Source organism: Halorubrum sp. PV6, assembly GCF_003990725.2.
GTDB lineage: Archaea > Halobacteriota > Halobacteria > Halobacteriales > Haloferacaceae > Halorubrum.
In genome coordinates this window covers 1-57671 of the sequence record NZ_CP030065.1, presented here as the reverse complement: position 1 = coordinate 57671, position 57671 = coordinate 1, and the positions used below count along the sequence as shown (strand labels likewise).

General features: G+C 57.3%; 51 protein-coding genes and 7 pseudogenes (1 of these 58 running past the window's edge). 31 read left to right on the top strand and 27 right to left on the bottom strand.

The features are described from left to right. Positions 1 to 51, top strand: partial view of a halocyanin domain-containing protein gene (locus tag DOS48_RS28015; RefSeq protein WP_168654328.1) — the final stretch only. It extends 477 nt beyond the left edge of the window; the window shows 51 of its 528 coding nt (coding positions 478-528); its start codon lies beyond the left edge, outside the window; it ends in the stop codon at positions 49 to 51. Positions 52 to 236: 185 nt separating this feature from the next. After that, on the top strand, positions 237 to 1112 hold the full coding sequence (locus DOS48_RS28010) for an amidohydrolase family protein (protein WP_168654327.1): 876 nt from the start codon (positions 237 to 239) through the stop codon (positions 1110 to 1112). On the opposite strand, the gene DOS48_RS28005 is transcribed toward DOS48_RS28010, so the two are convergent. Together DOS48_RS28005 and DOS48_RS28000 are read right to left on the bottom strand one after the other, a co-directional pair. Next, on the bottom strand, positions 1113 to 1874 hold the full coding sequence (locus DOS48_RS28005) for an enoyl-CoA hydratase/isomerase family protein (protein WP_168654326.1): 762 nt from the start codon (positions 1872 to 1874) through the stop codon (positions 1113 to 1115). It lies immediately after the preceding gene. Positions 1875 to 1924: 50 nt separating this feature from the next. Next, positions 1925 to 2629, bottom strand: coding sequence for a helix-turn-helix domain-containing protein (locus DOS48_RS28000; protein WP_168654325.1), 705 nt, complete (start codon positions 2627 to 2629; stop codon positions 1925 to 1927). A gap of 87 nt (positions 2630 to 2716) precedes the next feature. On the opposite strand from DOS48_RS28000, the gene DOS48_RS27995 reads away from it, so the two are divergent. Genes DOS48_RS27995 through paaD form a run of 4 tightly spaced genes read left to right on the top strand, consistent with a single transcriptional unit; the run spans position 2717 to position 5449 of the window. After that, positions 2717 to 3658 carry a Phenylacetic acid catabolic protein gene (locus tag DOS48_RS27995; protein WP_168654324.1) on the top strand — a complete coding sequence of 314 codons (942 nt, stop codon included), beginning with the start codon at positions 2717 to 2719 and terminating at the stop codon, positions 3656 to 3658. 3 nt (positions 3659 to 3661) lie between these two features. Next, on the top strand, positions 3662 to 4186 hold the full coding sequence (locus DOS48_RS29675; protein WP_168654323.1) for a PacF protein: 525 nt from the start codon (positions 3662 to 3664) through the stop codon (positions 4184 to 4186). Next, positions 4186 to 5022, top strand: a complete 837-nt coding sequence (paaC, locus tag DOS48_RS27985) for a 1,2-phenylacetyl-CoA epoxidase subunit PaaC (protein WP_168654322.1) — start codon at positions 4186 to 4188, stop codon at positions 5020 to 5022. Before DOS48_RS29675 ends, paaC begins: the two co-directional genes overlap by 1 nt. After that, a complete protein-coding gene (gene paaD / locus DOS48_RS27980; protein WP_168654321.1) occupies positions 5015 to 5449 on the top strand; it encodes a 1,2-phenylacetyl-CoA epoxidase subunit PaaD in 435 nt (144 codons plus the stop codon). Before paaC ends, paaD begins: the two co-directional genes overlap by 8 nt. Positions 5450 to 6341: 892 nt before the next feature. Here paaD and DOS48_RS27975 read toward each other — a convergent pair. Next, a complete protein-coding gene (locus tag DOS48_RS27975; protein ID WP_168654320.1) occupies positions 6342 to 7796 on the bottom strand; it encodes an aldehyde dehydrogenase in 1455 nt (484 codons plus the stop codon). Between the two features lie 151 nt (positions 7797 to 7947). Continuing rightward, a complete protein-coding gene (locus DOS48_RS27970; RefSeq protein ID WP_168654319.1) occupies positions 7948 to 8409 on the bottom strand; it encodes a MaoC/PaaZ C-terminal domain-containing protein in 462 nt (153 codons plus the stop codon). A 91-nt stretch (positions 8410 to 8500) separates the two neighbouring features. Between DOS48_RS27970 and paaI the strand changes: the two genes are divergently transcribed. Next, positions 8501 to 8899 carry a hydroxyphenylacetyl-CoA thioesterase PaaI gene (gene paaI, locus DOS48_RS27965; protein ID WP_168654318.1) on the top strand — a complete coding sequence of 133 codons (399 nt, stop codon included), beginning with the start codon at positions 8501 to 8503 and terminating at the stop codon, positions 8897 to 8899. 75 nt (positions 8900 to 8974) lie between these two features. On the opposite strand, the gene paaK is transcribed toward paaI, so the two are convergent. Continuing rightward, a complete protein-coding gene (paaK, locus tag DOS48_RS27960) occupies positions 8975 to 10264 on the bottom strand; it encodes a phenylacetate--CoA ligase PaaK (protein WP_168654317.1) in 1290 nt (429 codons plus the stop codon). Positions 10265 to 10444: 180 nt separating this feature from the next. On the opposite strand from paaK, the gene DOS48_RS27955 reads away from it, so the two are divergent. Next, a complete protein-coding gene (locus DOS48_RS27955) occupies positions 10445 to 11617 on the top strand; it encodes a thiolase domain-containing protein (protein WP_168654316.1) in 1173 nt (390 codons plus the stop codon). Next, positions 11614 to 13050, top strand: a complete 1437-nt coding sequence (locus DOS48_RS27950; protein WP_168654315.1) for a zinc ribbon domain-containing protein — start codon at positions 11614 to 11616, stop codon at positions 13048 to 13050. Before DOS48_RS27955 ends, DOS48_RS27950 begins: the two co-directional genes overlap by 4 nt. Before the next feature lies 1 nt (position 13051). On the opposite strand, the gene DOS48_RS27945 is transcribed toward DOS48_RS27950, so the two are convergent. After that, positions 13052 to 14194: a thiolase family protein gene (locus DOS48_RS27945; RefSeq protein WP_168654314.1), complete on the bottom strand. Its 1143-nt coding sequence runs from the start codon at positions 14192 to 14194 to the stop codon at positions 13052 to 13054. 97 nt (positions 14195 to 14291) lie between these two features. On the opposite strand from DOS48_RS27945, the gene DOS48_RS27940 reads away from it, so the two are divergent. Continuing rightward, positions 14292 to 15176, top strand: coding sequence for a 3-hydroxyacyl-CoA dehydrogenase family protein (locus tag DOS48_RS27940; RefSeq protein ID WP_168654313.1), 885 nt, complete (start codon positions 14292 to 14294; stop codon positions 15174 to 15176). Beyond that, positions 15176 to 15985, top strand: coding sequence for an enoyl-CoA hydratase/isomerase family protein (locus DOS48_RS27935; protein WP_168654312.1), 810 nt, complete (start codon positions 15176 to 15178; stop codon positions 15983 to 15985). Before DOS48_RS27940 ends, DOS48_RS27935 begins: the two co-directional genes overlap by 1 nt. A gap of 811 nt (positions 15986 to 16796) precedes the next feature. On the opposite strand, the gene DOS48_RS27930 is transcribed toward DOS48_RS27935, so the two are convergent. Beyond that, on the bottom strand, positions 16797 to 17561 hold the full coding sequence (locus DOS48_RS27930) for an IclR family transcriptional regulator (protein WP_168654606.1): 765 nt from the start codon (positions 17559 to 17561) through the stop codon (positions 16797 to 16799). A 162-nt stretch (positions 17562 to 17723) separates the two neighbouring features. Here DOS48_RS27930 and DOS48_RS27925 point away from each other — a divergent pair, with 162 nt between their 5' ends. From DOS48_RS27925 to DOS48_RS27915, 3 genes are all read left to right on the top strand, one after another. Then, a complete protein-coding gene (locus DOS48_RS27925; RefSeq protein WP_168654311.1) occupies positions 17724 to 18050 on the top strand; it encodes an EthD family reductase in 327 nt (108 codons plus the stop codon). Beyond that, positions 18043 to 19746, top strand: a complete 1704-nt coding sequence (locus DOS48_RS27920) for a thiamine pyrophosphate-binding protein (protein ID WP_168654310.1) — start codon at positions 18043 to 18045, stop codon at positions 19744 to 19746. The genes DOS48_RS27925 and DOS48_RS27920 overlap by 8 nt, the downstream gene beginning before the upstream one ends. A gap of 500 nt (positions 19747 to 20246) precedes the next feature. Then, positions 20247 to 21209, top strand: a complete 963-nt coding sequence (locus DOS48_RS27915; protein WP_168654309.1) for an NAD(P)-dependent oxidoreductase — start codon at positions 20247 to 20249, stop codon at positions 21207 to 21209. Positions 21210 to 21233: 24 nt separating this feature from the next. Here the strand turns inward: DOS48_RS27915 and DOS48_RS27910 are convergent, their stop codons facing one another. Further along, a complete protein-coding gene (locus DOS48_RS27910) occupies positions 21234 to 21707 on the bottom strand; it encodes a VOC family protein (RefSeq protein ID WP_168654308.1) in 474 nt (157 codons plus the stop codon). Between the two features lie 195 nt (positions 21708 to 21902). Between DOS48_RS27910 and DOS48_RS27905 the strand changes: the two genes are divergently transcribed. The 4 genes from DOS48_RS27905 (at position 21903) to DOS48_RS27890 (ending at position 27737) form a co-directional block, all read left to right on the top strand. Then, the gene (locus DOS48_RS27905) at positions 21903 to 23171 is read left to right on the top strand and encodes a M24 family metallopeptidase (RefSeq protein WP_168654604.1); all 1269 of its coding nucleotides are present in this window, start codon (positions 21903 to 21905) and stop codon (positions 23169 to 23171) included. A 536-nt stretch (positions 23172 to 23707) separates the two neighbouring features. Further along, complete coding sequence (locus DOS48_RS27900) at positions 23708 to 24091, top strand: PaaI family thioesterase (protein WP_168654307.1); 384 nt, start codon at positions 23708 to 23710, stop codon at positions 24089 to 24091. A gap of 494 nt (positions 24092 to 24585) precedes the next feature. Next, positions 24586 to 24768: a hypothetical protein gene (locus DOS48_RS27895; protein WP_168654306.1), complete on the top strand. Its 183-nt coding sequence runs from the start codon at positions 24586 to 24588 to the stop codon at positions 24766 to 24768. A 119-nt stretch (positions 24769 to 24887) separates the two neighbouring features. After that, a complete protein-coding gene (locus DOS48_RS27890) occupies positions 24888 to 27737 on the top strand; it encodes a penicillin acylase family protein (RefSeq protein WP_168654305.1) in 2850 nt (949 codons plus the stop codon). Between the two features lies 1 nt (position 27738). Here DOS48_RS27890 and DOS48_RS27885 read toward each other — a convergent pair whose 3' ends face one another. The 3 genes from DOS48_RS27885 to DOS48_RS27875 are packed head-to-tail and all read right to left on the bottom strand — an operon-like array spanning position 27739 to position 29283. Continuing rightward, positions 27739 to 27915: a hypothetical protein gene (locus DOS48_RS27885; RefSeq protein WP_168654304.1), complete on the bottom strand. Its 177-nt coding sequence runs from the start codon at positions 27913 to 27915 to the stop codon at positions 27739 to 27741. Positions 27916 to 27972: 57 nt separating this feature from the next. Then, positions 27973 to 28563 carry an HD domain-containing protein gene (locus DOS48_RS27880; RefSeq protein ID WP_168654303.1) on the bottom strand — a complete coding sequence of 197 codons (591 nt, stop codon included), beginning with the start codon at positions 28561 to 28563 and terminating at the stop codon, positions 27973 to 27975. A 3-nt stretch (positions 28564 to 28566) separates the two neighbouring features. Next, a complete protein-coding gene (locus DOS48_RS27875) occupies positions 28567 to 29283 on the bottom strand; it encodes an EthD family reductase (RefSeq protein ID WP_168654302.1) in 717 nt (238 codons plus the stop codon). Positions 29284 to 29695: 412 nt separating this feature from the next. Here DOS48_RS27875 and DOS48_RS27870 point away from each other — a divergent pair, with 412 nt between their 5' ends. The 5 genes from DOS48_RS27870 (at position 29696) to DOS48_RS27850 (ending at position 34883) form a co-directional block, all read left to right on the top strand. Then, the gene (locus tag DOS48_RS27870) at positions 29696 to 30874 is read left to right on the top strand and encodes an ABC transporter substrate-binding protein (protein WP_394353610.1); all 1179 of its coding nucleotides are present in this window, start codon (positions 29696 to 29698) and stop codon (positions 30872 to 30874) included. Positions 30875 to 30880: 6 nt separating this feature from the next. Beyond that, complete coding sequence (locus DOS48_RS27865; RefSeq protein ID WP_168654301.1) at positions 30881 to 32908, top strand: ABC transporter permease; 2028 nt, start codon at positions 30881 to 30883, stop codon at positions 32906 to 32908. After that, the gene (locus tag DOS48_RS27860; protein WP_168654300.1) at positions 32901 to 33665 is read left to right on the top strand and encodes an ABC transporter ATP-binding protein; all 765 of its coding nucleotides are present in this window, start codon (positions 32901 to 32903) and stop codon (positions 33663 to 33665) included. Before DOS48_RS27865 ends, DOS48_RS27860 begins: the two co-directional genes overlap by 8 nt. Next, complete coding sequence (locus DOS48_RS27855; RefSeq protein ID WP_168654299.1) at positions 33662 to 34384, top strand: ABC transporter ATP-binding protein; 723 nt, start codon at positions 33662 to 33664, stop codon at positions 34382 to 34384. The genes DOS48_RS27860 and DOS48_RS27855 overlap by 4 nt, the downstream gene beginning before the upstream one ends. Positions 34385 to 34481: 97 nt before the next feature. Then, positions 34482 to 34883, top strand: coding sequence for a universal stress protein (locus DOS48_RS27850; protein ID WP_168654298.1), 402 nt, complete (start codon positions 34482 to 34484; stop codon positions 34881 to 34883). Positions 34884 to 35013: 130 nt separating this feature from the next. Here the strand turns inward: DOS48_RS27850 and DOS48_RS27845 are convergent, their stop codons facing one another. Then, on the bottom strand, positions 35014 to 35763 hold the full coding sequence (locus DOS48_RS27845; RefSeq protein ID WP_244629425.1) for an IclR family transcriptional regulator: 750 nt from the start codon (positions 35761 to 35763) through the stop codon (positions 35014 to 35016). Between the two features lie 393 nt (positions 35764 to 36156). Between DOS48_RS27845 and DOS48_RS27840 the strand changes: the two genes are divergently transcribed. Further along, entirely contained in the window at positions 36157 to 37269 is a 1113-nt protein-coding gene (locus DOS48_RS27840) for an NADH:flavin oxidoreductase (protein ID WP_168654297.1), read from the top strand. Positions 37270 to 37399: 130 nt separating this feature from the next. Here the strand turns inward: DOS48_RS27840 and DOS48_RS27835 are convergent. Continuing rightward, positions 37400 to 38035, bottom strand: a pseudogene (locus DOS48_RS27835) (IS6 family transposase). Between the two features lie 98 nt (positions 38036 to 38133). Here DOS48_RS27835 and DOS48_RS29440 point away from each other — a divergent pair. Then, a complete protein-coding gene (locus tag DOS48_RS29440; protein WP_244629424.1) occupies positions 38134 to 38529 on the top strand; it encodes a hypothetical protein in 396 nt (131 codons plus the stop codon). Between the two features lie 210 nt (positions 38530 to 38739). Here DOS48_RS29440 and DOS48_RS27825 read toward each other — a convergent pair. From DOS48_RS27825 to DOS48_RS27785, 9 genes and pseudogenes are all read right to left on the bottom strand, one after another. Next, a pseudogene (locus DOS48_RS27825) lies at positions 38740 to 39545 on the bottom strand (zinc ribbon domain-containing protein); the annotation flags it as partial. Positions 39546 to 39692: 147 nt separating this feature from the next. Beyond that, positions 39693 to 40058 (bottom strand): hypothetical protein, encoded by a 366-nt coding sequence (locus DOS48_RS27820; RefSeq protein ID WP_168654296.1) that lies wholly within the window; start codon positions 40056 to 40058, stop codon positions 39693 to 39695. Positions 40059 to 40321: 263 nt separating this feature from the next. After that, positions 40322 to 40504, bottom strand: a complete 183-nt coding sequence (locus tag DOS48_RS27815; protein ID WP_168654281.1) for a hypothetical protein — start codon at positions 40502 to 40504, stop codon at positions 40322 to 40324. A gap of 155 nt (positions 40505 to 40659) precedes the next feature. Continuing rightward, complete coding sequence (locus DOS48_RS27810) at positions 40660 to 41523, bottom strand: GAF domain-containing protein (RefSeq protein WP_168654295.1); 864 nt, start codon at positions 41521 to 41523, stop codon at positions 40660 to 40662. Positions 41524 to 42772: 1249 nt separating this feature from the next. Continuing rightward, on the bottom strand, positions 42773 to 43711 hold the full coding sequence (locus DOS48_RS27805) for a calcium/sodium antiporter (RefSeq protein ID WP_168654294.1): 939 nt from the start codon (positions 43709 to 43711) through the stop codon (positions 42773 to 42775). Beyond that, positions 43701 to 46352: a cation-translocating P-type ATPase gene (locus DOS48_RS27800; RefSeq protein ID WP_394353609.1), complete on the bottom strand. Its 2652-nt coding sequence runs from the start codon at positions 46350 to 46352 to the stop codon at positions 43701 to 43703. The genes DOS48_RS27805 and DOS48_RS27800 overlap by 11 nt, the downstream gene beginning before the upstream one ends. Continuing rightward, complete coding sequence (locus DOS48_RS27795) at positions 46349 to 46930, bottom strand: VIT1/CCC1 transporter family protein (protein WP_168654292.1); 582 nt, start codon at positions 46928 to 46930, stop codon at positions 46349 to 46351. The genes DOS48_RS27800 and DOS48_RS27795 overlap by 4 nt, the downstream gene beginning before the upstream one ends. An 8-nt stretch (positions 46931 to 46938) precedes the next feature. Then, positions 46939 to 47226, bottom strand: coding sequence for a DUF211 domain-containing protein (locus DOS48_RS27790; protein WP_168654291.1), 288 nt, complete (start codon positions 47224 to 47226; stop codon positions 46939 to 46941). Positions 47227 to 47419: 193 nt separating this feature from the next. Next, positions 47420 to 47656: a hypothetical protein gene (locus DOS48_RS27785; RefSeq protein ID WP_168654598.1), complete on the bottom strand. Its 237-nt coding sequence runs from the start codon at positions 47654 to 47656 to the stop codon at positions 47420 to 47422. Positions 47657 to 47819: 163 nt separating this feature from the next. Between DOS48_RS27785 and DOS48_RS27780 the strand changes: the two are divergent. The 3 genes and pseudogenes from DOS48_RS27780 to DOS48_RS27770 all read left to right on the top strand — a co-directional run. After that, positions 47820 to 48002, top strand: a pseudogene (locus tag DOS48_RS27780) (hypothetical protein); the annotation flags it as partial. A 292-nt stretch (positions 48003 to 48294) separates the two neighbouring features. Next, a pseudogene (locus tag DOS48_RS29435) lies at positions 48295 to 48516 on the top strand (hypothetical protein). Between the two features lie 230 nt (positions 48517 to 48746). Beyond that, entirely contained in the window at positions 48747 to 49577 is an 831-nt protein-coding gene (locus tag DOS48_RS27770) for a type IV toxin-antitoxin system AbiEi family antitoxin (protein ID WP_168654290.1), read from the top strand. 82 nt (positions 49578 to 49659) lie between these two features. On the opposite strand, the pseudogene DOS48_RS27765 reads toward DOS48_RS27770, so the two are convergent. The 3 genes and pseudogenes from DOS48_RS27765 to DOS48_RS27755 form a co-directional block, all read right to left on the bottom strand. Beyond that, positions 49660 to 49875 (bottom strand): annotated as a pseudogene (locus DOS48_RS27765) (zinc ribbon domain-containing protein); the annotation flags it as partial. 35 nt (positions 49876 to 49910) lie between these two features. After that, entirely contained in the window at positions 49911 to 52574 is a 2664-nt protein-coding gene (locus DOS48_RS27760; RefSeq protein WP_168654289.1) for a PAS domain S-box protein, read from the bottom strand. A 44-nt stretch (positions 52575 to 52618) separates the two neighbouring features. Further along, a pseudogene (locus DOS48_RS27755) lies at positions 52619 to 52972 on the bottom strand (zinc ribbon domain-containing protein); the annotation flags it as partial. Between DOS48_RS27755 and DOS48_RS29430 the strand changes: the two are divergent. After that, a pseudogene (locus DOS48_RS29430) lies at positions 52966 to 53079 on the top strand (transcriptional regulator); the annotation flags it as partial. The pseudogenes DOS48_RS27755 and DOS48_RS29430 overlap by 7 nt on opposite strands. Positions 53080 to 53139: 60 nt before the next feature. Here DOS48_RS29430 and DOS48_RS27745 read toward each other — a convergent pair. Continuing rightward, the gene (locus DOS48_RS27745; RefSeq protein WP_168654288.1) at positions 53140 to 53628 is read right to left on the bottom strand and encodes an ArsR family transcriptional regulator; all 489 of its coding nucleotides are present in this window, start codon (positions 53626 to 53628) and stop codon (positions 53140 to 53142) included. A gap of 115 nt (positions 53629 to 53743) precedes the next feature. Between DOS48_RS27745 and DOS48_RS27740 the strand changes: the two genes are divergently transcribed. Beyond that, positions 53744 to 54574: a hypothetical protein gene (locus DOS48_RS27740; RefSeq protein ID WP_168654287.1), complete on the top strand. Its 831-nt coding sequence runs from the start codon at positions 53744 to 53746 to the stop codon at positions 54572 to 54574. 343 nt (positions 54575 to 54917) lie between these two features. Further along, entirely contained in the window at positions 54918 to 55241 is a 324-nt protein-coding gene (locus DOS48_RS27735) for a hypothetical protein (protein WP_168654286.1), read from the top strand. A 960-nt stretch (positions 55242 to 56201) separates the two neighbouring features. On the opposite strand, the gene DOS48_RS27730 is transcribed toward DOS48_RS27735, so the two are convergent. Continuing rightward, positions 56202 to 57671: an orc1/cdc6 family replication initiation protein gene (locus DOS48_RS27730; protein WP_210755423.1), complete on the bottom strand. Its 1470-nt coding sequence runs from the start codon at positions 57669 to 57671 to the stop codon at positions 56202 to 56204.

Below are 57671 nucleotides of genomic sequence, written 5' to 3'. Positions count from 1 at the left end.
TGCGTCCCCCATGAGGGGATCGACATGAAAGGCGCTGTCGTCGTTGAGTGATCCTCGCGATTCCGGCTCTGGGCGTCGATCCACTCTCAAACACGGCGGAAGGCGGGACTGTGACACCGCCGGTTTTCAACGCCACCCGCTAAACTAGGGACCTGCACACCGTAGGCGTCCAATTCTTCTGGAGATCGCATCACCAGACGGGTAGACTTTTGTGGTGCTGCCCGCATCTTTACGGTATGAGCGGAGCGCTACCGGGTGCGGACGAGAACCGGTTGTTCGATACGCACGCCCACCAGCCCACCAGCGAGTTTCTCCACGACGCCGGCGGCGAAATGATGCAAGATGCGGCCGATCGCTTCGGAACGGACCTGGAAACGTGGGATTACGAGGAGATGATCGACGAGTACCACGAGGCGGGCGTCGGTCGCGCCGTCTTGCTGGGTTGGGACGCCGAAACGAACACCGGAAATCCGCCTGTGCCGAACGACTACGTCGCCGAAGTCCGCGACGAACACCCCGATTTCTTCGTCGGGTTCGGGAGCGTCGACCCCCTGAAAGACGACTGCGTTCGGGAGGCCATCCGGTGCGTGGAGGACCTCGATCTGTCGGGGTTCAAATTCCAGCAGATAGCACAGGGATTCGATCCGTCCGACGACCGCCACGACCACCTCTGGAGCACGATCGAGGATCTCGGTGTCCCCGTCGTGTTCCACGGGGGGAACTCCACGTTGGGCGCCTGCAGCGCCGGCGGGCGCGGTCTCAAAGTCAAGTACGGAAATCCCATGCTTATCGACGATGTCGCGGCGGAGCATCCGGACCTTCAGATTCTCATTGCCCATCCCGCCTATCCCTGGGAAAAAGAACAACTGGCAATCTGTCAGCAGAAGGGTAACGTCTACATGGATCTCTCAGGGTGGATTCCGAAATACATCGACGAACAAGTCCTCCAATATGCCGGGTCACTGCTCAAAGATAAAGTGATGTTCGGTACCGACTACCCGATGATTTCCCCCGAGACGTGGCTTGAGTCGTTCGAACAGGACACCGACTTCAGTGAAGAGATTCAGCGCAAAATCCTCTTTGAGAACGCCGAGGAGTTTTTTGACCTTTGATCAGCTGAAATCTGGTTTTTGTCCATTTAGGAATGCTTCGACCCCTTTGTCGTGGGCCGGCGTGTCGTAGGCCATCGCTTGAAGTCGCCCCTCCTGCGCCAGCCCGTCGCGCCACGACTGCCCGAGGTTGTCGTGAATGGCCTCCTTCGCCATTCCGATGCTCGCTGTCGGGCGATCCCGGAGTGTGTCAACGAGATCGTCGACGCGTTCGTCGAGTTTCTCGTCCGGTACTGCTTCGTTTATCAGGTCCATTGCTGCGGCCTCGGTCGCGTCGATGAGACTCCCGGTGAAGGCGAGTTCCTTCGTCTTTCTGAGGCCAATGATCCGCGGGAGCATCGCCGTTGCGCCCATGTCCGGAATAAGACCAACGTTGATAAACGTCGCACCGAAGCGAGCAGAGTCGGCGGCGTAAGCGAAATCTGAAACCGCCGTCAGAGACATTCCGGCACCAACTGCGTCTCCGTTGACTTTGCTGATAACCGGCACCGGCGCAGTGAGGGCGTTCTCAGCGACCGCTCCAAGCGTCTCGCGCACACGATTGTACGCCTCCAACGTCGTCTCGTCCCGTGCTGCCATAGCCTCAATGTCGCCGCCAGCACTGAATGCTTCGCCTCGACCTGTGATAACGACCGCATCGTGGGTCTCAGGGTCTAGGCCAGTGAGCGCGTCAGCGATCTCAATCGCAACGTCCGCCGTCATCGCGTTTCGAACGTTTGGGCGGTCGAAAGTAATCCGTCGAACAGGACCGTCGTCGATTTGCATGGGTGTATTTCCAGGTGAGTGTACTTTGTTCTGGCTCTCCGTGCCGTCGTTCAGTTGTCATCCGTGATTCCATCGTCGGTACCGCTTGAGCGTATCCGGTCCGGCCGGTCCGCAATATCAGGAAACAGTTGCATGAGCAGACTATGCTGAGCACGATGGAGTCGCTCGATGAACGCGGACTTGCTGATGCCCATCTCGGCGGCTACCTCGCTGGCGGTCGCCTCGCGCGGAATTGTAAAGTACCCCATAGCAACCGCGTACCGCAGGCTTTCTTCCTGTGCCGGCGTGAGGTCCCACTGCTTCGCTATGGATCTCTCTTCTTCGCCTCGGAGGGCATACACCCGTTCGAGTTTCACACCGACGGTCTCACTGGTAGTTTCCATCACCGCCCGCATGATCTCGTGACCGACGACAGCCCCGGTCACGATGGCGCTTCCGTCTTGATAGATGATAGATTCGACCATGAACCCGCCGCTGATGAGTTCATGGACGACACACGGATGTAAAGAGAGACAGCGATAATTGTAGCGGTCGCCGTTGTCCGATTTGTAAAGATACCGAATCCGGTCGTCTTCATCGAGCCAAGCCGTTAGATCGTCGCTAGGGGCGGAACTGAACCGAAGAAGCACGTTACCGTCGCTGCGAATCAGCGGCGGGGCTGCGTCGACAGCCGTGCCTGTCGTCCGAGTCGCATCGGCTAGTGGGCAGTCATCGCCCTCAATCCGGAACTCGGTCATCAGACACTCATCGATCATACTCCACAATGTCGGGGAAAAGTTAAAAAACCCGTCTATGGACTGGACAATGACTAATAGGTAACAAGCAATATCTTATGATGAATCATGAACATTGACGAAGTCAAAGAACGTGCGGGTCCACGGGCGTTCAATCCACGAGACGACATGCCCGAGGAGTACCGGAAAGCTGCGACGCGGATGCTCGAATTCCATGCAAACAGCGAAATCATGGGTGCGTACTTGGAGCGCCCGTTCATCCGTAAAGCGCCGAGCCTAGAGCGGAAGATGGCCTTCAGCGCAAAAACGCAGGACGAAATTGGTCACGGGCAGATGCTCTACCGGGCTGCCGAAGCGCTCGGCATCAAAACTCGCGACGAAATGCTCGACGACCTCGCTGAGGGTCGCGGGAAGTTCCTCAACTGCTTCCACTACCCGATGGAGAGCTACGTCGAGACGCCAATGATCGCCTTCTTTGTCGACGGCGCCGCAATGCGTCGCCAGGCAACGCTCAAAAAGTCTAGCTGGGAGCCGTACGCCCACGCAATGGACAAGATCTGCTTCGAAGAGGGGATGCACGTCAAGCACGGCGAGTCCATTCTTCGTGAGTTGATGAATGGTTCCATCAGAGAACAAGAGATGACACAAGAAGCCTTCGAGAAGTGGTGGCCACGCATCTTGCAATTTTTCGGTCCGACCGATGATAAGAGCACCCACCATGGCTTCGCGTCGGAAGTTGGTCTGAAGACGGCCTCGAACGACGAGCTCCGGAACTCGTTCCTCAACACCTACATGCCCAAGGCGGAGCGGTATGGGCTCGAAATCCCTGACGAGCCGAGAATCCGTGACAACGGTGATGGAACCTACGAAGTCGTTGAGGACGACCTCGACTGGGACGAGTTCTTCACCGTCTCGAAAAACGAGTACAACGGTAGCAAACAGCAGATCAACGGCCGCGCACAGTCGCAGAAAGCCGTGCAGTGGGTCCGTGACATGATGGATAGCCAGACGACCACCGGCAGTGGCCCGATCCCACAGGCGGCCGACTAGACCATGATCTGGGAGGTCTTTAGGCAGTCAAACGAAGGTGGTGAGTTCAAATACTGTCGCGACGTGCACGCACCCGACCGAGAGATGGCAAAGCAATTTGCCGTCATCCAGCACGGCCGGCGCAAACCGACGAACGCGCTGTGGGTTGCACCGCAAGAGAAAATACTGAGTATCTCCCCCGGTGAAGACCTGGGCAAGTCGACCGCCGATAGTGAGACTGCCGTGTGGGTCGTCTTTACGCCGAACTTCCAAGGATATCAAACCGAGGCAGGTTCGGTTGAGGCGACTGACGAGGCCGGTGCGAAGGCATTAGCGCTCGAGGAGTTCTCCGACCCTGACGACAAGGAACTCTGGGTCGTCGAGGAACAATTCCTCAGCGAAGTAAACGCGACCCAAGTTGCGTTCGGCGGGACGACCGACAAAGCGTACCGATTCGCACAGACCTACAACGTCGACCCTGCCGCCGAAGAGGTAGCAGCCTCCGAAGGTGAGCAGGTTGAGGCCGAGCGCCGGCGAGGTGAACTATAATGTCGGCAACCGAACCCGACCTCGGCAGCGCCGATGACCTTACCGAGCGTGAGCGAAACGCTGTTGAGGCACAGCTGTTCCGACTGGCTGACGACGAGTACGTCCAAGCCGAACGTTACACGTTTTGGCAGGTTCGCGCGCCAACGCTTGAGTCCGACCTTGCCTTTGCAAACAACGCACAGGACGAACTCGGACACGCCCGACTGTGGTACGATGCCATTCAACAGTTCGGTTACTCCGAAGAATCGCTGCTCTGGGAGAGCGAGCCGTCGGACTTCCAACACAGTACCTTCGTCGAGCTTCCCTTCGAAGAGGGCGACTGGGCAGACGCGGTCCTCCGAGCGTACCTCTACGACGTGGCCGAGGACATCCGGCTGTCAGCGTTAGAAAATTCAAGTTACAAAGTCATCCGTGAGCGCACCAGCCGGATTCAGGGCGAAGAAGGCTACCACGTCGAACATGCCGAGAGCTGGCTGCAACGAATGGCTCAAGACAGTGACGCCAGTCGCCGCGTGGAAAAAGCGCTCGATCATCTCTACCCGTACGCGCTGACCTTGTTCGAGCCGGTTGGTGATGTGGAAGATGATATCGTGGAACTCGGTGTCCGGACCATGACCCTCGACGAGATGCGCGAGGAGTGGACCGACCGAATCACCGACTTCCTCACCAACCTCGGTTTCGACGTCCCGACGGACGAGGAACCGGCCACGCCCATTGGCCGGGACAACAATCACACCGAGTACTGGGACGAACTGTACGAGGAGATGGTCTCCTCGTACCGGAACCTCGGTCGACACGAAGCGACCAAGCTCATGGACCCTGAAGACGATGAGTAGCGATTACGACCGGCCACGGGCCGACGCCAACGCAAAAGCATGCTCGTACACGGAGTACGATACGAAAGAGCGTGCGACGGGCGACGTGCCTGCCACCGGTGACGGAGCCGAGGGGCTCGAACGCGAGATCTGGTCCGCACTCTACCAAGTCGAAGATCCTGAGATGCCTATCAGTGTCGTCGACCTCGGACTGATCTACGGACTGGAGCTTGACGACGGTGAAGCGACAATCGACATGACGCTGACTTACAGCGGGTGTCCCGCTCGTGAGCTCATACTTGAGGACGTTGAACAGGCTGCTGAGAGCGTCAACGGCGTTGACAAGGCCGACGTGCGTCTGGTCTGGTCGCCCGACTGGTCCATGGACCTCGTCACCGAACAGGGCAAAGATGCGCTCCGCGACTTCGGCATAAGTTTCGACCAATGAGCGAACCCGATCCAAGTGTTACGACTAGTGGCGAACTGACGGGTGCTAGGTGCCCGTACTGCGAGTCAACCGACACCAAGCGAGAACACCCCTGTGGTCCATCGCGGTGTCAGTCCATCCACTACTGCAACGAGTGTCTTCAGCAATTCAAAAAGTTCGAGTGATTCGCCCCGGCGACGGCTCAGTTCTACGCTCTTCACGCCTGTAGTACTCATCGCAATTCCGTTATTCTCTACAGAAGTGTTCAACTAAGCTGATTCCACGCGAAGGCGATCTATCTAAGTTGCTGATCAGGAAGCTTACCTAGTATTATTAGTATAGTTTAAAAAATGATAGTTCTTTTTTATTTCATAAAAAGTATATGTAATGCCGTTCCGATTTGCCAGGCGATCAGCCCTGAAATTCGGTTGGTGTTTGCGACAAACTTGTTGAACAGGGACTTATCTAACGAATAGTTGGGTGTGTAATTAATATTCCTCTTATGATGCCAGTCAGTGAAACCCGATTTGATCCGGCGTTCAACATAATTGGTTCATCGGGTATGGAACGCAGATAGCTGGTTGTAGATCGACGTTCACCGTACAGCCAACACTGCATACAACCGCGTTGAATAGCTATACCATTGACAACAAAAGTATCCGGCTTCCGGTCAGATAGCAGCTATCGATTTGGCTTATAAATCCATCTGTGAATATCACGGGGAATTTCTAGCATCGAATATCTCAATAGACAATATAATATTGAAACCCGACATTAAACAAAATGATTCTAACTATTAAACAGTCGCTGAGTACGTGAGTTAATCGGCGGTGGATGGACCTACTGGGAGAGTGAGATTACAAAATAATACTACGAAGCGGGCGAACAAGTAACGCACCGGCGGCGGACGGGGTCAGCCGAGGTTGACGTGGACGTTCTTGACTTCGGTGTACGTCTCGATGGCTTCTTCACCCTGAGCACGGCCGTGGCCGCTCATCTTCGTGCCGCCGAATGGCGTCTGTGGCCACGTGTTCGGTGTTTCGTTGATCATGACCATTCCGTAGTCGAGCCTGTCGGCCACTCTGTGGGCACGCGATAGGTCGTTGGTCCAGACACACGAGGTCAACCCGAAAGGCGAATCGTTTGCGACCTCGATCGCCTCTGCCTCGTCCTCTACTTTGATTACCGACAGTACCGGGCCGAAGATTTCCTCGCGGGCAACAGTCATGTCGTTAGTCACGTCGGCAAGCACTGTTGGCTCAACGAAGTAGCCCACGTCCTTTTCGTTGGGAACACTGCCACCTGCTGCCACGGTTGCGCCCTCGTCGCGACCGATTTCAATGTATTCGAGGACGTCTTCCAACTGCTCTTTGTTCACGACCGGCCCCATCTGGCCGTCGTCGTCGATGCCACCGCCGATAGGAATGCCCTCCGCGATGGTGGCCATTTTCTCGACCATCTCGTCGTAGACGTCCTCGTGAACGACTAAGCGGGAGTTGGCCCAACACATCTGGCCTGCGTTCATGAAGATGCCATACTGCACACCACGCGAAGCCGTATCGAGGTCAGCATCCGGGAAGACGATGGCCGGCCCTTTTCCGCCGAGTTCAAGCGTTGCGTCGGCGACAGCCTCGGCCGCGTCCCGCTGGATGGACTTGCCGACGCCAGTGCTCCCGGTGAAAGTGACGTGATCGACACCATCGTGGCTGGCGAGTGCACTCCCGGCACCGGATCCAGACCCGGGGACGACGTTGACGACGCCGTCAGGGAGACCGGCTTTCTCTGCGGCTTTCGCATAGTATAACGCCGATAGCGGCGTGACGCTGGAGGGCTTGAGAACGACTGCGTTGCCCGTCGCCAGCGCTGGCGCGATGCTGCGGCCGGCTAGCTGGAAGGGGTAGTTCCAGGGGGCGATGTGGGCGGTGACGCCGACCGGGTCACGCGTCGTATAGTTGAGTCGGGAGTCCGAAACAGGAATTTCGCTGCCTTTGATCTTATCCGACCAGCCGGCGTAATACCGGAACGTGTCGATGACCATGTCTATTTCCAACCCAGCCTCAAACGGCGTTTTGCCGTTGTCGTGCGACTCGACGAACGTGAGTTCATCTTTCATCGCCTCGATGGCATCGGCCATTCCCCGGACGTGTTCACGACGTACATCGGGATCCATCGTGCGCCACTCGGAGCTGCGCTCGGCGGCGGCCGCTGCCGCCTGAACAGCGTCGTCAACATCAGACTCATCGGCCTTCTGGACCGTCGCGTATTCCTCTTCGCTGGCTGGGTCTACCGAACTGATGGTCTCACCGCTGTTTGCGCTGCGCCATTCGCCGCCGATATACAGGTCTGTGGGACCGGAGTACTTACTCACGGAGAAACGGTTAGTGTACGGCGTATTAGTTTTTGTTGTTAGACTCCCTACAACACTCGCAATAGCCCATAGAGACAGTTCTAGACCAACCTTCGACCGTCGATCACAGGCAGGTGGCGGCCCAACGGTTCGTCCGTCGGAATTTGTGTGCCTACTCCTCTTTTCTCTTAATGAGGAACTTCATATCGCCCTCAAAGACAGTGGTTCCATCTTGATTTTCCATCTCCGTGTCGAGAACGACTAGTCCCACGTCCTCACGGCCGACTCCCTTCTTGTTGGAGACTTCCATTTCCAACTGGAGTGTGTCACCGATGTTGACCGGGTTCGGGAGGTCCATGTAGTTCATTCCGAGGAAGGCGTAGGCTGTGCGCTCAACGATGCCGGTCCGGTAGACGAATCCGGTCGCTTGGACGAATGTCATCGGACCATGGGCGATACGCTCACCAAAATCCTGCTCTTCGGCGTACTCCTTGTTAGTGTGGAGTTCGGTCCAGTCACCTGACAGCGCTGAGTGCATCACGAAGTCTGATTCCGTGACGGTGCGGCCGACGCTGATGAATTCTTCTCCCTCTTCGAAGTCCTCGAAGTGATGTGGCTCGTAACTGTACGGCATACCTCAAGGACTGCTCAGGCCAGCTAGATAACTTTACTCCCGTTTCCCGCTCCGACACGTATTTATCGCGGCTCGTGATACGTGAGACCGTATGTCAAGAGCCTCTGATGAGACCCGCGAGCGCATCAAGTCGGATGCGTTCTGCGAGACGCTTGGTATCGATCTCATCGAACTTGATTCGGGCTTCGCCCGGACCGAACTGACCGTCACCGAGGACTTGTTGAACTTCCATGGGACACCTCACGGCGGCGCTATCTACTCACTTGCTGATGCTGCGTTTGCGGCGGCGTCAAACTCTCATGGCACGACGGCCGTCGCACTGGAGACAAACATCTCTTATCTTGAGGCTGTTGATGTCGGCGAGACACTGACAGCAACTGCTAACGAGACGCATTTAGCGGGAAAAACCGCCGAGTACGAAATCGAAGTTGCGGATGAGAGTGACGATCGAATTGCAACGTTCAGAGGTCGCGTCTACCGGATGGAATAGCGCACAGAACTGGGTTGGGGTGGTGTCTACCCTAAGCTTCCACAGACAGCCTCCGAGAGCAGTCCTCGGGCGGTATCACTCGCGGTGATCGTAGACACGCTGGACCTTTCCGACTTTCGAGCGGGCGATGCCGCCTGGTTCCACCAGATCGAGGTCGTCAGGCGAGAACTGCAGAACGTTTTCCAAGCGTTCGGTAATCTCGGCCTCAAGCGACTGGCGGCTCTGCGTGGTTCCCTCTTTCATCTCGATGGTCAGTTCCATAACGTCGAGACTCCCCTCACGGTAGAGATCAATACGGTAGTGCGGGGCGATACCGTCCAGATCTAGAATGACGTGTTCGATTTCGCTGGGGTAGAGGTTCACCCCGCGGACGATAAGCAAGTCGTCGGCCCGGCCAGTGACGTTGTCCATCCGAACCATCGTCCGACCGCATTCACACTCCTCGTAGTTCAGCGTCGTCAGGTCGCCGGTCCGGTACCGAAGCACCGGGAGCGCCTCCTTACTGAGTGTGGTGAGAATGAGTTCACCCTCTTCGCCTTCCTCGACTGGTTCGCCGGTGTGAGGGTCCACGACTTCAGGAAGGAAGCGGTCCTCCCAGATGTGTAGCCCTTCCTGTGCTTCGTGGCACTCACAAGAGACGCCGGGGCCGACGATCTCTGAGAGGCCATAGATGTCGATACCGTTGACGCCGAGGCGCTCTTCGATTTCCTCACGCATCGGATCCGTACAGGGCTCCGCTCCGAAGATGATGGTCGAAATCGGCAGATCGACGGGGTCATGGCCCATCTCTTCAGCTGTCTCGGCGAGATACAGTGCGTAGGACGGGGTGCACGTGAATACGTCGCTTTCGAGGTCGATCATCAGTTCGACCTGACGCTGGGTCTGGCCACCGCCGATGGGGATAACGGTCGCTCCCAGCTCTTCGATACCGTAGTGGAGTCCCAAACCACCCGTGAAGAGCCCGTAGCCGTAGGCGTTCTGGATCGTGTCGCCCGCCTTAGCACCGCTGGCGGCGAGTGAGCGAGCGACGGCTTCGCTCCAGACCTCGATATCGTCGTCAGTGTAAGCGACTATCTTGGGCTTGCCGGTAGTCCCAGAGGAGGCATGGAGGCGTGTAACGTTCTCGCTGTCAACTGCGAAGAGTCCGTCGGGGTACTCGTCGCGGAAGTCCTCTTTTGTCGTTGTTGGGAGCTTTCGGACGTCCTCAACGCTCTGGATGTTCTCAGGCGTGACACCCATCTCGTCCAGCTGTTCTCTGTAGAACTCGACGTTCTCGTATGCGTTTTCGACCGTTTCGCGGAGCCGTTCGGCCTGTAGTTCGCGCAGTTCTTCGCGGTCTGAGGCCTCTACTTCTTTATACGGCATCTGTAGGTGTATGACTACACACCTATCATAAAAATTGTTTGGGTATAATTCTCTGATATCTGGGAGGTGTTGTGTCATCACGATTCGGACTCTCACACGGTGGCGACCAATTCAAAATCCGGCGGTAAGAGGTGTTCTCGGAGGAAAAGCTATTTTCCGGCACCTCCGAAAGGGGTAGCTATGCGAGATGCGTATATCATCGGCGCAGGGCAGACACCCTTCGGTGCGATGCCCGACAAGAGCTACCGATCGTTATTTACATCCGCCGTGGCAGCGGCCGTCAGTAGCGTTCCCAACGGAATCGACGACGACGAGATAGACGAGGCCGTCGTCGGTTCTCTCGGTGTCGGCGGCCGCCAGCTCGGTCTCTCAGGTCCGGCCGCCACCGAGCATGCCGGCCTCCACGGGATTCCGAGTTCCCGTATTGAGAACGCGTGTGCCGCGTCCGGGTACGCCGTGCGACAGGCCGTCCAGGCGGTCAAGAGCGGGATGGCTGACGTTGCTATCGGCGGCGGTGTCGAATCGATGACCGATATGAGCAGCGACGTGACCAAGTACTGGCTGGGCGTCTCCGGTGAGACAGAGTGGGAACGCCTGACCGGAACCACCTTCTCAGGCGTTTACGCACAGATGGCCTCCGCCTATATGGATAAGTACGACGCGACAACCGAACACCTCTCGATGGTGGCAGTAAAGAACCACGCAAACGGCGCAAAAAACCCGAAGGCACACCTCGGCTTCGAGTGTTCGCTTGAGGACGCGGTCAACGCGCCCGTCGTCGCAGATCCGCTTAATCTCTATCACTGCTGTCCGACCTCTGACGGTGGCGCAGCGGTACTCGTCGCCAGTGAGGACGTAGTCGACCAGTACACCGACGACCCCATCCGCGTCGCCGGTGTCGGTGCGGCCAGCGAGCGAGTCGGTCTCTTCCAACGGGACACCTACACTGCTATCTCTTCATCGGAGTCGGCCGCACAAAGCGCGTACGATCAGGCCGGTATCGACCCCGGCGATCTGGACTTCGCGGAGGTGCATGATTGCTTTGCCATCGCAGAACTGCTGGCATACGAAGATCTCGGGTTCTGTGACCGGGGTAAGGCCCCCAGTATGTTGGAGGACGGAAAGACGGAACTCGACGGAGAGATTCCGGTCAACGCCTCCGGTGGCCTCAAGTCGAAGGGGCACCCCATCGGCGCGACGGGTGCTGGACAGGTCACCGAGGCGTTCAAACAACTTAGCGGGAAGGCCGGTGACCGCCAAGTCGAAGACGCCACACTCGGACTGACACACAACGTCGGCGGGAGCGGTGGCGGCGCGGTCGTACACGTTCTTGAACGGGAGGTGGCACGATGACCGATGCACAGATTGCGGCTATCGGCGCCTACACGCCGAGACTCCGCATCGTAGCCGAGGAGTTCGAGGACGCATGGGGCAGTTTCAACGCGGCCGGCGTCAAGCAGAAAGCCGTCCCCGAGGCCGACGAGGACGCGCTTACGATGGGCGTTGAGGCAGCCGAACGCGCGCTCGATGTCGCCGGTTACAGCGGCGCGGACGTGTGCCATCTCGCCTTCGCCACGACATCGCCGCCGATGGCAGAAGAGGACCTCACCGCGCGACTGGTGAACGTCCTCGGTGTCCCCGATAGCGTGACCACACGGACGATGACAGGCAGCACCCGCGTCGGCGCACAAGCACTCAACGGGGCGCTCGATGCTGGCCCTTGGGGCGAAAAAATCGGCCTCGTCATCATCAGCGACTGTCCAAAAGGTGCTCCCGACAGCGACGTTGAACACGCTGCGGGTGCCGGTAGCGCAGCGTTGGTCGTCGACGGCGACGGTCCCGGAAAGGTCCTCGATCGCACATCTCACGTTGATACCTACCCAGGCACGCGGTTCCGAACCGGCGGCGACGACAAAACTACGGGATTAGGCGTGACTCAATATGACCGCGAGGCGTTTACCACGACGCTGGGCGGCGCCGTGGACACACTGGACGACTCACTCGAAGACGTAGGTGCCGCTGCAGTCCAGTCACCGGACGGAAAGCTCCCCTATCGAGCGACCGCAGCGCTCGGTATCGACGCCGAGACCATCGCCGCCGCGGAGACGGTGAGTTCGCTCGGGGACACCGGCGCGGCGAGTGTGTTCATCGGTGCTGCGACGGCCTTCATGGAAGACACGAAGCGCCTCCTCCTTGCGGCTTATGGCAGCGGCGCCGGCGCAAACGCCATCCTCCTTGAGGGGCCGGTCCCGGTCGCGAGCGCAGTTGATGGCGAGACCGAACTGTCCTACGCCGAGTACCTCCGGCGTCGAGGCGAGATCACAAGCGACGAGCCGGAAGGTGGCGGTGCGTACGTTAGCGTCCCCTCTTGGCGGCGGACCATCAACCAACGCCACCGGCTGGTCGCCGGTCGCTGTTCGGCGTGTGGTGCGCTGAACTTCCCGCCAGACGGTGCCTGCCAGCAGTGTAACGAGCGGTCGGTGAGTTTCGAGGCCGTCGAGCTGCCCGGGACCGGCACCGTTGAGGCAGTGACTACTATTGCACAAGGCGGCGCGCCGCCGGAGTTTGTCGAACAGCAGTCGAAGAGTGGGCCGTTCGTTAGCGCCGTCGTCGCGCTCGACGGCCCCAAGGGCAAGGAGACGGTTAGCGTCGCTTCGCAGGTGCTTAACGGTGACACGAAAGTCGACATCGGGACGGCTGTCGACGCCACGGTTCGACGTATCTACTCACAGGAGGATGTTATCCGATACGGCTTCAAGATGCAGGTCAGCGAGACGCGACGCTAGGTTAGAGTCGCTTAAAAACCGTCGCTACGCCCTGCCCAAAACCGACGCACATCGTCGCGAGACCGTAGTCGGCTCTTCGTCTTTGCATCTCGTGCAGTAGCGTCGTCGAGATGCGCGCCCCCGAACACCCAAGCGGGTGTCCAAGTGCGATTGCGCCACCGTTGACGTTCACCTTCTCGTCGGGAATTTCGAGTTCCTCGATGCAGTGAAGACTCTGTGCGGCGAAAGCCTCGTTGAGTTCCACGAGATCGATGTTGGCCATCGTGATGTCAGCGTTCTTGAGTGCGGTCCGTGAGGCCGGGATTGGGCCCCTACCCATCACCAACGGGTCGACGCCGGCGACAGCGCGCGTTTCGACACGTGCGAGAGGATCCAGTCCGTGCTCTTCGGCGTACGCCTCAGAAGTGACGAGCATCCCTGCGGCACCATCTGTTAGCGGCGACGCGTTGCCCGGCGTCACCGACGCGCGCTCGTCGTCGCGGAACACCGTCGGCAGTTCACTCAGCGACTCGATTGAGGTGTCTGGTCGGGGCGTCGTATCTTTCTCGACCGTCTCGTCGCCGGTACCGACGGGGACGATTTCGTCGTCGAACCGGCCACTCTCAGCGGCCGCAACGGCCCGTTTGTGTGAGCGCAGCGCGAAGCGGTCCTGCTCGTCACGGGTGATGCCGTGTCGACGGGCGAGGGTCTCGGCAGTCTGGCCCATCGAGAGTCGGTCGGCGTCGTAGCGCTCCTGGATGGCGGGGTGGAGCCAATCCGAGAAGGGAATTCGGCTCATCTGTTCGACGCCAGCGATGGGGTAGACTGCGCCGTCTCCCGTCTCGATAGCACGGGCGGCGTCGGTGAGGGTAGTCATCGATGAGCCACAGAGTCGGGTAGTTGTCGCTCCGGGGACGGTCTCGGGGAATCCACCGGCGAGCAGCGCTTGCCGGGCGAGGTTTCGGCCCTGTTCTTCCTCTTGATTCGCACAGCCCAGTCGGAAGTCATCCCAATCGCTGGCAGGAACGCCGGTTCGATCGACGAGTGCGTCTAGCACTGTGGTGATGAGGTCCTCGGGGTACGGTCTGGCGAGAGAGCCATCTTTCCGCGCCTGCGGTGTCCGGACGGCATCAACGATAACGGCCCGGTATTTTGGATCGGCCATCAGTGACTAGACTCTATTGTGGGTGTGATATTAAATCACTGGCTGGCGCGTGGCGGGCAAGCAATGTTTTTGTTCTTCGGTACTGTCGCTGTAAATGATGCAAGTAGCTGTACTCGGAGCCGGTACTATGGGCCACGGCATCGCCCAAGTGTCGGCCATGGCCGGCCACGACGTCCAAGTCCGCGACATCGACGAGGAGTTCGTCGCAGACGGTCTGGCCGCCATCGAATCGAATCTTGAGGCGGGTATCGAACGAGACAAAGTAACACAGAACGAAGCCGATGCGACGCTTAACCGCCTCTCAGGCACCACATCGCTCGAGTCGGCCGTAACCGACGCAGACATCGTCATCGAAGCAGTGCCCGAGGAGATGGGGATTAAACACGATACGGTGACAGATGTCGAGTCACACGTCGCCCCCGACACGATCATCGCATCAAACACGTCGTCGCTGTCATTGACTGAAATTGCCAGCGCTCTTGACCATCCCAGCCGGGCAGTCGGGTTACACTTTTTTAATCCGGTCCACATTATGAAACTGGTCGAAATCGTCACTGCAGAGCAGTCGAGCGACGAGACGGTTGAGCGCGCTCGCCAGTTCGTGGAAGGGATCGAGAAGACGCCCATCGAAGTGATGGATTCTCCGGGCTTTGCTTCTTCTCGCCTCGGCGTTGCGCTCGGTGTGGAGTCGATGCGGATGGTCGAAGAGGGCGTCGCCTCACCGGAGGATATCGATACGGCGATGGAACTTGGTTATAATCACCCGCTGGGTCCGATTGAACTCGGCGACGTGGTCGGTCTCGACGTGCGACTCGATATTCTTGAGTACCTCCGCGAGGAGCTGGGTGAGCGATTTAAACCGCCACAGATACTCAAACGAAAGGTTCGTGCTGGAAAGCTCGGCAAGAAGTCCGGCGAAGGGTTCTATCTCTGGGAAGACGGCGAAGTTGTCGGCACGAGCGGCGACTGGGGTGACTCGTAATGTCTATCGAGGAGACCGCCGCCGACTGCGAGACAGTCAACGTCAGCATGGGTGACCGTGTCGAGAAGGTCGCGACCATCGAATTGTATCGGCCTGACGCACGAAACGCGCTTAACGCACAACTCCGGCAGGAGCTCAAGCAGGTGCTCGAGGAGGTTCCGGACAGCGATCTTCGCGCGCTTGTCTTGACAGGGGCTAAAGATTCTGGCGCGTTCGTTGCCGGCGCCGACGTGAATGAACTCCGCGAACGAAACGCGCTTGAACAGCGTGAAGCCAGCAAGCGACCGCGGGTCTACGAGTGCGTCGACGACTGCCCGATGCCGGTCATCGCCCGCATCAACGGGCACGCGCTCGGCGGGGGCTGTGAACTGATTCAGGCGTGTGATCTCCGCATCGCACACGAGGACGCGAAAATCGGTCAGCCCGAAATCAACCTCGGCATCATGCCAGGCGGCGGCGGAACCCAACGGCTTCCACGACTGGTCGGTGAGGGCCACGCGATGCGACTCATCCTCACGGGTGAACTTATTGACGCCGAGGAAGCCGCTGACATCGGCCTCGTCGACGAAGTCTACGGCGACGACGGCTTCGACGACCGGGTGTACGACCTCGCCGCCGCTATAGCAGAAAAAAGCCCTGTCGCGCTCGAATTCGCTAAGAAATCCGTCAAGGCTGCGTCCCGGATGGATCTTGAGACAGGCATCGAGTACGAGGCAGAACTCTTCGCACAACTGTTCGCCACCGGCGACAAGAACGAGGGCATCGACGCGTTCTTCGAGGACCGCGACCCCGAGTGGCCCAGCGGCTGACTATCTCGCGGTGTTAGTGGTACAGTTGTTCTACAGTGTCGAACAGCAACTTTTGTGCTTGTTGACGTAGCGAAGCCGACTGTACAACGGTTTTCGGACTTTTTGTCCCTATGAGCTTGTTCTAGTTATTCGAACGTATTGATCTTTATTTAATGTGAACAACAGACGGTTAGCGTACTGGCCGGACTCTCATCAGCCTCGAGGCGAGTCCTAGGCGGCATCTTCTTCAAGATACGGAGTTCACAGCCACAGTTCCCTGAAGCTGTTGTTCACTCTCATCAAATCTACTGTTAGAGACGCTCTAAATCTCACGTTCATCGGTCTCAGTGTTGATCTGTCGGTATGAATCTCCTGAAATCACGCCACACGGCGTGGCGACTCTTGCTGCGACGGCCGGTATCGTATTTACATCCCGCTTCCATTACAACCGTACGAGTGTAATGAATTTCGGTACGGTCCGCTCTTTTCGTATTGGTTGGCCGATCGATCCCGCACAGTGGCACACGTTCTATTTATTCGAACGAATATTTTTGAGGTACTCGTCACGGTGCCACCACTCTTGATTCAACATACTAGATATCGGTACCTTTGCTGATAAGACGCATGATTTTGTCCAGGCACCGTTAGGGCGTACGGCTCAATGTCTGTCAAGCCGTTCGACCAGAATGAACAGGCCGTGCGACAAAATAGCACAGCACACAGGCGGAAAGGCTCGAAATAATGACCTCGTGATTTGAACTATTCTGCTTGTACTTTCGGAGTGGTAACAAGAACTGGCATACTGAGGAGCAGTTTCTACCGAGTAACCGGATCAGACGTGTGCCAGATTGATTGTGATCTCGTTGACTGTACCGAGTAAGAGTCCTGGGAGTTGGTCCCTGAGCAATGAACCTTCGAGACGAGTCGCTGGACCTGAAATACTGATTGCGCCGATTGCAGCGTCGTTCTCGTCGGTGATGGGTGCTCCGAGTGCGTGCAGTCCCTCAACAGACTCCTCCAGATTAAATGCGTAGCCCCGCTCCCGTATTGACTCGATTTCCTCCCATAGCTCGTCCCTGTCAGTGATTGTGTTTGGCGTCCGGGCGGGAAGTCCGTAGCGGTCGATAACATGTTCGATGTTTTCGTCCGGAAGGTTGGCTAGGATCGCTTTACCCGCCGCGTGTTGATGGAGGTAGTTCCGGTGACCGACATGGGCGTACGTCTGGACTGAGCGTTTTCCCTGCGCCCCGTAAATGTGGATGCTTCGCCCGTGCTCTTCGACGGCACACCAAATTTTCTCCTCCGTCTCGGCAGCCAAGCTGTCGACCTTCGGCTTTGCCTCTCGGTAGAGTGTGTACCTATCTCGTGCGACGGTTCCGTAGTCAAGGAACCGGAGACCCAATCGATACTCGTCTTCTTTCTCGATAAGGAAACTGTTTGCTTCGAGAGTCTTGAGGTGCCGGTGTGCCGTACTCTTTGCACAGCCGAGGTGGTCGGTGATCTCGGAGGCAGGCGCTGACTCATTCTGCTTCAGATATTCGATTATGTCTATCGCACGCTCAACGGTCTCGACCGGCCTGTTAGTATTGTTTGGCATTGTCATACACTTAGTTAAGGACGAGCTCTTTACAAAGGTTTGGTTCGAAAGAGCCGAACGCTGCACGAGACAAACTTGGACGGATTGGCACCAAAACTACTGATCAATTGAAGAACGAATAACCGATAGACAAAAGTCACACGGATAAGATGACAACAACGTATGCCAAAAATAGTCGACCTACTCGTCCGCAAGGACGGAGTCACACACGAGGAGTTCGCTGAACGCTGGCAGGGCGAACATGCAGAGATTGCGAAGGACCTGCCAGGACTCGAACGGTACGTCACGTCGGTCCCCACCCGACCCGAGAACACTGACTTCGACGGAGTGCTCGAACTGTACTTCGAAGACATGGCCACGTTGGGGGAGGCCTTTGACTCGGAGATCGGGAACGCGGTTCAAAACGACGCCGCGGAGTTCATCGATCTTGAAGCTGGGCCTCGTCTCATCGTCGAAGAAACAGTGCAGTTGGGCGAACGGTATGACTGAAGTTAGCGAGCGCCTCGTCGCAGAGTTGGAAGAACAGGGCGTCGAGTACATCTTCGGCTACCCCGGCGGCCGCGTTATCGAGATTCTCGACCACGTCCCCGACTACGATGTCACGATGATCCGCCCCCGAGACGAACGCGAGGCCAGCGTCATGGCCGAGATGCGTGGTCGTTTGACCGGCCAACCAGGCGTGCTCACCGGGCAGGGCCCTTGGATCGGTAGCCTCGGTGCCGTCGGGCAGATGGAGGGGTACCTCGCTTCCTCACCGATGGTTACCATTACCGAAGCGAGCGAGCGTGGAGAGTACTCGACGCTTGCGCCCTACCAGCAATCTCGCGGGGATTACGGCGGAATCGACCTGCCCGCCGCGCTCGATGCATACACCAAAGAGAATTGGTTCCCACGCTCGCCAACCGAAACCATCCGCAGTCTCCAGCTCGCGTTCAAACACGCCACTGCGGGACGCCCGGGACCGACTGCCGTCATCCTTGACGGCGATGCTGTTACCGAGGAGATGCCAGAGGACCCCACGCCGCCCGTCTGGGACGGGCACGACCAAGTCCGAAACTGGAAATCCCGACCCGACAGTGCGGACGTAGCGACCGCCGTCGACGCACTCGCTGAGGCTGAGCGGCCGGTCATCATCTCAGGAAACGGAGTCCATGCCGCCGCCGCCTACGACGAACTCCAGATCCTCGCAGAAGCCGCTGACGCTGCCGTTGTCACCTCCTATCTCGGGAAGTCGACGTTCCCCGAAACTCACGAACTAGCGGCGGGCGTTATCGGGTCGTTCGGCCACGAGGGTGCTAATCAAGTTGTCAGCGAGGCTGACATGCTCCTCATCGTGGGCTGTCGGATGAACCCTATGGACACCAACTGGCAGGCACCGGATTTCATCCGCCCCGACGAGCAGACCATCATCCATGCTGACATCGACACGCGCAACGCCGGCTGGGTCTATCCCGCCGACGTAGCGCTTATCGGCGACGGCGAACAGAGCCTCGCTGACGTGGCTGAAACGCTTCCCGACGGCGTTGGTAACGAGTGGGCACATGGCCGCGCTGCGAGTGCACGAGAGTCCTTCTACGACCCCCGCTGTGAATCCGACGCATCACCGATCAAGCCTCAGCGCGCGGTCAAAGAGATAGAGGCCGTCGTTGACGAGGACACCATCGTGACTGCAGACTCTGGAAACAACCGCTTCTGGCTACTGAACTATCTCCAAACACCGGCCACGCGGACCTACTTCGGCAGTGGCGGCGTCGGCGCGATGGGGTGGGCAACCCCTGCTGCCGTCTCCGCCGCGATCACGACGGACAAGGACGTCATTGGTGTCGCGGGTGACGGCGGCTTCGCGATGACGATGACCAGCGTCGAGACTGCCGTCGACCACGGCGTCTCCCCCACGCTTGTCGTGCTCAACGACACCAGTCTCGGGATGGTCCGTCAAATGCAACACGAGAATGACGACATCGCTGGCGTTGAGTTCCACGACACCGACTTCACGAAGATTGCCGAAGCCTTTGGCGCACGGGCGACTCAGGTCGTTACACCTGACGGCCTAGCTGACGCACTCGCGGAGGGAACGAGCGCCGACGTGCCCTTTATAATTGACGTGCGGATTGACCGCGACGAGGAGATGGTCAGGTCGCTACAGTCTTCGTTCTACGAGTCTGTCGGTGGTCTCCACGAGTAACGGTCAGCCATCGGCTGGGAGTTCAACTTCGATTTCGACGAACGCATCTTCTGGGCGAGACCCAATGGCCGAGCATCCTCAGACGGGAGTGTGGCGTCTCGTCGTCGGCCGCTTTCGTGACCTCAAACGAGCTTCAGGCTTCACGAGAAGGCAGGGGAAGTGAGCGGTCTATCCCCCAGACCGAGTCGTCTGTTGACGACGTCAACCAGTACCCTGACGCCCTCAAACCCATTGTTCGTCTGAATGGGCATCCTCGTCTTCAACTTGGAACCCCTCGTTCCAGCCAACGTGCCCGGACATGGAAAGCGTCCCGCCATCGACAGTGTCATGATCGTATGCGATACCCAAGACGTCGATGAGTCCGCCAGGATCGCAGGATTTCGCTGAATTCCACGTACTGTCGACGGGTGGATAAAATGGCTGCTAGTGGGTGGATCGTTGCCGAATCCAGCCGATAACAACCTTTTTCATATCTCTCCGTGTGCAGTTTTTACACAACGATGACAGACAATACAGTACTCGTTACTGGCGGAACCGGCTTCCTTGGTTCTTACGTAGTCGAGGATCTTGTCGATGCGGGTCACGAAGTTGTCGCGTACGACCTTTCGACGGACGACCGAATCCTTTCGAAGCTCGGCGTCTCCAACGATGTAGCAATTCGTCGCGGCGATGTTTCCGAGCCAACCGACGTGGTACGTGCAGTCAAACAGACAGGCGCGACTCACATCGTCCATCTCGCGGCCCTGCTTACGAACACCGCACGCGATAACCCGCGTGCGGCACTTGACGTGAATATTCAGGGGACGAACGCCGTTTTCGAGGCTGCGCGGACTCTTGACGACCAAGTCGAACGGGTCACTTGGGCGTCCAGCGCCGCAGTGTATGCTCCTCCGAATAACTACGACGCAGAGTACGTTAACGAAGACGAACTCGTCTATCCCGACACCCTCTACGGCGCGACTAAGGAGTACAACGAACATCAGGCCCGCGTCTACCACGAGGATTACGACGTCGACCACGTCGCGTTGCGTCCAACCGTCGCGTACGGGCCGTACCGCGAGACTGGCGGTTCCGCGTTTCTCGCCAACATCATCGAGAAGCCCGCACTCGGCGAGTCTTTCAGTGTCAAGTACGGCAACCAGGTTATCGACTGGCAGCATGCTCGTGACATCGCACAGGCGTTCCGCAAGGCAACCTTCGTCGACGAATCTGCGCTCAGCCAGCGCATCTACAACGTCCGTGGTGTCCTCGCGACAATTCAGGAAGCGGCCGACACTGTTCGTCAAATCATCCCCGACGCCGAGCTGGAGGTATCCGACGAGGGCGAGCTTCCCTGGACGCAGAACCTCGATATGACCGCCGCACAGGAAGACTTCGGGTACGAGGTCGAGTACGGCCTCGAAGCGGGCTTCCGCTCATATATAAACACGCTACGCGAACAAAATGGTCTCGACTTGGTCTAAGCTCGGGCTTCCGACGGGCTCCCGCTATTCGTCGCTGAGGCGCTCGCCGTCAACGTAGAGTTTCTCCTTTGCCGGACGTCCCGTGTCGTAGCTGTCGTGGTACTCGAACAGCTGGAAGAGTGCGCCAGTCGGGTTCGACGGCGGGACGAACGCCTCCGTCCAGTCGTCGTACTCACGGTACTCGACGACGTTCAGCCCGGCCGTCTTGATCTTTGCAGCGATGGCGTCGATATCGGCGACCTCCAGCGTAACGTGGTGCAGACCCTGGCCGTGTTCATCAAGGTATTTAGTCAGGAACGTGTCCTCAGCTTCGGGTGCGATGAGTTCGAGCCGGGATGCCCCACGATTGAAATCGTACTGCGCCCACCGGAACCTCCCCTCGACGGATTCCTCAACGAGCTTCCGACAGCCAAAGGCAAAGAGGACGCCTTCAGCGGTTTCAATGGAATCGACAGCGATGCCGATGTGGTCGACGCGGACTGCCGGATGGTTGGACATGTATATACGATGACTCGCAACCCAACGTATATCCTTCGACGAGAGCTCCGTCAAGAACTCTCACTGACGGACTGTCGCCTGACCGCTTGTACGTCTGTCTCGTTTATCATGCGTATGTAGCAGGAGAGTCCGTCAGCTAAATCTTGGTGGAGGAAATCCGGAGTTTGATTATGGGCCTCTGTGTATCGATCTATGATGTACGAACGCGACTACATGGAAGGCACGCGTGGCACCATGGCCGTCGATTGGGAGGAACGAATCGACGTCCGGCGGATGCGACGCGAGCGCAAAGAGAAGGCACTGGACCGACTACAGGACTCGGAACTGGGATCGATGTTGCTAATCAACGACCCGAACGTCCGTTACGTGACCGGGCTCGCGATGACTGGTGGTAGCGGTGCTGACCACTACACGCTCCTGACCGAAGACGGCGACATCGTTCACTGGGACACGGCCGACCACGCCTCGAACCAGCGGTTCAACTGTCCGTGGCTAGACGATATTCGCTACGCTTGTCCCGGTCTGGGGAACGTTCCGCGCGCAGCTGCACGACAGTCGGCTCGAGACTGGCTTAAGGACAAGATGGCCGAGACCGTCTACACTGCGATGGAGGAGTACGGCGTCGCCCGCGAGCCGATGGGCATCGACGTCGGTAGCGCTGCCCTTATTGAGAAGTTCGAGGACCGCGGCGTCGATGTCGACACCAGCGCCGCAACAGACATCATGCTCGACGCTCGGAAGGTCAAGACTCGTGACGAAATTGAGTGCCTGCGACAGGTCGCGGCCATCTGTGAAGCCGGCTTCCAGAAGATCACCGAGGCCGCCAAACCAGGAATGCGCGAAGCGGAAGTTTGGGGTGAGGCTGTCGGTGAACTCTGGCGCCACGGCGCGATGGCTCAGGGTGGGTACGTCACCTCCGGTCCGAACACTTGGCCCAAACATCAGGCCAACACTACTGACCGTGCCATTCGTCCAAACGACCTCGTCTACGCTGACTTCTACAACATCGGCTATCTCGGCTACCGCTCCTGCTACTATCGGACGTTCTCCGTCGGAGAGCCCACCCAGCCCCAGAAAGACGCTTACGAGAAGGCTCGGGACGACCTCTACGACGTGCTCGAACGAATCAAGCCGGGCGCGACCACCGACGAGATCTGCAAGGGCTTCCCGGACGAAGAGGGCGAACATATGGACTGGTACGGCGCCGACGACTTCTGGCAGATGACTACCAACCACTGGGCGCACGGTCTAGGCCTCCAGCTCTACGAGACGCCGCTCATCTGGCGCGGTATCTCGCCGGACCACCCCATCGAAATCGAGGAAGGAATGACGATGGCCGTCGAAACCATGCAGCCCGCCGAGCGCCAGGGTGTTCGCGTCGAGGAAATGGTCGTCGTCCGCGAGAACGGCGTCGAGATCCTCAGCGAGTGGCCCGTCGAAGAGATTACTCGCATCGACCACTGACGCAGCTAGGCTCGTCGCTATCAGCCGTCGGTTCCCTGTGAAACACGAAATTCGCCACCCACACTTCCGAGATCGCTGTCGGTGAGTCCGACTCGTCAATGACGACACGGATGACACCACTCCCGGTAGAGATCGTATTCTCTCTGACTGCTTTGAGGACCATCGATTTATGCACGATTGATATCCTCGACCAGTTGAAGCTGGAAGATTATTTCGGATAAGTGATGGCCGTGTTAGCTGAGGCGCTCGCTACGCCCAGTTGTAAAGTATTCCGCAGACGCGCGCGACTGGGGCGCTTGCGCCGGCGACGCCGAAGACAACCCGGTATCCGACGAGAGTATGGGCTCGACTACCTGCCACTATTTCGGCCTTCCAGAAGAGATCTAAGACGAGTCCAATCACGCTAGGGGAACAGCCGCACCGAGGAAACTCTTTCCGTGTATGTTTCCCGTTGCAGTCCGGAACGCGCTGCCGTATGGTTGGTATCGCTTCGCAGCAATGTTTATTCGTCCGGCTGAGAATTGGATGAGGTGACTATGGATGTCGAAGCGTTCTTCGAGAACATGCCGTTTGCAAAGTTACTCGGTGTGAAACTGACTGCCATCAACGACGGACACGCCGAAGGCAACATCGAGATGCGCGAGGAACTCTCTTGGAACGAAGACAGAGTAATGGCGCATGGTGGCGTCACGTTCACTCTCGCAGATACTGTCGGCGGAGCTGCGCTCGTTTCGAAAGTCGATCAGCCGGTGCCGACCATCGATATGCGTATCGACTACCTCGAAGCTGGCACCGGGGACCTCCGCGCTGAGGCAGACGTCCGCCGACTTGGCGGCGATGTCGGCGTCGTTGACGTGGACGTGTACGCGGCCGACGGCGCACAGGTCGCTGATGCTCGCGGCGTCTACAAGACTGGATGATCGGTCGCGACGGGCTGTGACTCGGAGTAGTCAGGGACGAGCGCCTATTTTCTGGCAGCGGAATGCGTGCTTCGTCACAACTAAGTAGGCGACAAGCACCCACTGTGTCTCTATACAGTTGGGATTATTACAGATAGCGCCGACCATCGAACCCGAGGCGGAGAGTAGTGACGCGATAAATCTCGACGCGTTCTGGAAATGGGCGTTTACGACGCTTTTCCAGCGGGATCCCGAGCCGGTGTCCGTCATCGACCACGAGGCAGGATAACGGCCTAGAAGAGCGACATAGTCGACCTACTACACTACAATGAATACGAAGTCATCGGACGGAACGGCTATGAGGTCTTCAAGACCGGTGGTAAGACCAGACCCTGGCCGAAACCGTCCTCCAAGAGAGGAAGCCAGTCCCCAAGACGGATATCTGGACGGCAACCGACGCCGACCTGTTCCACTCGCTGGCGTTGGCAGTTCCGATCCGGGACAGACAGGGTGACGTGGTCGCCGTCGTCGAGGTCAGCCCCTCGGTGACTAGCCTCATCGACAAGGCGGTCGAACGGATGGACCGGCTCAGCGACGGAATAAACTATGTGACGACACACAGTGAGAAACAGGCCCGGCCCGTCCGCAAAATGTTCGATATGGCCGAAAGGCTCGAAGCCGATATCGACGCGGCCTGACCGCGATTTCGACCAGCTCGACCGTGTGTCAGTCGTATTGTCGCTCCGGTTTTCTCATTAGAATCATATTGCGATTATTGCCCAAAAATTTATGATGTACCCACGAATCATGCGAATGAATGTCAAACAACGCCCAGCGTAGCTGGCAAGACGTATCACGACGTGACGTTCTGAAAGCGGGCACAGCGGTCGCCGGTGCAGTGGGTATCGGTGCCGTCACACAGACAGAACTCGCGTACGCACAGACCGACGGCGGAGAGGCCACAGTCACGATTAAACGCGACGAGTACGGCGTCCCGCACATCTACGCGCGCGAGGCCGACAGCCGCGCTCCCGTGTTCTACGGCTACGGCTACGCGACGGCCGAAGACCGGCTTTACCAGTTGGAACTGTACAAGCGCTACTACCACGGCACCGTCGCCGCAGCCATCGGCGCGGGCGAGGGCGACAACGACTGGGTCTCCTTCGACAAGGCGGCCCGTCGCAACACGGCTGGGGAGCCGTCGCTGGACGCGCAGGCACAGGACCAGCTGAAAGCCGACCAGCGGGAGGTTTTGCAGGCCTTTACAAACGGAATCAACCGCTACATCCGGGAAGTCCGGGATAGCAACGAAATGGAGTTCCACCAGGCGTTCCAGGAGAGCGGCTTCGAGCCCGAGGAGTTCTCGACGGAAGACGCCGCCGGGATGTTCGTCGGGAGCATGGCCTTTTTTAGCGGGTTCCAGTTGGAGACGCTGAACGCGACGGTCGTCGACATCCTCACCGGTCAGACCGGCGACGAGCAGCGCGCGATGGAACTCTTAGAGGACCTCAACTGGGGTGACGACCCTGGCGCACCGACGTCGACGGTCCAGTCGGACGCGGGTTATACGCCACCGTACACCGAAGTTAGGCGCGACAACCCAATGTCGTCGGGAACGTCAACCACGAGCACGCCCAGCAGCTCCGTCAACGTCTCCCGCGGTGCGACCGGCGAGCGCGTCGAGGCAAGCAACCGCATCACCGGTGGGGACTTCTCCATCCCCGACGACCCACAGGCCGTCCACGAGTCCGAGATGGAGCGGGTCCGGACGCTCGCGACCGGCCTGAACGAACTCGGCCTCCCTATCAAGTACGGCTCGAACGCGCTGGCGGTCCAGGGAGACATCACCGACAGCGGGTCGTCGATACTTATGGGCGGCCCACAGATGGGCTTCAACACGCCTTCTATCATGTACGAGGCGGGGCTGCACGGCCCGGAGTTCGATATCGCCGGCATCACCGTCACCGGCTACCCGTTCATCATGTTCGGGCGCAACCGCAACGGTGCGTTCACCTCGACGGCGGGCATCGACAACTGCCTCCAGATGTTCAACGAGTCAATTACCGTCAACGAGGACAGCCCGGACACCTACACCTTCCAAGGCGAGGAGTACGAGATCGAGACCAATGAGGAAACCATCGAGGTTACAGGCGGCGAGGACGTGACCTACACCGACCGCTTCACCCGCCACGGCGTCATCACGACCTGGGACCCCGAGAACGAGCAGGCCATCGCCCAGACCAAATCCTACGGGGGGCGACACATGAACTGCTGGCGGGCGTATTACGAACAGCAGTTCGCCGAGGATGCAGAGGAGTTTGTGGAAGTATCTCAGCGGTGTGACTACGCCCTGAACTTCATGTGGGCGGACAACAACGGCGACATTGCGTATGTCCATCTCGGTCGGTACCCCGACGCCGAATCCGTCGAGTTCGACACCCGTCTCCCGGCTGACGGGACCCAGTACGAACTCACCAAGGACGACTACCTCCGGGCCGCCGACGGAGAGGTGCCCGCGGCGATCAACCCCGACCCAGGCTACTCGGCACAGTGGAACAACAAGCCCGCGCCGGAGTGGAACAACGGCGACCTCAGCTACTCGTGGTCGACCGACCACCGCGTCCAGCGAATCATCAACATGGTCGAGCACCGCCTGTCAAACACCGGCAGCGTCGGTTACGAGTTCCTCAAAGACGTTGTCTACGACATCTCCTTTACCGACCTCCGCGCTATCCGGTACAAACAACACCTGATGGACGCTCTGGATGCGGCAGACCTCACCGACACCGAGCAGGCCGCGATGGCCGAACTGGAGTCCTGGGACCACTTCGCACAGGCCGACGGCGACGACCACGAGGGCCAGTACCCTGCTGGCTACACCATCTGGAACGAGACATTCCCGCACATCCTGCAGGAAGTCTTCGCCGAGACCTTCGGCGACGCCTACGGTCCGGCGTCGTACTTCCTGAACTACGACTACGGCCGCGGGACGCTGATGCGCGTTCTCAACCCCGACGAGACGGCGCTTGACACCGCCGTCGACTACGTCGGTGACAGCCCCGACGACGAACTCGTCTCAGCGTTCAAAGCCGCCGTCTCGTCGCTGAGCGGTGAGTACGACGGTGACCCATCGAGCTGGCGCGGCGACGCCTCGCTTCATACGTTCAACAACCTCGCGCTGTTCGGGATGCCCATCGGCGTCACCTCCGCGGGCAGCACCGCGCGGATGAACCGCGGGACCGAGAACCACTTCGTCCGTATGAGCGACGACCCGACCGCCGAGAACATCCTCCCGCCGGGTAACGACGGCTACGTCGCACCGGACGGGTCGACCGGCCCCCACTACGACGACCAACTCTCCATGTTCGAGAACTTCAACTACAAGGATCTGCTATTCAGCGACGATGAGATCGACGCCGCTACCGAGTCGACACAGGAAATAGCCCGACAGACCGACACGGTGACACCGGACGACGACACTACCACATCCGACGACAGCACGGCAACACCGGACGGGTCGACGCCGGACCCCTCGACGCCCGCTTCCGAAGAAGACGCGACTACCACCACCGGCGATAGCGTCCCGGGGTTCACCGTACTGAGCGGCGCGGCGGCCGTATTCGGGTCGGCACTCGTCTGGCTCCACAAACGCGGCGGCGAGGAGTAAGCTACTTTCCGAGCATCCCTTCAATTTCGTCGTCTCCGAGCAGGTCAATCAGCGGCTCCTCACCGTCTTGGTAGGACTGCCACTCGCTCTCGGACAGCTGATCGCGGATTTTCGCCTCGCTGAGCTTCGATTCGAGCAGTTCATCCACATCGTCGGGGTCGTAGCCTGGAACTGGCATAACATAACATACCACCTAATCGGCATTATAATTGCGGGCTGAAGTGTCAGGGACTGTTCAGTCCTGGGTCTGAGAGTATTTCTCGACCCACTCTTTAAGTGTGATTCCCATCGCAGACTGGGTAATCGCGTTCGAGGAGGCAGAGTTTGCGCTTTTGATGAGTTCGGCTTCCATCGTCCTAGCGGGAATTTCGCCAATGAAATGAGGGATGGCACGCTGGACGGCCAGCGGACAGCCCACTTCATGTGCAAGGGCATAGCCAGACAGCGAGTGAGGCACTTCTGCGGTGGCATACTCGGGGTCTGGCTCGATGAGTTTTTCATCATCAACAAAATCGACGTACTCGTAGCACTTTCCTACATCGTGAAGAAGCGATGCCGCAACGATGACGTCCATGTCCGGGTCTACGCCGTGAAACTCGCGCTGTTCGGCGGCAGTTTCACGAGCGATGCGGGTGACACCACGGACGTGTTCGGCGTTGGTTACATCATGGATGTTCCACGCGTAGGGAATGTCGTTGATGTCGCGCCAGCCGCCACGACTGAGTCCGAGCGTCCATGCTTCAACAACCTTCTCGCGCAAGTCGTCGCTCTCAATGTTGTCGAGTTCTGGAAAGGCCTCACGAACCTGGGTATTATACTCCAACATGGGTCACTCTTGGCGCTTGACGACCCGCTCTTTCCCGATGAACCGTGGACGCTCGTTGATGGCAAGAAAGTTGTCGACATCGTCACGGGCTTCCTTTGCCTTGCCGCTGGGGGCATCATAGTCCCGGGATCCTTCGCTTCCAAGCGCACGGTACAGCTTATCAAGATCCTCGAAGTAGAGCTCTGCGACGCCGTCGAATTCAGCGTTCTTGGGATCACTCGGGATTACTTGACTGTACCTGACGACGCCCTCGATCTCGCTGGCGATAGGCGTATGGGTGTTCTGCCAGTGGTCGATGAACTCTTCATGTGTCATGCCATCCTGGCGGACAAGGAACGCAGAGTGCTTGTAGAGGCCGTCTGTGTCGCCGTCAACCTCGTCTTTGACGACTCGTTCCTCTCCGATGATGCGCGGACGCTCATCGATCGCGAGGAAATTATCTACGTCCTCGCGGGCCTCGGCTGCGACCTCTTTCGTCGGGTCGTAGTCGCGCGATCCGGGACTACCGAGTGCTTCGTGAAGGTCGTCAAGCGTCTCGAAGTACAGTTCTGCGAGCCCGTCGAACTCAGAGTTCGTGTCGTCTGTCGGCAGGACTTGTTGGTAACGAACGACGCCTTCGATGTTTCTCGCGATGGGCGTATGGTTTGTCTGCCAGTAGTCGACGAACTCCTCGTGAGACAGCCCATCCCGCCTGACTAGTAGAGCTACGTGCTTGTACATCCAATGAGCATCCCTCGGCATGAAGGATAAAACTTCAGGTTGGGGTGGACCGGGCTGAATCTTAACGTGGGCGAACAGGTGTATGCCAAGCCACGAGCGGGCAGACCGCTCAGTGAGAGAGTGACTTCAGCGACTCGCGCGCTGTATTCAGCACGGTTCCGAGAGCATACAATCGATTGAGAGTTTCAACAGAGCCAAAGTTCGCCAATAAAAATGGCTGGGCGAAATAGGCACCAGTAGACCGCCACTGACGGTTTGAGACCGAGAATTAGATGAAATTCAATTGGGTCAGACTGTCTGTTCCACAGAAGGTTTTAATAGGAGTTGGATGCCAATCTTTGGTGTGAGTATGAAAGACACACATGACAAGACAAATCATACTGTACCGAGCACTAGCTCGCGTCGGAAATTCATGGCAACTGCCGGGGCAGCCGGTGCGTTTGGACTCGCCGGCTGTAGTGGCGGTTCAACTGGCGGAACAAATACCATAACTGTCGGCAGCGTGAATCCAATGAGCGGTCCGTACAGTTCCCTGGGACCGAACCAGCGCCGGGGCGCCGAGCTGGCCGTCAGCCAGATCAATGCCAACAGCGACTACGACTTCGAATTCGAACTCGTGACTGGTGATACCGAGACCGAAGCGAGAGCAGCACAAGACGAAGTGCAGCGCCTCGTCCAGCAAGAAGGAGCCGATTTCATACTCGGTGCGATTTCGAGCTCAGTCGCGCTGGGAATCAACGAGATCGCGAACTCTTCGGAGTTCGTTTATTTCTCGGGCGGGGCCGCAGTCCCCATCACCGGGTCTGCGTGTAACCCCTGGGTTTTCCGGTTCGAGACCAACACCGCAATGATCGCCGAGGCTATTTCGGCCTACAGCGTCAACGAGCTCGGGACAAACGTCTGGTTCCACTACGCCGACTACGCGTACGGTCAGTCGGTCTATGACCGTGTTAGCCAACGGATGGCCAGCGCGAACGGAGAGTACAACGAAACTGGTGTGTCGACCTCGCAACTCGGCGCGTCGAATTACGGCTCGTACGTCAGCCAGATCAGCAACTCCGATGCCGACATCGTCGTCTTAGGCATGACCGGCGGTGACCTCGTGAGTTTCACTAATCAGGCTGCAGACCAGGGTCTGACAGACGACAAGATTGTCATCGGGCCGACCCAAACGTTCCAGAGCGTGCTTGCTGGAACCGGCATGAACAGCGTCGAGACTTACGGTGGCGTCCGATACTTGTCGACGCTGGATACCGGTGACAACCAGCAGTTTGTCGACGCCTACGAAAGCGAATACGACGGCTCGCCAGGCAACTTCTCCCGTGTCGGGTACGACTCGCTGCGTCTGATAGCAAAAGGGATGAACGAAGCGGGCAGTACGGAGGTTGACGACGTACGTGACACGCTTGAAGGCGGTACCTACGAGACGGTCCTCGGAGATATCACGCTCCGCGAAGAAGACCGTCAGGCGACCAACCCGACATGGATGGGCGAAATTATCGACGACGGTGGATCTCCCGCCGTCGAACTGGTCAATGAAATCCCTGCGGGTGAGACACTTCCGCCAGCAAGTGAACTCGGCTGTAACTAACCCACCATGGTCGCTCAATTTGTCGAACAACTGATAAACGGCCTCACACTGGGAATGGTGTACGTTCTCTTGGCCGCCGGACTCTCGGTTATTTTCGGCGTGATGGACGTCATCAACTTCTCACACGGAGAACTGTTCGCGCTGGGTGCGTACTTCGCGTTGAGTATCATCGCGCCGCTGGGGAGCGGCATCGGGTTCTGGGTAGCACTGCTTGCCGCCCCGCTCATCGTTGGTGTCATCGGTGCCGGAATCGAGCGGGTCACCATCCGGCCACTGTACGGTCGTAATCCGCTCTACCATATTCTGCTAACGTTCGGGCTTGTCCTCATCATCAACGACCTCATCAAATTGGTCTGGGGAACCGAACAGCAGCAACTGGTCGTGCCGGACTATCTCACCCAGTCAATCAGTGTCTTCTCGATTCAGCTCTCGCTGTATAACTACTTCATCATCGGATTTGCGGGGGTGCTCGCAGTCGGCACTTGGCTCCTGCTCAACCGGACGAAGTACGGGATGATCATTCGGGCCGGCTCACAGGACCGCCAGATGGTCCGAAACGTCGGCATCGACATCGACCGCTACTACACGCTCGTGTTCGGATTCGGTGCCGCGCTCGCGGCAGTCGCCGGCATCGTTCTCGGCGGCTACCAGAGCGTCTCCACCGGCATGGGGAATAGCGTCATTATCTCCGCGTTCGTCGTCGTCGTCTTAGGCGGCCTCGGGAGCTTCCGCGGTGCGGTCTTCGGCGGGCTCCTCGTCGGCGTCGTCCAGACAATGATGCGCGTCTATAACGGCACGACGCTCTTCGAACTCGGTGGGTTTGCGCTGACGATTCCCAACCTACAGGGGCTAACGGTGTTCCTGCTCATGATCGGGGTGTTGCTCGTCAAGCCACAGGGACTATTCGGGACCCGAGGCGACGAATCTGAGGGCGGGGAGGGTGAGATTCTCGTTGGGTCGAGTGGTGGGTTACTAACCGACTCAACGAGAACCAAACTCGGTATACTGTTCATTGCGGCGATGATCGTCTTTCCAATCTTGCTGTTGTTCACCGGCAGTCGCTACTACGTGCTCGTAATGAACAACATTCTCATTTGGGCGATCTTCGCGTTGAGCCTTGATGTGGTGATGGGCTATGCGGGGCTAGTCCCGCTTGGCCACACGATGTTCTACGGTGTCGGTGCGTACACCGCCGCGCTCGTGATGTTGCACTTCACGTCATCGTTCGTTGTAGCGATCGCCACCGCGATTTTCATCTGTGCGGTCATCGCTTGGATTGTCGGGAGCCTCTCTATTCGAGTGTCGGGTGTGTACTTTGCGATGATCACGCTCGCGTTCGCCGAACTGTTCTACAACGCGGTGTTCCGATTGGGATTCACGGGCGGCAGCGACGGCCTGCTTGGATTTGAACCGACGATGGGCATCGCCGGGCTCGGCGTCCCTCTCTCGGAGATCAGCTTTGCGTTTATGGGCTACGAGATCGAACAACAGATTATCTTCTACTACATTGGGCTGTTGCTAGCCGTGCTGGCGTTCCTGTTCGCACGGCGTGTGATGGACGCCCCATTCGGCAGTGTAATCCAGTCAATCCGAGAGAGTGAGGAGCGCGCGGAGTTCATCGGCTACAACACGGTCAAATACAAGCGCCGTGCCTTCGTTATCAGCGGCGGGATCGCTGGACTGGCCGGTGGGCTCCTTGCGGCGAGTCCAACAACGTTTGTCATCTCGCCTGACCAGACGCTGGCCTGGATTCACTCCGGTGAGGTAATCGTCATCGCCCTGTTGGGTGGGATGGGAACGCTCTTCGGCCCGATGCTCGGCGCGGGCGCGTTCTTCGGTGCTGAGGAGATACTCTCGCAGTACACCGAACAGTGGCGGATGATAATCGGTATCATCTTCGTGTTGTTCGTTATCTACGTCCCACGTGGTCTCGTCTCGGTCCCGTCGCTGGTCGTCCAGCGATTTGATCGGTTCGGAGAAGGCGGCAAACCCGGCATTGGCATCGACGAATCGGAGGTGCAATCAGATGACTGAGGCAGTACTGGAAACCAACGAATTGACGAAGCGCTTCGGCGAGCTCACCGCCGTCGACGACATCTCGTTATCAGTCGAAGACGGAGAGTTCCGCAGCGTCATCGGCCCAAATGGCGCCGGCAAGACAACAACGTTCAACCTCATCACAGGTGCGCTGAAGCCCAGTGAAGGAGCTGTACTATTCAAAGGCGAGGATATTACTACCATGCCCCCGCACGATCGCGTTCGACGCGGTCTCGGTCGATCGTTCCAAATAACGAACGTCTTCGGCGGTCTTACCGTCCGTGAAAATGTACGGGTCGCGGCACAGTCGGTGTACGACGATGATATCGGTCCCGTGTCAGCAATGTTCCGCGACAAGAACAGCTTCGACGGTATCACCGAGCAGACAACGGAGGTACTGGAGCAAATTGGGCTCCGGCACCGAGGCGAGGAGAAGGCCGAAACGCTTGCATACGGCGATCAGCGTCGCCTCGAGATCGGGCTGGTCCTCGCAACAGACCCCGACATAGTCATGCTTGACGAACCCACAGCGGGAATGAGCAGCGAGGAAACGCAGTCGACGATGAACCTCATCAGCGAAGTGCTTGCGGACCAGTCGCTGATGCTCATTGAGCATGATATTGACCTCGTTATGCGTGTCTCTGACAAAATCACCGTGTTGACGCGTGGACAGGAACTTGCCACTGGTACACCAGAGGAGGTAGCGAACAATGAAGACGTTCGCGACGCGTATCTAGGAGGTGCGCGAGAATGAGTGACAAACTCCTTTCGCTGGAAAATGTACAGGCAGGGTACGGCCTGACGCAGGTGTTACAGGGTGTGAACCTCAACGTAGAGCGGGGGAGCGTCGTCTCGCTGGTCGGACGCAACGGGGTCGGTAAGACGACAACGCTGCGTTCTATCATCGGTAACATCTCACCAACTGGCGGGACCATCACGTTCGACGGCAAAGACATCACATCGATGAGTACGGAACAGACAATTCAGAGCGGCATTGCGTTTGTTCCCGAAGAACGACGCATCTTCTCGGAGCTCACCGTTCGCGAGAACATCGAGATGGGGCGACTCGGTGTGGATGCCAGCGATGGCCCGTCCGTCGACCAAATCCTCGACATGTTCGAGAATCTCAAAGAACGCGAGAATAGCCACGGGTCAGTGCTCTCGGGTGGGGAACAGCAGATGCTCGCCATTGGACGAGCACTGACCGCAGACCCAGATCTTCTCTTGCTTGACGAACCGACAGAGGGGCTTGCACCCTACGTTGTCAGACAAATAGAGGAGATAATCCAGGATCTACACGATCAGGGGATGACGATTCTCGTGGTCGAACAGAATATCCCCATCGCGCTCGATGTCTCCGACTACACATATATATTGGAAAAAGGGGAAATCGTCCACGAGGGGATGGCTGCAGACGTGCGAGAGGATCAAGAAGTACTCGACAAACACCTTGGCGTCGGGCTGGCAGACTGAGCGCGGCCCCTTTTATCTGCACCAGACACGGCGAACTAGCCGTGGAAACCACCAGAGTAGCGATACATACATTACACTAGTCACTGAACAATGTTCTATGAAAGATCTGCTATTGGGTATCGACCAGAACGTCGACCGGGCAATCAAACAGGCGGAAACAGTTCTCAATCTCTTCGAGTCTGACAACATCCACGTCTACTTGCTACACGACTTTGGCGAGAATCCTGAAGGGGCCTCAGTCGTTCAAGTCAGTTCAGTAAAGCGTGCGAAGGAACTCTTCGAAGAAGCCAATGTTCCGGTCGACCTCCGTGAAGGCAGTGGGGACCCGGCAGAGTCTATCATCCAACACGCTGAGGAACTGGACGCTGACGCCATCTGCATTGCAGGTCGGAAGCGCTCACCGGCTGGAAAGATGCTGTTTGGGAGCGTTTCTCAGTCTGTGATTCTGAACGCTGACCGCCCGGTTCTGACCTGTAGCGCGCCTCATGAGCTGGAGTAGGAACTGCTTTCAGGATCAGTTCGTTCACACTGGGAGATCATTTTCACGCGGTCGCTCATTGCGATTATCATCAATCAATAATCCCGTGGGCCGGATTTGAGGGCGATTTTAGATCTCGAACGATTCGGACTCACTGGTGGGATAGGTTCACGCGGAGTTCGCCGGTGACTCCTCGAATAAAATCTGCATAATCTCCCTCGATGCGGTCGTCCAAGCGGTCGACAGGACCCGAGATACTGATCGCTCCATAGACGTTCCCGGAGGTGTCGGTGAGCGGAGCGCCGACCCCTGTGACACCATTTAAAAAGTACTCCGTGCCGTATGCAACCCCCTGATCCTGTATCACTCGCAACTCTGTTTCCAGGTCTGCGCGGGTCCGACCATCGGCGAGGGGGAAACTGTAACCGTCGAGAATCGCCTCAAGACGCTCTGCTGGGAGCACAGAGAGAATAGACATTCCACCAGCCAGTTCGTAGAGTTCGGTTTGCTGTCCGATCCGCGAGTTCGTTCGAATAGCACGGTTCCCCAGTGAATTTGCAAGGAACACTGCCTTGTCGTTTTCCTCAACAATCCACCAAGCCTTCTCGCCAGTCTCCTCTGCGATTTCGTCCAACTTCGGAACGACCTCGTCGTACATTGCCTGTGTCTCCCGAATGTCCATACCGATGTCTAGAAATCGGAGGCTGAGACGGTACTTTCGGTTGTTATTTTGTACTACATACCCCCTGTCCTTGAGGGTCGACAGATGGGCGTGGACGGTACTTTTCGGCATCCCCAGCTTCGTGGCGAGGGCCGTAACGCTCGCTGTTGTCTCAGATTTGAGTGCTTCAACGATATCCAGCATTCGCTCGTCTGACCTGATTGTATTTTTTATTGGCATACCGCTCGGTGGGGACAAAATAACATAAACTTATTCACTGTGAGTGAACAATCTCTACCGAGATAGCGGCATCCTATCACTCAAGACACCTGCCCTGATAAAGAACTTTGACCACTACATTTGCCAAAATTGGCGTTGTACACTCAACTTCTTCCAATTTGTTTTCTGGCTCTCTAATAACGTTCTCGAAACGAATGTTCTGCTAGATGACGCTGAATACTGAACTCAATCAACAGCCGCAGTATTGTTCTCTCCCCCACAAAGTCTGAGCTGATCTTGTCTAACGAGCGGCCAAATTAGTCTATTTCGGGGACGAATCACTTCTCGTCTGAACGCCTTTCTCCAAGGAGCGGAGAATCTAATGCGAACCGAATCCTAACAGAATATACAACTATGTTCGATTCAGTATCGTTAGGCGATCTGACACTGAACAATCGGATCGGCTTAGCTCCGATGACACGGGTAAGTGCAACGGACGATGGGCAGGCAACTTCCAGGATGGCACAGTATTACACAACGTTCGCCAAAGGGGGATTCTCCTTTCTTATCACTGAGGGCGTCTACACTGATAGCGTCTATAGTAAGGGCTATAACAAACAGCCTGGGTTGGTCACTGACGATCACGTGGATGCGTGGACTCACGTGACTGATGCCGTACACGACGCTGGCGGGGTGATTTTTGCGCAATTAATGCACTGTGGTGCCCAGAATCAGGGGATTCCACAAGAAAGCGATCAAGAAACTATTGCCCCGTCAGCAGTCAAGCCGGACGGTGAAAAGAACGAAGCCTACGGTGGCAACGGGCCCTACCCCAAGCCGAAGGAAGCCAACAAGGAAGACCTCGAAACTGCCCGAAAGGGGTTCGTTGCGGCGGCGATAAACGCTCACGAGGCCGGCTTTGACGGCGTGGAGATTCACGCCGCCAATGGCTACCTGCTTAATGAATTCCTTTCAGACAAAATGAATCGGCGCGAGGACGAGTACGGTGGTTCACCGGAAGCGCGGGTGCAGTATCCTGCAGAAGTCGTCAATTCGGTCGTTTCGGCTGTGCCCGAGGAGTTTATCGTCGGCGTCCGAGTGTCACAGTCGATGGTGACTGACTATAGCTACGTATGGCCTGAGGGCGAAGAGGCAGCAGCGGTGTTCTTCGAGGTGCTCTCAAACACTGGGGCAGACTACATCCACACGACCGAACGCTACGCCACAGAGCCAACGTTTGGAGAAGATGGGCCATCGCTTATGGAAGCCGCGGTCAAGTACGTCACCGACAATACGGTCGTTATCGCCAATGGTAGCCTCGGGACACCCGACGCAGCACGCCAGGCGATCGACGACGGGGCCGACCTCTTAACCCTAGGGACGAGTGCTCTCGCGAACCCGGACTGGCCATCGCGGGTTGTGGCGGGCAAAGAACTCGCACAGTTCGACCGGACGCAGTTGCTGGAACCGAAAGCCACCATCAGCGACGAGGAACTTTCCCCTGGCATCTCATCAGTTGACGATTAGTCACCGTTCTTTTTACTCACACATTACCCGCTGGTCGCAGTCGTCTTCGAACAAGAGGATTTCAAATATGAAAACCAGCTTTGTCAAAATGCTCAACGGTTGATAGTTTTGCTCATCTAGGTGGTAGTGTTCAAATAGGCTGATTCCATGCGAATGCGAACGAGCGCAGCCACTCGTTTGCTGTTCTGCTTCAGCGTTGCTAAAACAGTTTGAGAAATAGATAGTTTTGTATTTTACGTTAAAAAATGATATGTTTGACGCGGTTCAGATTTCCATGTCGTTGGTATCTAAAATCGAGATCGTGTTTTCTACAGACTCGCCGAAGTGGAGCTGCGCCATCGACGAGAATGATCGCGTCATCTACGTCGTGTTTCTCGCGGAGATCTGCAAAAAGCCGATCTGCGACAGCATTGTTTCTTGTCGTTTCAAGCTGTGTATGAAGCAGATCATTCGTTTCTGGATCAACAGCAGTGTACAGCCAATACTGTTCATTGTCAAGTCGAATTACCGTCTCATCGACCGCAACGTGATTCGGGCTTCGACCGGACTCCGGCTGTAGATCGGCCTTGTGAACCCAGTTGTGAACGGGAGATTGAACTCGATTAACACCGAATACCTCAAGAAACAAAACAGTATTCGAAAGCGATGATACAACCAAATGAAGCTGAATACTGAGCTTCACCAGCAGTTTCGGTGTTGCCTCTCGCTCCACAAAGTCTAAGTTGATTTTGTCTAAACGGCCGCCGAGTCGGGCGTTTTCGGGCACAGATTACTTTGAAAACGCACCGCCTCACCTTTCAGTCCTTATCTGAACACAACCAGGCTCACTGGGGTATTTAGTTGACGTCTCGTGAGAGATACGATATGCCCTCCACGGACACCACACGAGTAGCACCCGACCACCGTTGGGAGACGACCCTTCACGGCATTCGTCGGTTGCCGCACCGGACGGCCGCGTTCATCGTCATGATGCACCCCGCGGTCTGGGTCGGCCTGTTTGTCGCGCTCCCGCTCGCGGTCCTCGGGTCAATGGCCGTCTTCGGATCGCAAGCAGCCGTTGGGTACGTGATTGTCTGTGCGTGTCTGTGGTTGATGATCTGGTTTTCGGGTGCGGCGCTCAACACCCGATCGCAGTCGAGCGGGCCGCAGATCAGGAGGAATCTCGTGCACAATGCGGTGTACGGTGCCATCTCGTCCGGAGGAGTGACTCGGCAGTTGGAACGCGCCAAGTGGGCACTGTGGCGCCGTCAACACGACTAACATTCACCTGTTAGGCTAAGTATTACAATACCGGGATAGTCCCCATCCGCCAGTAGCGATGAGAGTGAGCGAGGATTTTGACAGTTCCAGAGAAGCCATCAAAGCGACGGTCGCGCGATACAACGACCGACCGGACGAGTGTACTCTGCATCCGGCGCATCCCGACCGCGGAAAACGAACCACGGAGTGGGTGACCGCAAAGCAGGGTGCCTACGTCTCTCTGGCTATGTGGCGTTGACATCCTCCCCGCGCTAAAGCGCAAGGATTCCTCCGTTGGGGGTTCGGCTGCCGACCCACGGAGGCAACTTGCGGGTTTGTGCGCACTTCTTTGGGACTTTCGTGAGGGTATGGTTTCCCCGGCCAGTCGTGGTCGTCCCACTCGAATCGCACGGGCCGTGCCATCGGCCTGATTTCGCTATCGCTGTGTTCTCGAAGGAACGTCTCTGACGCTGTGAGGTCGGCGTGCCCTTCGAAGCTACATGAACACGTCAGCGTATCTCCGTGGCGAACCGTCTCCGCGTGGTCGCCATACTCGGGACACGTCTGGCTCGTCCACGCTTCCGACTCGGCTTCGAGACTGATGCCATATTCCTCACAGACGCACGCGAGACGGTGGATGAACTTCTTGAACGCCCAGAAGTTGTGCGTCTTCTTGTTCACCTTGACCGACCAGTGTGTTTCCAGAACGTCGGTCAGGTCGCCCACGTACACCGTCGCCACCCCCTCGTCGTACAGCCGTTCAACGAGGTCGCGTACCAGCGCGTTCTGTGTGTGGTCACGGCGTTTCGTCCGCTGTCGGTACAGCCGCCGAATCCCGCTTGGAACTGCAGCGTCCCTCACGGAGTTTCGACTTTAGACGGGCAATTTCGTCGGTCGTCTCGCGGAACCGTCCGAAGTCGTTCGTGGTAGCCGAGTCCGTATTTGTCTTTCAGTTCCTGCCCAACAGGAATTCCGAGACGACTACGCTTGCCCCACTCAATCGTGTACTGGTTGCACCGAATGTAGGTGCGGAGTTCGTTGATCCAGCTATCCCCACTGTACCGAACCTCGTCAATGATTTCTCTAGATATGATGTTCTAGAATATGATTATTCGGCTCTGTTGAAATACTCAGAAAGTGACATATTTCGACGCAGTCGCGGTCAATACAAGAGACCAAGGCTGTCAATCAGTGTATTCCGACTCATCGGTAGTCGTTTGTGTAACCGGGAATATCTCTGTGTCAGGTGAGTTGAGCGGGCTGTCAGTTCCCGTGAGCCACGCAGAGAGGTAGACAACACAGGCAGCGATGACAGCCACCGGCAGCTGGCCCGTAAAAACGCCATAGACAACTGTGACAGCGACCTTAGCGCGAGTGAGCGTGTGACGTTCAGCATCGCCGTAGTACACCAGTGCCGCGACAACAAGCGCTGAAAGCGTGAACCCCGCCCCAATTAAGACCTGACCGATCAGGACCACCGAATACGCAAATCCACCTATGCCAATCAGCACCAACGCCGCTGCAATATAACCACGCTTTGGGGAGGGCATGTTGAGTTCGTTTCATCCAAATGTCTTAAATTACGGCATTCGAAGCAACTCTCATCGACCGGATGTTTCAGGTGAGAATATGGCTGAAGAATAGGATTTCAACAGAGCCGATTATTCAGAATATTTTCATCAGGCACAACAGAAGCCACGGCAGCTCCTACTGGAACAGTTCGTCGAATTTGCGGCCGACACGGTTCTTGATCCCGAAGACATTCGTCCTGATTGTAGCCCGCGACCCAGGAAACGCATCTTACCGGTCAGCCTCAACAGATACACTCGTGTGACATCCGTGTCATCTCGATGAGGTGGCGGTGGATATCGTCGGCGAGCCGGTACATTGCCTCAGCCTGTTCCTTCGTTGCGATACCGAGTCTGTAATAGGTCTTCGTTCGGTTTCGGTTCCACAGCTCGGTAAGTTCCTCTCCGAACGCGTCGTCGTAGAACACTAAAAAATCGAGTCCCTACTCTGTTTGGATTCTGGGTCGATTGAGGATTGAGTATCGATACAAGGCGGGTGATGCTACAGTATGACTCTCAGTCGGCACGGGCTGACTCGTCTTCTGATCTTACCCGTAGAAGAGTATGGCTTCCGCGGCGGCGATCAGGTGACGAAGGTCATATTGTACTCCTTCAGCAATTCAACGAGAGGCCGTATTTCCGAAAAATTCGGTCCCTCAAACACGACACCGACATCGTCGTCCCAGTCGATGTAGCCGGCATCTGTCAGTGTGGGGAGCGTGACGTGATACAGACGGAGGGTGGCGGTCTCGTCGTCCAGTTGCTCTTCGAGCGTGGCGATGCTAACCCCCGTAGGTTCCTCCAAGAGGGCCGCAAGCACCGTACGCCTTTCGGGACTCGTGAGTGCTTCCATCATCGAATCGATGGCGTCAGAGAATGCGACCCGTTGTTCGATAGCGTCGAATCCCTCCTCCTGGTCGGGACGATCGTGCCAGAGGGTCAAAATATACTCTACTGCCTGCCCTTGGAGTTCGATAAGTGCTTTTTCCTCGCCGGTGAGTGGTTGATCGCGTGGGGCGGTGTTCGCATAACAGAGCGTTCCGTAGAGCTCGCCGTCGACGATGATCGTCGTTCCGAGGTAACTTCCCAAACCAAAGGTCTCGTACGCTGGGTCTCCTTCCCACCCTTCAGTACTGGCATTACTGACCGCCATCGTCCCCTCCGGGTCTGTGATCGTTTTCCGGCAGTATGTTTGTGAAAGTGGGATGGTGGTGTTCTGTTGTACCATCTCGTGGGAACTATGTACGATCTCAAAGCGCTCTGTTCCGTTCTTGACATCGATACTCGACAGAAAACCGTACTCCAACCCGAACTCGTCGGTCTCACTCGCAAACAGTTGCTCGAGTCTCGTACTTGGATCGGTACCTGGAGAAAACAACGTCCGCGAGAGGCGTTGAAAGTATGCCACTCCCTCTGCCGCGTCAGCTGTGCAGATGCGGTGTGTCATTGTGGTTATAACGCCTCTCCGATGTTATCGTGAAAGTTCATTTCCTACCTACATATAGCTGTGGACCGGATAATTGAAATAGAGCAATTGGGCTCCATTGAAATTCTCAATTAGTAATCTGTTCTGGGAGCCGTGCTGAATACAGAGGGTGGGCTTTGTTTAGACGCGGTGCAGTTCGTGTTCTACAGTCGCTATCCCACGAACGAGATCGGGTAGAGAGCTACTTTTGGAGTGATTCAGTTCATCCAAGAGAGCAACTAACCGCAGCCGTCGGGAGCGTCTAAACAAGGCTGGTTGATATAATTCGATATAGGCTATCCCTCGGGTTAGCGATCTGTACGTAGCTCTCATCGACCGACTGTTTCAGGTAAAATCTGTCTGAAGAAGAGGATTTCACCTATTGAAACGCTGCTAGCGGACCAAACCACGTTTAGCGGCAAAATGATTTCGCCGTCCGGGGATCTGTTCGTTTCACAGCCAGTAGGCGGTCGAAACGTGTGTGCGGTGCGGTCGCTGTCTAGCGATAGCAGATGCTAAAGAAAGGCTCCGACCGACCGCTGAGGGCCGCCGGTTTGGCGGCCCTCAGCTCCCTCGTCTGTCTGCCCGGCCAGTGGTCATCATCGTTTGGAGAGGCGTTCGTGTGACTCGGGAGGCCAGCACGTGAAGTAGAGATTCACGGCTCTGTTGAAATCCTCTTCTTCAGACAGGTTCTCGTGTGAAACAGCTGGTCAGTAGATCTGCCTACTCCGCAATCAAGAATTATACAGTTCTATTCCCGATTACTCAGTCCGACACCAATTGCAGCACCAATTGCCACTCCGATAGCGAGCCACAGTCCGATATTATTTGTAGCAGAACCGATAGCGACCCCAATCGCAAGTCCAATCGCCATCCCTATTCCCGTGTCTTTCCCGCTCGGTCCTGTCTTGCTTTCCCCGCTCATGTACTATCAGGGGACGTTAGGAGACAGTAAGTCCACCGTCTGTATTAATCGCAGCTGGGTCAGAATATATCACTTGCTGAGGATTTCAACAGACCCAGATTCACCTATTCGGGCTTTCCCGGATGCCGCGGAGCGCGGCATCCAGGCTGTAGCGCCCATGGATCGACTTTTTTCGCACATGGCCCAGTCAACAGAACGTGCCCGATGGCACGGAATCCTTATCGGTCTCTTGCGCCCAATATCTTGTTTCACGTTCTTCAGGGATAGCAGCGTTTCCCTCGAGTTAATAGCACCTATCAGATTTAATTACAGACTCGCCGGTATATTTATAACGACGAATGTCGGGAGGTACAGGAGCAGGCAGACGATAGCTGCCCGGCGATCGATCCCTTCCCGCCAGTAGAACAGAGCCAACACGAGCACGGACGCAACGAGCATGTAGACGAGTGAGCCTTGGAGGGCGGCGACGTCCTGAATGGTCACGTCGAAAAACAGCGCACCGATACCCAGCGAGAAGACGGGGTCGGTGATGTTGCTGCCGAGGATCGAGCCGACGGAGATGCCGCTTCGGCCCTCGTGGGCGGCGATGCCGGCCACGACGATCTCCGGCAGGGTCGTCCCGAGGCCGGTGAGCAGACCAATCAAGTACTCCGGAATGCCCGCTAGGCGCGCGAGCGCGACGCCGTTCGTGACCATGAGCTGGCCTCCCACGACGACGAGCGTCAGCCCGCCGATGATCCACGGGAGTTCAGCGCGCGGTGTCGTGACCTTCTCGATGACTTCCTCGGCGATCTCCTCACCGCCCTCGTTCGTATAGAGCGTGTGGATGAACTGGACGTAGGCAAGCATCATCAGAAACCCTTCTGACCGACCGATGACGCCGTCGTCGAGCGTGAGGAGCATGATGATCATCGCCAGAATCATTGCGCTGCCGTAGACGAGGACGTTGCGCCGCTCAACGACGAATGGCGCGATGAACGCGACCACGGCGATGGCGAGCGTGATCTGTGCGGTCTCCGACCCGACGATGTTTCCCACCACGAGATCACCGGCACCGTAGTAGGCCGCGTAGACCGACGTAACCATCTCCGGGACAGAGGTGCCGACCGAGATGAGCGTCACGCCGATAAAGAAGGGCGAGACGCCGTAGTAGAGCGCGAGGTCACCGGCCGACGTCACGGCGCGATCTGCCCCGAACACGAGAAGCGCGAGGCCGAGGACGAACAGGCCGAGTTCAACGAGCATCGAGCTCCTCCTCCGATACCCGTTTCGACTGTTCGTCACCCTCCCGACCGAGTGACCCGTCGCCGTCTCGGTCCGGGGTGCTCCAGTGTTCACGAGTCGACTGCCGGACGTACCACGCAGTTCCGAGGAATCCTGGGAAGGCGACTGCGAGCGCCGTTAGGAGACGCCCCCAGTCGCCGATGCCCAGTGGGACCGTCCCGAAGTACTGATTCAGGGGCGTGTACAGCACTGACAGATGCAACACGAACGACGCGAGGACGGCCCCCGCCAGCCAGCGGTTCGTCAGCGGCGACGTTCCCCGGGACCAGCGAACCACGTACAGTTTGGCGAACTCGAAGACGACGAACCCCGTGAACACCATCGACATGACGTACGGCGTCACTGTCGATGCGCCGTCGAGCGTGAGAAACATCACGCCGAGGAGAACGACGGTAGTTGTCAGACCGACGCCACCGATAAGCGTGGCCATCGGTCGATCGATGATGCCGCCGGTGGACTCGCGGGGTTCTCGGCGCATCACGTCGTCGGACGCGGAGTCGGCACCGAGTGCGAGTGCTGGGAGGCCGTCCGTCAGCAGGTTGATCCAGAGTAACTGGACGGCGGGGAGGATGAGGTAGCCAAAGAGGGACGCGACGAACACGAGTAGTACCTCTGCGAGGTTGGCCGATAGAAGGTAGGCGACGAATTTCCAGATATTGTCGAAGATGGTCCGTCCACGCCGGATTGCGTTCTTGATGGTCGCGTAGTTGTCGTCAAGGAGGATGATGTCGCTCGCCTGCTTGGCGACATCTGCCCCCCGGACGCCCATGGCGATACCGACGTCGGCATTCTTGAGTGCGGGTGCGTCGTTGACACCGTCGCCCGTCATCGCGACCGTCCGCCCGTCGTCTTGGAGCGCGCGCAGGATACGCACCTTGTGACTCGGTGTCGCCCGGGCGTAGATGTCCACCTCTTCGACGCAGTCGCGTAACTCGGCGTCGTCCATTGCGTCCAGCTCCGGGCCAGTCAGGACGTCGGACTCGATGCCGATATCGCGTCCGATGGCCCGCGCTGTGTGACGATTGTCGCCTGTAATCATCTTCACGTCGATACCCGCGGCGTGGGTCTCCGCAATGGCGTCTGCGACCTCGGTCCGGGCCGGGTCGATGAGTCCTTGGAGGCCGACAAACACCAGGTTCTCTTCGGGATCGCCACCGTCGTCAGTCGGCTTGAAAGCGAACCCGAGGACGCGCAGCGCGTCGTCGGCGAACGTCTCGACCTGTTCTCGGATCTGTGTGCGCGTCGTGTCGTCCAGATCCTCGACGCCACTGGCGGTCAAGACGCGCGTCGACCGTTCTAGAACGACTTCGGGCGCACCTTTCACCCGGATACGGTCGGTGTGAACTGTGGCCATCCGCTTGCGGTCCGACGAGAAGGGAACCTCGTCTTTCCGGGGGGTGTCGTTCCGGAGTGCGTCGACGTCGATACCGACCTCAATAGCGGCCTGGCACAAGGCCTGCTCGGTCGGTTCGCCTCGCTCATCATCGGCGTCATTACACAGCGCTCCGATCCGGAGCAGGGTGCCCACGCGGTCGTCTGCCGGATCGAACCCGTCTTCAATCACCTCGTCATGAACCCAGAAGCGGTCGACGTGCATCCTCCCCTCGGTAAGTGTGCCAGTCTTGTCGGTGCAGACGACCTCCACCGAGCCGAGTGACTCGACCGCGGGGAGGGTCCGGACGAGGGCGTTCTCGTCAGCCATCTGCTGGACGCCAAGCGCCAGTGTCAGCGTGACGACTGCAGGCAATCCCTCCGGGATAGCGGCGACCGCCAGCGAGATGGCCGTCAGGGCCGCAGACAGAAGGGCGGTATCGCGAAGCATCAACAAAGGAACGACGAGGGCCGAGAGCACGAGGACGCCGACGCCGATCCGTCGTCCGAGGCGATCCAGGTCGCGCTGGAGGGGCGTCTGGCGCGTTTCGGCCGCCGCAAGTTCGGTCGCGATGGTGCCCATCTCTGTGGCCATGCCGGCCTCGACGACGACCGCCTCGCCCCGGCCACGAGTGACGGTTGTCCCCCGGTAGACCATGTTCTCGCGTTCGGCCAGCGGCGTCTCACTGTCGAGTACCTCTGTGGATTTCTCGACGGGAACGCTCTCGCCGGTCAGGGGAGCCTCGTCGATCTGCAGGCTTATCGACTCCACAATCCGGCTATCTGCCGGGACAGCATCACCCTGTTCGAGCACCAGCACGTCCCCTGGAACGATTTCCATGATGTCGACCTCCTGGCGCGTTCCGTCGCGGTAGACTGTCACGCTTGGAGCGGTTAGTTTCCGAAGTGCCTCGAGGCTCTGCTCGGCTCGGTACTCCTGAACGAATCCGAAGACGCCGTTGGCGAGCAGGATGATCGTGATGAGGACGGCGTCGACGACGTGCCCGACGGTGATCGAGAGTATCGCAGCGCCCATGAGGACGAGCACCAACCCGCTGGTAAACTGTGAGACAAGCACCTCGAGAGCGTCCCGGCCTTCCTCACTCGTGATCTCGTTAGCACCACCCTCTTCGAGCCGCCGCGCTGCCTCGTCGGTCGAGAGTCCATCAGCGTCGCTATCTACATCGTCAAATACGACATCGGTGGAGCGATTGTGCCAAGTCATATTCATCCAGGGAGAATGAGGTTTAGCACCGCAACGACGATACCCGCCAAGCCCATCCGGGCACCGGCAACGATCCAGTTCTGCTCGGAGATATCGGCGAGGTACACGCCGAATAGAAAGAGGATGGCGACTGCGACGCTGATAGAAACCAGTGTGGCGTCGCGCATACCGAGGAACGGTTCCTCGAAGAGGAATGGGATCATCGGGAGTACGACGCCGATGACTGGCCCGATACCGCTCATCAACGCGTTTATCCGACGAGCACCGGCTTTCTGACGCTGAATCCGTGTCTCGTCGAGGTCGGTTAACATCGCGTGCTCGATGCGCATGAGTTCGGCTCGCTTCTCCGCCCGCTCGATCTCCCAGACGCTCCAGACGCCAGATGTGCCCAGCCCGATCGCTGCCCCGATGCCGATTTTGAACACGGTCAGCCCGTCGGGGACGCCCGAGAGATACGAGCCGACAGTGACCCCGACGCTGGTGAGGGCGCCATCGAACCCGTTCGAGATGAAGTATCGCCGCGAGATGGAGCGGACATCATCGCGTGTTAGCGCTCTCTGCAAGCGTTTCAGTCGGGAGAGCATGAACGTGTTCAGTCCTGTGGCGTTTCGCTCTCCTCGACTATAATATCCCCACAGACCACTTCATCGATAGAATGGACCGTTCCGCCGAGGTCCTCAACCGTCTCGTGAACACGGTCGACCGGGATTGAGTCACCTTCGATAGTCAGTTTCACGTTTTGAACCTCTTTGTCGGTCTCCACCAAGACGATATTTACGCCGGAGACGCCCCCACAGTCGGCAACCGATTCAGCAAACGTGACAACATCTGGATCGTGTGGCTTCAACAGATCCAGCACGAGCCGTCTCACAGGTGTCATTTGTGTGTGGCTAGATGACCGACTGGGTTAATATCGGGGGTCACTCCTGTACTCTGGCTTGTGGGAGGGAGAACTTAGCGTCAGTCTCCAGCGTCCGATTCCGGTGTGTCGTCGATAACGGCCACCCATTCGTCTTTAGATACTCAAAACGGGACAAGGGTCTGGTCGGCCGCGGGACTACGTGACGCCGGTGTCACAGTAGTTCCACGGGCTGCACGGATTCGGCACACCACGCGTTCCCTCGTCGGCCCGCACGTCGAAGGTCGATTTCCACGACTGTCCCGGCGTCAAGCGACGATAACATCTCTTCTACGTCAGGGTCGTCGTACTCGACGACATACAGCGTCTCGTTGCGTGGATACTCACGGAGCATGACCGTTCCGTGGTTGTTGCACTCGTCGACGATTGTATATCTTCCAGTGCGGTCCACCATGTTTGAATACCTGTTGTCGGAGAGATTAGTAATGGGGTAACTACCTTTATAATGAAGTTTCGAGCAGAGATACAGCCAGCAATTGCGAGAGCCGTCTCCATCGTCTTAACCAACAAAACTACGGACCCGTAGGACGTGTTGGTTAACACGAGAGTAGCTGATGTCCTACGAACCCTCGACCACACCAGCGAATCTCCCGACAGAGATCGTCACCACGCTCAACGAGTCGGAGCCGGAGCAGCTACGAGACGTTGCGACGTACGCTGAAGCGCTCGCCAAGCACAAGGAACGAGAGTCCCGTCTCAAGGAGTCGGCAGATCAAGAAGAGGTCGAAGAGCGACCAGTTGTTTCAGGCAAGAACCTATCTGAAGAAGGGGATTTCAACAGAGCCCCCAGATTCTATATTAATAGCCGGAGGCTGAAGGCGCCGACAAGTCACAAGCATCACCAGCGGGCGAGAACGGATGCTCTCGAACATCGGGCGCGTCAGCAACGACACAGTAGAAAGTCGAGCAGTTCGAAGAGCGCGAAGACGCGCATCGTGAGCGGTTCCAAGGGGTGATGGGCTGACACCGCATCAATGACGTAGTCGTCTGTTCTGTTTTCTCGCCCTAGAGAGGTGGAGGGCTACCGAGATGGAACAGTCCACGATTAGCGACGGGAGTGACGACGAATTCCCACCTGAGAAACGTCTTGGAGCACCGAATTACCGATCGATCAAGGCCGATGTCGCGACGAACCCGGATATGGAAACCCTGTAAGAGTGTGTTGCCTACGAGAACATCCATCAGAATCGAACGCAGATTCTGCGTCGACTCAAGTGGAAGGCTGAAGAGCTACGTGAGGACAAAGAGTAATCTCTGTTCACGCTCTTATCTAGAAACGCGGAAAGAGGTCGTTTGCTTGTCCCAGCAGCGAATTGAGTACGCTAACTGTGACTCAGATCGCCGGACAGCAGCAGGTGTTCAAAATGTCAAATTATCATTCCGCAGCTCTACACGAGACCGATTCTGCTCGTCTCCGTCGTCCGCGGCAGTCGCAAGGCTAAAGCAGGCCCGTGTTTATACTCTATGTAAGAAGCGCAGGCATGAGTACAATAGAACAGACGCAAAATATACGCCAGGGTCTCTCGGCTCGAGAAAGTCGACTCCTTGCACGACTCGCTGGCGCGGGTCAGCAAATCATCTCCGTCGACGACATCGAGACGACGCTGGAGGTCCCCCCAAACACCGCCCGCGAGATCGCCTCCCGACTCACCGAGAAGGGCTGGCTCGACCGGCTCTTCCCGGGCACGTATCTCATCATTCCACTCACAGCCGGCGAGGAGGCCGTGTACACGACCCACGAGTACCTCATTGCCGCCCACGTCGCCGAGCCGATGTACATCGGCTACTACAGCGCCCTCAGCCACCACGGGCTGACCGAACAGGTTCCCCGGACGGTGTACGTCGTCACGCCGACCCGAGCGCAAAGCCGAGAAATCCACGGTGTCCCGTACCGCGTCACGACAGTCACCGAGCGGAAGTTCTTCGGCTTTGAGCCGACATCCATCGAGGGCACGACCGTTCAGGTCAGCGACCTGGAGAAGACGCTGGTCGACTGTGCGGACCACCCCAAGTTCTGTGGAGGCCTTCGGGAACTTGCGACCGCGATGCGCACCGCCGACGAACGGGGTTGCGACTGGGACACGGTCGGCGAGTACCTCGAGCGCCTCGACAACGGCGCGGCGACCAAGCGGATCGTCTACCTCGCCGACCAGCTCGGCATCGACTTCCCCGCCCGCGAGGAACTCGTCGCGTCGTTCACGAGTGGCTACTCGTTGCTGGACCCGACGCGACCCGAAAACGGGTCAACCGACAGTACGTATCGCCTCCGAATCAACGTCGAGCCAGCCACGCTGGAGCCGACGGAGTCCTGATCGCGATGATCATTGACATCCTCCCCGCGCTGAAGCGCGAGGATTCCCACGGCACCGCACCGCTGGGTTGGGATATAGTGGTTTACGACGTAGCCCGTTCTTGAGGTGCAAACGCACCAGTCTTCTTGTCAAACAGGAACGTCGATGGCTGTGCCAACCAGCCATTACTCCTATCACCACCATCCATGGCGGGACTCGGAGATACTTTCTGTCGGATATTCTCGGCCCCGTTCACATCAGCGTTCGCTACCGTCCCGCAGTCGTCGCACACGTACAATCCACGTTCGACACGGTTCGCGAAAAACCGTGAGCGAAAGTGGTGAAGTAGTTCGCTCAGGCTTCTGGAATCAAATCGACGCCAGTGATCTCGAATCGCGCCCCGCCCTTCGGGCCGTCAGTCACATGTATCGTCCAGTCGTGGGCCTGTGCCACTTGGGAGACGATGATGAGCCCAAACCCAGTTCCATCGGCGTCCGTCGAGTATCCAGGCTGGAAAACGGTACCTCGTTTGTCTGCTGGAATACCCGGGCCGCTGTCTTCGACATAAAAGCCATCGGCTAGTTCGCCAACCACGATAGAGACGCCCTCGCCACCATGCTCGATTGCGTTTCGAAGCAGGTTCTCGAAGAGTTGTTGAAGACGGCTACTGTCCGCATATATCCGCCGCGTGCTCTCTACCGTAAGCGTTGCATCGCCAGTCGAGACGTTCTGCCAACAGTTGTGTATCAGCTCTGTTAGATTCACTGGTTCCAACTCACCGACCTGCTCGCCGGCTCGCCCGAGTAGAAGGAGGTCATCAATCAGTTCCTCCATCCGCTCGGCTGCCTGCTCTGCAATCTGGAGGTGTTCGCTTTCGACTTCACTGCGAGCGAGTTCTAATCGCCCTCTGACGACGTTTAATGGGTTCCGAAGGTCATGAGCCACGACCCCTGCAAACTGATTTAATTGCCTGTTCTGTGCCCGTAGCTGGTTGGTCACCTGCTGCTGCTGTAGTGCGCTACTGACCCATGTACTCATCAGATCGACGACGGTCTCCTGCCATTCAGAAAATTGGCCGTCCCTAGGCGTTGTATCATAGAAACAGAAGGTACCGTAGACGTCGTTATCAACGAACACCGGAGCCCCGATGTAACAGGAGATCCCCCACTCGGAGAAGCCATCGCGGTCGGTCTCGCCTGGCGCATCCCGTTGAATGTCACCAAGCACGAGGGTTTGCTCCGTGCTGGCGACTAATTCACAGTTTGTCGCTGAAACCGGAACCACGTCACCTACCTGGATACTATCATCCTCCGCATCGACAAACTCGAAAATATACTCGTCACCGCGGATCTTCGAGAGGGTTCCGTACTCTGTGTCGAGTTCTCTCCGTCCGAGTTCAAGGAGTGTCTGTACTTTCTCATCAAACGACTTGTGCCGGTCCGACGTGGTCTCATACAGTTCACGGAGAACCTCCTCACGGCGTTTCTGTTCTGTGATGTCGTGGACTGCCCCGCGGAGCGTAACGACAGCACCGTCGTTGACGCGTGGCTCACCGCGAACGTTCAGCCAGCGGATACTGCCGTCCGGATGTTGAATCCGGGCCTCCACAGCGAACGGCTCACCCGTCGTAAGAGCGTCCTCGACCGCGTCGCTGACGCGTGATCGATCTTGTTCGAGGTAGACATCGAGCGCCTCCTCCAGTGGCGGTTCGTCTTCGCTTTCCCACCCGAGGATATCAAAGAGATGGGCGGACCAAAAGACCTCCTCGGTCTCGGGATCGATCTCCCACCCACCGACGTCTGCGATCCGCTCGGTGTGTCCGAGGAGTTCAGCAACTCGGTCGTACTCTATTTCGCGGGTTTTTCGATCGGTGACGTCCGAGGCAATGCCAACGGTTCGGTAAATGTCTCCGGATTCGTCCGTGACTGGCACGGCTCTGTCGTAGATCCATCGCATTTCGCCGTCGGGGCGGGCGATCCGATATTCTTCCTCGTAAGCATCGGGGGCGTGGGGGTCGGCGATGTCCTCGACACGGTCCCGATCAGCGGGGTGAATCGCGTCGAAAAACGACTGCGGATTCTGATACAGGCTGTCCACTGATTGCCCCCAGATCGCCTCGTAAGCTGGGTTCACGTAGAGCACCTCTCCGGTCTGCGGATCCGTCATCCAAACCATCTCTTGGATGTTCTCGGCCATCTGCCGGAATCGCTGTTCGCGCTCGCGGAGCTCATTCTCCATGTCGACGCGGTCCGAGATGTCACGAATCACGCCGATAAACCGCCGATCGCCGTCCTCCTCGAATGCACTGAACGAGGCAGAGATCGGGATCTCGTGTCCGTCTTTGTGTTGGCCAGTGAGTTCTGTGGCGGTCCGAGCTCGGGTGTGTTCACCGCCGTCCAGTAGCTGAGTAAGTACATCCGATTGACTCTCTTGATACCGAGTCGGGAGGAGAGTAGTCAACGGCTCACCGGACAGAGCGTCTGGCTCGTACCCGAACAACTCTTCGACGGCATCGTTCACAAACCGGATAGTCCGTGTTGCGTCGACGGTGAGAATGAGATCGTTCGAGTTTGCGGTGATCGCTTCCAGTCGGGTTCGAATCTGTTCGGCCTCCTTCTCTGCGCGGTGCTTGTTCGTGACGTTGGTAATGCGGTTCGCAAGCACGACGTACTGGTCGGTCCCAGTTTCTTTCTGGAGATACCCCGTTACACCCGCTGAAATCGCCTCGCTTGCAACTTCTTCGCTCCCCTTTCCGGTAAAGAGAATAAATGGAAGGTCAGAGTAGTCGCTTCGAACCGCTTTCAGGAACTCGATTCCGTTTCGACCCGGCATGTCATGGTCGGAGACGATACAGTCAAACTCAGCCTCACCGAGTCGTTCGAGACCGTCCTCGGCGTTCCGTACGGACTCAATATCAAAGCGGTCGTCTTCGCGCTGGAGGTACACTGCGACTAATTCTGCAAGTTCCGGCTCGTCGTCGACGTGGAGGATCCGAACTGGTTTGGTGTGCGTACCCATTTTAATGAGTTATTACTCTATACTGGCATCCCAGCATGCTATAATTATTGGAATCCAAGTGACATCCTCCTCGCCGTAAACGGCGAGGCTTCCCGTGCCGCAGGGTCGAACAAGTATGTCGATGGCTGTGCCACACAGCCGTAGCTCCTATCCTCTCCGTGAGGACTCGGAGTTATCCTCTGGCGCATATTCTCCGCTCTGTCACAATCCGCGTTGGCTACTAACTCGCACGACGAGCAAATGTACAGGCCACGTTCGACACGGTTCGATTTTGTGTCGTCCCCACACCGTGAACACGTTTTCGAGGTGTTCCACTCGTTCTCTTTCAGTACCCCTACACCGCACATCTCGACTTTATATTCGAGGTAGTAGTAGATACGGTCGAACGCCCACGAGTGGCTACTCGTTGCTGGACCCGACGCGACCCGACAACTGGTCAACAGACAGTACGTATCGCCTCCGGACCAACGTCGAGCCAGCCACGCTGGAGCCGACAGAGTCCTGACCTAGATACGAAGTCAACGTACCTACTCTGGAGTGTCAGAACGTGCTGTTCGATGACGAACTATCGGGGTGGACCACTATCGACGGCGTCGAGATCGGGCTCGTCGAACTCGAGGGCTTCCGCGACGGCATCCGGAAGCTCCGGACGGGGCGCTGATTCGTGGCGCTCGATTTTCTCGGTCTTACGCGTGTTTTCGTAGAGAGCGCGTGCGACCGGGAGGCCGCGGAGATACTTGTAGTCGTGGAGGACCTCGACGCCCCGCTCGGTAAATCCGTAGAACTGGGAGGGGAGATCACGTTTTCCCTCGCTTGGATCGTACGTGTAGCGTGCGAGGAGCCCGGCGTCGATCAACGTCTCCAACTGGTCTTTGATGGCCGCCTGACTCTTCCCAGTCATATACTCGAGTTCGGCGAGCGACATCAAATGGGCGCGATGGCCCAGCAGCTCCTGGATGATGAGATGGCGTGTGTCCTGGGACAGCAGCTTGAACAGCCGCTGCTGTTCCGCGAACGGCCCTGCATCGGCCGCACCAGTGTCGGTTTCGCTCATACGTGCTGGTACGAGGTAGGACGCTATAACAGTTAGGGTCATCCAAGTTGGTTAATCTAGAAAAAACCAAAGTGATTCAGAAGGGATAAGGTAGTGTGGTTTGAATCAGCAGCTAATGACCGACCCAAGCCCGCCGCCGGACGCTGGGGAGATTATGACCGTTGTTCACGAGGCCGTCGGGGGCATCGAACTTGAGCCTGCAGAGAAACGGGAGATTTGGCGGTTCACCCAGCGTGAATTGCCGTATCTCTGGAGTCAACGGACATCGTATTTCATCCTCGGGAGCTATCGCGACCCCTATATCCGCCGGCTTCGCGCCGTCCAGAACGAACTCACGAAGCAGCTCGGTGCCTATCCGTTCATCATGGGTGACCTTCTCGAACTTCCGACTGACCGCCTCAATACGTTCGATATCATGTTTTCGTTGCTCGCGACGTACAGCGACTACATCGTTGGGGTCTTCGAGAAGGAGAGTGGTGGGGAGGCGCCTGAATTGGGCGAGATCGATGACCCGCCGTATTTTGATAAGTCGTACGTGTTTCCACGTGATTACGCGTGGGTGACTGACGAGAACCTTGATTCGCCACAGCACGTCATTCAGGCCGCCCTTGAGATAGCGTTCACAGACGATCTGTCGGCGGATGAAGTCCAAGCAAACGTCGAGTCGCTCGCCGATCGCGCCCAAGAGAGCGGTCTCGACATCGACGAACAGGAGTTGTGGGATGTGATCGACGAGCGGGCAGATGAGGACGAAGAGCCGGCAACGTACAGTTGGGTCCATCTCAACAAATTCCGTAAATTCGAACTCCACGATCGATGCTTCCCGTGGACGACAGAAGACGAACTCCGAACGGCGGTTGACGAACTCCCATCTCCGACACCACGTCCAGAGTGGGAAGCGAGCCAGGAAGAAGAAGTCTCTGCTCTGTTGAATAGCGACCTCTGAGCCATGGTGAGACGATGCCGATCTTGAGACCACTAGCGTCAACCGCTAACAAACCGACTCAAATTTTGACCTCCTCGGTCAACACCGCTATTCAACAGAGCAGAAGTTTCGAGTGCTGTGTTGAATAGCGACCTCTGAGCCAGATGAGACAATACCGATCTTGCGGCCACTTGCGTCAACCACTAGCAAACCGACTCAAATTTCGACCCCCTCGGTCAACACCGCTATTCAACACAGCAGTTTCGAGTAGTGTTACATCCAGCAGGTGCAAGAACCCTCTCCACCGGCTTAACCAACAAAACTATGGATTCGCGGGTCGTGTTGGTTAACACGAGAGTAGTCGATGTCCTACGAACCCCCGACCCCACCAGCGAACCTCCCGACGGAGATCGTCAATACGCTCAACGAGTCGGGGCCAGAGCAGCTGCGAGGCGTTGCGACGTACGCTGAAGCGCTCGCCGAGTACAAGGATCGAGAGTCCCGTCTCGAGGAGTCGGCAGACCAAGAGGAGGTCGAAGAGCGACCAGACGATCTTCCGGATGACGTACCGGCGAAGGCCACGATCACGATCAAGGAGATCAACGACAATCGCTACTACTACTGGCAGTGGAGAGATGGTGAAAGTATCCGTTCTCAATATAAAGGGCCGGTCAACCCTGACGAGTAGCCCTGACATTCAGTAGTGATGACGGTATCTAATGGTCGGCGAGAAGCCGAACCATGCCCGTCAAAGTCGAATGCGACTTCTGTAGGGAGACGGTTTCAAAATCTCCTTCGGTAGTTAAGCGTGCAAAACATCATTTCAGTGGCCGGGGATGCTATGGGAACTGGCGCAGCGAACAGCAGGACAGCAGAATTACACTTCGATTCCGGGGGGAGGGGAACAGCTAGTTTTGATCACAGATACGTAAATATACTTGAGGGCCGCCAATTCTGCGTTACACATCGATAGGGGGGTGTATTTGAATGCGATCTCCTGAACACATCGATAGAGGGGTGTCGACAAGAACTAGTTCTTATGAACACGTCAATAGAGATTCTGAGCAAGCGGTTGGCTGTCGGTCGCTTAGGTCAACAAGACTGGATAGATCGGGTTAGCGCCTGATAATTATCCCCCGAATATATTCGTTTTGACGGCTCTAGCGGTGAATTACACATCGATAGAGGGGTGTATACGAGTGCTAATGGAAACGCATTAATTGGCCTCAAATAGGTGACTCAGATAACAATTGTGGCCCGGTAACAGACAACCAATACACATCGATAGAGGGGTGTATACGAGTGCTAATGGAAAAAGGGGATGTAGGAAGAATGTCAATTGAAGAAGATAGAGAATGTGGCTTGATAGCAGACACATCGAACACATCGATAGAGGGGTGTACGGAAACTACTGGAAACTGCTGTGTTGAATAGCGACCTCTGAGCCATGGTGAGACGATGCCGATCTTGAGACCACTAGCGTCAATCGCTGACAAACCGACTCAAATTTTGACCTCCTCGGTCAACACCGCTATTCAACAGAGCACTGGAAACCACTCATTAGGTAGGTCGTGGCGAGTTGCTCAGAGAAAACCTCGATAAAGGAGCACGAAGGGGACAGCTAGCTACAATATGACTGAAATTTCTGCTACGTCTGATTACGGATCTGCGCTTTGACGACAGAGGTGACCTCATCCTCAAAAATCGCCTCAATACGCGAATCTTCTCGAAGTGTTTCGAGAATCGTCTCTGGGTGTTCTCCAAATTGGAACTCGAGGAACATCCCAGAGCTGGGACCGTGACTCCGTCGCTCGAAGTCGACCAGCGAATACGTCGTGAGTTCTTTCATCTTATTCACGTACGTTTCTTGGTGGTACTGATCGGCGCCGATTGCGTCAGTCAGATACTGATACACGCGATAGCCGGTCGTACTCCTGGCGGTCCCGCCCCCGGTTTGAGAAGCGACTGCTGCGGTTGCGTATAGACAGAGCTTCTTTTGTGTACTGATGCCGCGGACGACCTCCAACACCCGATTCTTCTCGACCTTTTCCTGTGCGGTGCGGACGTGTTTCTCACGAACGCGACTGTCACCTTCACGTTCAGCTAATTCGCCGGCGACCCGCATGAGATCGATCGCCTTCCTAGCGTCACCATGCGTCTGTGCTGCGAATGCCGCTGCGAGTGGAATCACGTCATCGTCGACAACGTCGTCATGGAACGCATCTTGACGACGTCGAAGAATTGCTTGGAGTTGGTTCGCGTCGTAGTCGTCAAAATGGACGTCTTCGGGCGTAAACGAACTGACAGCGCGGCTCCCGACAGACTCCATCATCTTCGTGTCGTTTGAGATGGCAACGACCGAAATATACGCGTCCAACTCGTCGTTTGCCCCAGCTCGGGAGAGTTGATACAGCAGTCGTGAAAATGCAGGCTCTTGTTTGTCTCGCCGGCCGACGAGCATGTCCAGTTCATCGAGGACGAACACAACGGAGTCGAAGTGCTCGTTGACAATTCGATAGAGCTCGTCCCACTTCTCCTTCGTCGCCACACCGTGTTTCGGAACCTCGACAGGGACACCTGCCGCGTCGGCAGCCTGCTGAACAAGTTCATACACGGCAATACCGAGCGTATCCAGATCCTGGCAGTTCACTTCAACAGTGCCGAACTGGATATCACGGCTCTCACAGATACGACTAATATTATGGCAAACAGCCTTCGTGATTAACGATTTGCCCGTTCCAGATGGTCCGTAGAGAAATAGGTTCGGTGGTCGATTGTCGCCAAGCGCAACTCGAAGCATCTTGGTGACCTCTTGGAGTTGCTTGTCGCGACCCACGATGCGGTCCTCTTCAACAACATAATTGGGATCGAGTAGCGCTCGGTCCCGAATCAGCCCGTCCTGATCGTCGAACTCGAGGAGCATGTCCTCGATCGACTGCGATGGCTTCTCGGAGTCAGTCTCATCCTCGGGTTGTGAGTCTCCATTTGTGATGTGAGACGATGAGGACTGTCGCGATGGCTCCGACTGCGACGTACTCGACAGCTCAGCTTGAGCCGTCGGTTCGTCCTCCGATGGTCTCGGTTCCTCTGCGGAATCATCGGAGTCGTCAGTACCCAT

Bases quoted from the DNA above. Each gene is read 5' to 3' on its own strand.
- DOS48_RS28010 (WP_168654327.1), top strand. From the start codon at position 237: ATGAGCGGAGCGCTACCGGGTGCGGACGAGAACCGGTTGTTCGATACG.
- DOS48_RS28005 (WP_168654326.1), bottom strand. From the start codon at position 1,874: ATGCAAATCGACGACGGTCCTGTTCGACGGATTACTTTCGACCGCCCA.
- DOS48_RS28000 (WP_168654325.1), bottom strand. From the start codon at position 2,629: ATGATCGATGAGTGTCTGATGACCGAGTTCCGGATTGAGGGCGATGAC.
- DOS48_RS27995 (WP_168654324.1), top strand. From the start codon at position 2,717: ATGAACATTGACGAAGTCAAAGAACGTGCGGGTCCACGGGCGTTCAAT.
- DOS48_RS29675 (WP_168654323.1), top strand. From the start codon at position 3,662: ATGATCTGGGAGGTCTTTAGGCAGTCAAACGAAGGTGGTGAGTTCAAA.
- paaC (WP_168654322.1), top strand. From the start codon at position 4,186: ATGTCGGCAACCGAACCCGACCTCGGCAGCGCCGATGACCTTACCGAG.
- paaD (WP_168654321.1), top strand. From the start codon at position 5,015: ATGAGTAGCGATTACGACCGGCCACGGGCCGACGCCAACGCAAAAGCA.
- DOS48_RS27970 (WP_168654319.1), bottom strand. From the start codon at position 8,409: ATGCCGTACAGTTACGAGCCACATCACTTCGAGGACTTCGAAGAGGGA.
- paaI (WP_168654318.1), top strand. From the start codon at position 8,501: ATGTCAAGAGCCTCTGATGAGACCCGCGAGCGCATCAAGTCGGATGCG.
- paaK (WP_168654317.1), bottom strand. From the start codon at position 10,264: ATGCCGTATAAAGAAGTAGAGGCCTCAGACCGCGAAGAACTGCGCGAA.
- DOS48_RS27955 (WP_168654316.1), top strand. From the start codon at position 10,445: ATGCGAGATGCGTATATCATCGGCGCAGGGCAGACACCCTTCGGTGCG.
- DOS48_RS27950 (WP_168654315.1), top strand. From the start codon at position 11,614: ATGACCGATGCACAGATTGCGGCTATCGGCGCCTACACGCCGAGACTC.
- DOS48_RS27945 (WP_168654314.1), bottom strand. From the start codon at position 14,194: ATGGCCGATCCAAAATACCGGGCCGTTATCGTTGATGCCGTCCGGACA.
- DOS48_RS27940 (WP_168654313.1), top strand. From the start codon at position 14,292: ATGCAAGTAGCTGTACTCGGAGCCGGTACTATGGGCCACGGCATCGCC.
- DOS48_RS27935 (WP_168654312.1), top strand. From the start codon at position 15,176: ATGTCTATCGAGGAGACCGCCGCCGACTGCGAGACAGTCAACGTCAGC.
- DOS48_RS27930 (WP_168654606.1), bottom strand. From the start codon at position 17,561: ATGCCAAACAATACTAACAGGCCGGTCGAGACCGTTGAGCGTGCGATA.
- DOS48_RS27925 (WP_168654311.1), top strand. From the start codon at position 17,724: ATGCCAAAAATAGTCGACCTACTCGTCCGCAAGGACGGAGTCACACAC.
- DOS48_RS27920 (WP_168654310.1), top strand. From the start codon at position 18,043: ATGACTGAAGTTAGCGAGCGCCTCGTCGCAGAGTTGGAAGAACAGGGC.
- DOS48_RS27915 (WP_168654309.1), top strand. From the start codon at position 20,247: ATGACAGACAATACAGTACTCGTTACTGGCGGAACCGGCTTCCTTGGT.
- DOS48_RS27910 (WP_168654308.1), bottom strand. From the start codon at position 21,707: ATGTCCAACCATCCGGCAGTCCGCGTCGACCACATCGGCATCGCTGTC.
- DOS48_RS27905 (WP_168654604.1), top strand. From the start codon at position 21,903: ATGTACGAACGCGACTACATGGAAGGCACGCGTGGCACCATGGCCGTC.
- DOS48_RS27900 (WP_168654307.1), top strand. From the start codon at position 23,708: ATGGATGTCGAAGCGTTCTTCGAGAACATGCCGTTTGCAAAGTTACTC.
- DOS48_RS27890 (WP_168654305.1), top strand. From the start codon at position 24,888: ATGTCAAACAACGCCCAGCGTAGCTGGCAAGACGTATCACGACGTGAC.
- DOS48_RS27885 (WP_168654304.1), bottom strand. From the start codon at position 27,915: ATGCCAGTTCCAGGCTACGACCCCGACGATGTGGATGAACTGCTCGAA.
- DOS48_RS27880 (WP_168654303.1), bottom strand. From the start codon at position 28,563: ATGTTGGAGTATAATACCCAGGTTCGTGAGGCCTTTCCAGAACTCGAC.
- DOS48_RS27875 (WP_168654302.1), bottom strand. From the start codon at position 29,283: ATGTACAAGCACGTAGCTCTACTAGTCAGGCGGGATGGGCTGTCTCAC.
- DOS48_RS27870 (WP_394353610.1), top strand. From the start codon at position 29,696: ATGGCAACTGCCGGGGCAGCCGGTGCGTTTGGACTCGCCGGCTGTAGT.
- DOS48_RS27865 (WP_168654301.1), top strand. From the start codon at position 30,881: ATGGTCGCTCAATTTGTCGAACAACTGATAAACGGCCTCACACTGGGA.
- DOS48_RS27860 (WP_168654300.1), top strand. From the start codon at position 32,901: ATGACTGAGGCAGTACTGGAAACCAACGAATTGACGAAGCGCTTCGGC.
- DOS48_RS27855 (WP_168654299.1), top strand. From the start codon at position 33,662: ATGAGTGACAAACTCCTTTCGCTGGAAAATGTACAGGCAGGGTACGGC.
- DOS48_RS27850 (WP_168654298.1), top strand. From the start codon at position 34,482: ATGAAAGATCTGCTATTGGGTATCGACCAGAACGTCGACCGGGCAATC.
- DOS48_RS27845 (WP_244629425.1), bottom strand. From the start codon at position 35,763: ATGCCAATAAAAAATACAATCAGGTCAGACGAGCGAATGCTGGATATC.
- DOS48_RS27840 (WP_168654297.1), top strand. From the start codon at position 36,157: ATGTTCGATTCAGTATCGTTAGGCGATCTGACACTGAACAATCGGATC.
- DOS48_RS29440 (WP_244629424.1), top strand. From the start codon at position 38,134: ATGCCCTCCACGGACACCACACGAGTAGCACCCGACCACCGTTGGGAG.
- DOS48_RS27820 (WP_168654296.1), bottom strand. From the start codon at position 40,058: ATGCCCTCCCCAAAGCGTGGTTATATTGCAGCGGCGTTGGTGCTGATT.
- DOS48_RS27810 (WP_168654295.1), bottom strand. From the start codon at position 41,523: ATGACACACCGCATCTGCACAGCTGACGCGGCAGAGGGAGTGGCATAC.
- DOS48_RS27805 (WP_168654294.1), bottom strand. From the start codon at position 43,711: ATGCTCGTTGAACTCGGCCTGTTCGTCCTCGGCCTCGCGCTTCTCGTG.
- DOS48_RS27800 (WP_394353609.1), bottom strand. From the start codon at position 46,352: ATGAATATGACTTGGCACAATCGCTCCACCGATGTCGTATTTGACGAT.
- DOS48_RS27795 (WP_168654292.1), bottom strand. From the start codon at position 46,930: ATGCTCTCCCGACTGAAACGCTTGCAGAGAGCGCTAACACGCGATGAT.
- DOS48_RS27790 (WP_168654291.1), bottom strand. From the start codon at position 47,226: ATGACACCTGTGAGACGGCTCGTGCTGGATCTGTTGAAGCCACACGAT.
- DOS48_RS27770 (WP_168654290.1), top strand. From the start codon at position 48,747: ATGAGTACAATAGAACAGACGCAAAATATACGCCAGGGTCTCTCGGCT.
- DOS48_RS27760 (WP_168654289.1), bottom strand. From the start codon at position 52,574: ATGGGTACGCACACCAAACCAGTTCGGATCCTCCACGTCGACGACGAG.
- DOS48_RS27745 (WP_168654288.1), bottom strand. From the start codon at position 53,628: ATGAGCGAAACCGACACTGGTGCGGCCGATGCAGGGCCGTTCGCGGAA.
- DOS48_RS27740 (WP_168654287.1), top strand. From the start codon at position 53,744: ATGACCGACCCAAGCCCGCCGCCGGACGCTGGGGAGATTATGACCGTT.
- DOS48_RS27735 (WP_168654286.1), top strand. From the start codon at position 54,918: ATGTCCTACGAACCCCCGACCCCACCAGCGAACCTCCCGACGGAGATC.
- DOS48_RS27730 (WP_210755423.1), bottom strand. From the start codon at position 57,671: ATGGGTACTGACGACTCCGATGATTCCGCAGAGGAACCGAGACCATCG.